Raw genomic sequence first — 57,293 nt, forward strand, 5'->3', positions numbered from 1 at the left:
ATTGAGCGCCAGCAACAAGGAGCAGACGGCGAAGCCGGCACCTATGTAGAATACCGCCGCCGGAGACGTCAGCCATAGCAGTCCAAGCAGCGCAGGGATGATCACCGCGGCGATATGATTGATGGTGAAACTGACCGACATGGTGGCGGCTATGTCCTGGCGGTCGGCGATCTTCTGGAAATAGGTCTTGATGGCGATCGCCATCGCAAACAATAGATGATCTACCACATACAGGGCGGCCGCGAGATGGGCTTGCTCAACCAAGGCGTAGCCGATAAACACCAGGATTAGGCCGGTATATTCCAGCGTCAGTGCCCTGCGCTCGCCGATGCGGCCTATGAACCTGCCTATGGCCGGCGCGAACAGCAAGTTGACCAGATAGTTGATCAGGAATAGGGCGGTGATCTCACTCACGCTGTAACCAAATTTTTCCACCATCATGAAGCCGGCGAACACCATGAAGATCTGTCGCCGTGCGCCGGAGAAGAAGGTCAGCAGATAATAGAGCCAGTAACGCCGGCGCAGTATGATCTTCTTATGCTGGATCTCTCCCACCTCGAAGCTGGGGTAGTAGACTCTCATGGTCACTACCATCAGCAGGCCCAAGGCGCCTATCAGGGCATACATCCACACATAATCCAGCTTGAGCCAACTCATGACCAACCAGATGCTGCCATAGCCCAGCAGGGCGGCGGCCGAGCGCCAGGCCAGCGCTTTGCCCATGAAGCCGGCTGTCTTGTCTTTATCGACCCACTGCAGGGTCAGCGACTGGTTGATGGTCTCGAAATAATGAAAGCCGACCGACATCAGGACCGTGGTGAGGTAGAGGCCCAGCACCTGGGGAAAGAAGCCTGTGATGGCGACGCCGACACAGAGCAATGCCAGCGAGAGCAAGGCGAAGCTCTGTTCGCGGATCAACAGCAAGGCGAAGATGGCGGTAAAGGCCAGGAAGCCGGGAACCTCCCGCAGGCTCTGTAATAGGCCTATCTCGGCGCCGGTGAATTGGGCGCGTTCTATGACGAAGTTATTCAACAGGGCTTGCCAGACGGCGAAGACCAGTGACATGACGAAGGTCATCCATAACAGCAGATGTTGGGGATTTTTTCTCATCTGAGATCCATGTTCAAGCGAATGTTTTGTGTAGTTTGCATGCTAATCGCTTTGGCTAACATAAGCCAGTGCCGTCAATTCCGCCGGCAATGGACCTGGCTGCCGAACCCTAAGGAGCCGCTCAGAGGCCGGCGTCCCTGAGTGCCTGCCAGGCTTCACACACCTCGCGAAACTTGGCCGCGTCGCCTTCGGGTCTGTCCGGATGCCACTTCAAGGCCAGGCGGCGCCATTGGCGACGGATCTCCCTGTCGGTTGCCGTCTCATCCAGTTCGAAGACGTTGAGTGCATGGCTCTGCTGCATCAGCCTGGGGTTGACGCCTATGTAGGATTGGTAGCGATTCCAGAAGGACTCCAGCATGGCGCGCACCGCATTGGCACAGGTGTCGTAGTTGTTCCAGTCGAGGTAATACTCCCGCAGCGAGGCATCCTGGGCGAGGATGAGATTCAGCTCTGCCGGCAGGAGACGGAAAATCTGGATTTCCATTGCCCGGACCTGCAGCCATTGCTTGGGCAGCAGCATCTCCTGTAATTCGAACAGGGCATTCATCAGCAGGAAGTTGCGCTTGAACAGATCTTTGTCCGGTTCGGCGTCCAGCCGGCTCAGCAGTCCCCTGGATTGTAACTCGGTCGCCAAGTGATGCACTTTCCAGCTCTGATGTGAGGCCTGTAATAGGCTGAGTAGGGGCCAGATCAGCGGATTATCGCTTTTGACTGCGGGACTGCATGAGATCTGTTCGGTGGCGAGCGTCGGTTTGGCGAGTAACATGGCGCTGAGTCGTCCTGATGTGGCGATAAAATCTACTATGCCATAGCCCCCCTGGATACAAAAGGGGATTCGAGTCGCATCCGGCTGGGGGGGCGAGTGGGCATCCCCGGTAGCCGGCTGGCGGCAGCCGTTTCGGGCCATGGCGCCTATGGGATCACCCTGCAAGTATAAGACATGGATTCCGTATTTCGTACTGGATTGATTTGCATTGATAAAGTGCTTATCAATATGTCACGCTTATGTAATAGTTGTGTTGCAAAATAAGACTCATTAGACCTCATACCAGATGGCGGCGCGTGAGCAGGTCGCCGGCAATGGGGCAATCAATAATAAAATTAAAGGAATAAGCATGAAGCGTTCGATTTCCAGACGTGATTTTTTGGCCATGTCGGCTAAGGGTGTTGGAGCCGCCGTGATTTCTTACGGCTTGATGGGGTGCAGCAGCGGTGATGATGACAGCCAGCTGCAGGCGCAATTCTTACACGGTATCGCCAGTGGCGATCCGGCCCAGGATGGGATCATCCTCTGGACCCGGGTGACTCCAGAGGCCGAAGGCGAAGTGAAAGTCGCCTGGCAGCTGGCTTTGGATGCCGACTTTACCCAGTTGGTGAATACGGGAGACACCCGCACCAATGCCGAGCGGGATTACACGGTCAAGGTCGATGCCATGGGGCTGGACTCTGGCACCGCCTATTACTACCGCTTCATGGTGGGAGACACCCAATCCGCCGTGGGTCGTTGTCGCACTCTGCCCCAGGGCGCCGTCAGTTCACTGAAGATAGCTGTGATGTCCTGCGCCAACTATCCTGCCGGTTACTTCAATGTTTATGCCTTGGCGGCCGAGCAGGAGGATCTCGATCTTGTGGTGCATCTGGGTGACTACATCTATGAATACGCCAGAGGAGAGTATGCCAGCGAACATGCCGCCGAATTGGGGCGCGAGGTATTGCCGGCCACTGAGCTGTTCAGCTTGAGCGACTATCGTACCCGTTACGGCCAGTATCATGGTGACGCCAGCCTGCAGAAATTGCACGCTAAGGTGCCTTTCATCACGGTCTGGGACGACCATGAGGTCGCCAACGATACCTGGCGCGATGGCGCCGAGAACCATAACGAGGGAGAAGGCGATTTCGATGCCCGCAAGGAAGCCGCCATGCAGGCCTACTTCGAATGGCTGCCTATCCGTCCCTGGCGTGAAGGGAACCATGAAGAGATTTACCGCAGCTTCAGTTATGGCGATCTGGTGGATCTGCACATGCTGGACACCCGGGTGTTGGCGCGGGATAAACAATTGCAATATGCCGACTATATGGACCCGGCCACCGGCGCCTTCGCCGGCGAGCAGTTCATGGCCGATGTGACCGACACCCAGAGAAGCATGTTGGGCCAGACCCAGCTGTTGTGGCTGCAGAGCAAGTTGCTGACCTCGAATGCCAAGTGGCAGGTGTTGGGGCAACAGATCTTGATGGGTAAGATGCTGTTGCCTGCGGCGATCGCGACCCAACAATTGAGCATTCCGCAATTTGCCCAGTTGGCGGCTTTGGCCAAGCTGGCGGCCAGGGCACAGGCGGGGGATCCCAGCCTGACTGCCGAAGAACTCATGTACCTAGAGGCCAACCAAGCCATGTTGACCCCGGAAGCGCTGGCCATGCTACGGCTGCCATCTATTCCCTATAACCTGGATGCCTGGGATGGTTACGCCTATGAGCGCGAAGTGATCCTGGCTACGGCCAAATCCAAGCAGCATAATCTGGTGGTGCTGGCCGGTGATACCCACAATGCCTGGGCGAGCGAGCTGAAGGACGTCGAGGGTGATAAGGTTGGGGTCGAGTTTGCCACCAGTTCAGTGTCGTCCCCCGGGCTGGAATACTACTTATCCCTGCCCGCCGAGCAGATCCCGGCGACCGAGGCGGCGATCGTCGAGCTGGTCGAGGATCTCAAGTATGCCAATCTGATGGACAGGGGCTTCATGACATTGAGCTTCAGCCATGAAGAGGTGCGTTGTGACTGGCATTATGTCGACAGCATCCTGACCCGGGACTTCGCAGAAAACAGTGCCAGAGGCTATAGCGCCAAGGCGGTTGCCGGTACCGTGGGCATAACTGCAGTCTAAGCCGCATGCTCAAGCCATAGCGACACCCGGGGCGACGCCTCCGGGTGTTTTTTATCTCGGCCAAGAAAAAGTGCCAGGACAAAGCCCTGCAATAACAGATGTTTTGCGATAGCTGCAGCATAACCCCTCATTTTGGTATAAAATTCGCTCCCAAACTCGGGCAGGGCGCCTATGGCCAATGGGTGTCACTCTGGCATCGGCTTTCGCCGCTGCATGCCGGGCCAAGAATCACATCAAATAAAATAAATAATCGCTACTGGCTAAGCCGTTGGCGGCATTCGGGCAAGCAGAGTCCGGGTAACAAGGATAAATACGGGGTCCCTATCATGTCAGATAAATATTTCATCACTGCCCAGCAGTTACTCGAAGATTCGTTTCGCCTGGCCGCCCAGGTCTATGAGAGCGGGTTTCGGCCGCAATTCATTGTGGGTATCTGGCGTGGCGGTGCCCCTATAGGTATCGCAGTGCAGGAATATTTTGATTTCAAACAGGTGGAGACGGATCATATTGCCGTGCGCACCTCGTCCTATTACGGCATAGGCACGGATAAACAGAACAAGAAGATCAAGGTGCATGGCCTGCATTACATAGTGGAAAATGCCAACGCGAGCGATGGCTTGTTGATCGTCGATGACGTGTTCGATTCGGGTCGCAGCATCTATGCCCTCAAAGACAAGTTGAGCCAGCTGATGCGCCTGAATATGCCGACGGATATACGTATCGCCTGTCCCTATTACAAGCCAAAGAATACGGCCGTGCCGCTAAAACCTGACTACTTCATTCACTCTTCGGAAGATTGGTTGGTCTTCCCCCATGAAGTGTCGGGCCTGAGCCCAGAGGAAATAGCCGAAGGCAAGGGCGATCTGAAAAATATCCAAGACTTGTTTCTTTAATGTCGCCCCGAGCCCAACTCAGTCTTGGGTCGGCGAACTGAAAAAGCCGTCGGGTCAATCATGCCGACCCGGCTGCTTTTTTGCATTCAGTTTCTCGTCGGCTTACAGCCCCATGCAGTTGGCGTAATAAGTCACAGTCGCTGGCCAGTCCGAGAACACCCCCAGCACCCCTATGTCTTTTGCCAGCACGTCCAGTAACTCCAGGGCATCGCCCTCGTTATCTATCGCCTCCGTGACCCCCTGATAATACCAACCGCCGCCGTCCTTGAGCAGGCCGGAACGCTCCAGTGACCAGGCGATGATGTCCAGCCCGGCGGCCTTGGCCGCGAGCGCATACTCAGAGGGCATGAGCTTGTTGTTGGCATCCAGGGCCACCAAGACCCACAGCGGCGGAGCTATGATCTCGACCCCCTGGGTCTTGAGTTCCGCCATGCCGGGCGTCCAGGTCGTGGCATCCTGAGGGTTGAAACTCGTGTCGAAATCATACCTGTCGTCCAGGAATACCGCCTGCTTGGCAAATTCCGGGGCATTGGCGATCCAGTACTTCACATCCTCCAGGCTGAACGACTGAGGATAAACCTGGCCGGGATCGACGCCGGCGGCGCTGTATTCATCCAGCATCTTCTGGGCATAGTCTTGCTGACTCATGCCGTCGAAGGGCATGGGCACGCTTGGCGCCTTCAGCTCGGGCGTCATCTTCACCCCGGCCGCCTTAAAGAGTGCAATGCTTTCGGCGTGGGTCATGAGTGTGCCATTGCCGGCGTAGAGATCCGTGCGCCAGCCCGGGGTGCCCGCCATATAGGCCTCGACCGTGGTGGCCTCGGGATTGGCACCGTCCATCTTGCCTTTGAGTGTCTTGAATTCGGCCAGGCTGATATCCGAGGTGCAACAGGTGGCCGAGGCGCTGATGCCGTTGGCCGGATCGGCAGGACTGAATCCCTGGCTGCATTTGTTGGCCAGTTCCGGAATAGCGAGGATATTGGTGGTGGTCGCCAGATCGCACTGGGAGTGACGGCATACCAGCTGTTTGTCGGCGGTGAAGGTGACATCACATTCCACTATGCCGGCGCCCGAGTCGATCGCCGCCTGATAGGATTCTTTGGTGTGCTCGGGAAATTGCAGCGCCGCACCGCGATGCCCTATGGCAAAGTCTGTGCGGTAGAAGCTGTTATTCCGGCATTGGCTCAACGTATCTTTTAGCTCACCCGCCGGCAGCTGATCGACCAGAAATAGGGGTCTGGGTCCCGGGTGTGCCATGACCTTGGCAACCTCTTGTGCCGGCGGTATCTCTGCCTGTGGATCATCTGTCCCCTGTGCCTTGTCACTGTTGCAGGCGCTGAGCAGCATGCCACAAGAGAGGAGCAGCCATAATGGGCTCGGTTTGAGCGCTTGGGTTCTGAGTGTCGGGAGATTGAGTGTCGGGGGATTGAGGGGTATCTGTGTCATCTGGGTGTCATCCTTTGGGTTTCTTGGTGAGCATCCTCGAGCCTGAGTGTGGCGTTCATGGATGGCCAGGCGAGGTTAATGCCGCTATGTGACTCTATGACCAAAGATTTATGACACTTGGCGCGTGCCTCTCCATCCCATGTTGCCTATGCAGATATGGTGCGAGACCCACTCCTGTGTTGCTGGCGGGAATCCGGACTCTCACCTATATTTCTAAGGTAAGTCTTGGGCTTAAGTCGCTTACGGAACACGGGCGGGTTAATAATTGTACAGCCGGAAGCTGTGTGCTAGTCTTTGCTTGTTAAATTGTTAATGGGATGTAAATAAATGCCTCATGGATCGAATCTAACAGAAGAAGAGCTCGCGTGTTTCAGCGAGTTATTTTCACCCTCGAGTCTGCTCAAGCGGAATTCGCAGGATCCCGTCACCGTCATCACAGAGATCCCCTCAGGGTTGGCCTCCATCATGGGAAGGTCGAGATTAACCCTGTGGGTCGAGCTGGGGCATTACAAGCTGTGGTTTACCGTCAGCGTGGGCAAGGATGAACTGGGACAATTCAGCGCCTCTCTGGGGATCCCAGAGATCCTGGACGTGCGCGGCTGTGAACGTTGCTGGCGTTTAACCGAAGTCGACAACATAGAGGTGTATGACAGGCAGCGGCGCCAGGAGGTGACTGTGTTGTCCTTATCCAGTTCGGGTATCGCCTTACAGATTGCCTCTGAGGCGGTTGCCCGGCGCTTGATGCATCGCCGCGAGATCCAGCTAAAGCTGCCGGGGGCAGAGCCCATGACCCTGGGGTTTGAACCCTTGAGGGTCGAAAAGGGCATAATGGCCGCGAGGATCAGTACCTTAGGCAAGGATAAGGACACCCTGAGACGATTTCTGTTTCAGCAGCATAGATCCAAGTATGCCTATCTGTATCGCAACCTGGGTTTTCCCGAATTCGAGGGCAGCTGATGCTGCCCTCGGGCCATCTAGTTAGCCCGACTCAGGCTCTCGCTAGCCGCAGGTGCTAGCCGCCAGGTCTCAGAGGCGGTTAATTTCCTCACCCAATTGGTAGTTCTTATCCGTCACTATGGTTTCCAGGGTGGACACCCTGGTTTTTAATTTGCCGATCTCGGCTTGCAGCGCCTGTATGGTTTCATCATCGGTAGCCGACTTTTTGTTGTTGTATTCCTTGAAGATTTTGTAAGCGAATACACAAATGATGGTGATTGCGGCCAGGGTGAAAGGGTTCATGTCACTCTCCTTCGTGATATGTCCGGCGACAGGATGGCTGCTATTTCGCCATCCTGTCGCCAGGGGCATTATTACATCATCTTGTCTTTTATCAACACGCAGCGCTGTTCCCGCTGGCGGGTTTCCAGCAGGGCCCTGCGGGTCAGTGCCGACAGCTCTGTTTGCTGCTCCAATGCCTGGCTCAATGCCGCTATGCCGGCATGGCTGCAGTCTGTTGGCAGCAGCAGGTTGGCGTAGCTGCGCATGAATACCGGCCCCTTCTTATCCAGGGTCATCAGCTTGTCCAGGCGCTGTTCGGCGGTGGCGGCACTGAGCAGTTTCTGCTCCGCCGGATAGAGGTGTGCCATGGCGGTGCGCAGCTTGGAGAAGGGGATGTCTGTGTTCGTCTGGATACGCTCCAGCCATTGACGCTTGATACCGGCTTCGGGTCGTACCACTTCGGCGGCAATGGCGGCCTTCTGCCCTGAATCAGACTGATCTGCCAGGGCTGCTTGTTTCAACATGGCGGCACTGTTGGGATAGTCATAACGATTGAGCTGAGTGATGATGGCCCAACGTGTATCTTGATCTATCTTCAGCCCCTTGATTTGGCTGTCGCCATGGAGCAGCTGGGCCAGATGTTGCAGGCTGTTGCCATCGCTCGCCAGGCTCAGGTAGGCATTGAACCAACGGCGCTGAAAATCACTGTCGTCGCTGGTCTCCATGGCTCTGCGCAGGCTCATCTGTGCCAAGGCCTTGATGACCTTGTCGGCATAATGCTGTCGAGCCGGCGCCATCAGATTGAGGTAGTCCTTGGCATCCAGGAGCGTCGCTATGATCTGGCCGACCAGGGTGTAGTCGGTTTCCTGGGGGGCGTTGACAATTACGGCACTCAGGTATTGATCCAGGCCCAGCTTGCCGTCTCTGACGCTGTCCCACAGGCTCTGCCATAACATAGATCGCAACAGGGGATCGGCAACCTTGCTCAGGTTCTGTCTGGCGGTGTCGAAGGATTGGGCATCCAGTTCGACTTTGACATAACCCCAGTCCTGATAGTTGGGGTACACCAGGGCTGGGCAAGCTTGGCCGACCAGCTCAGAGACTTGGGTGCGCTGTCCCTTGTAGGTCACGGCCACGCTGGTTTGTTTTTGCAGCTCACGGTGTCCCTGACCGAAGAGCGCGACCTGCACCTTCTGTTCCCTGAGGGTCGGCAACTCGGCACTGGCCGGGGTCTGCACCAGGCTGAAGCTGTCAATCCGGCCATTCTTGCAGCTGAATTCGGCTTTGAGCGTGTTGACCCCGGCGCTGTATAGCCAGTCCCGGGTCCATTGGCTCAGATCCCGTCCGGCGGCCTTGGCCAGGCTGTCGATAAAATCGCTCAGCTCGGCATTCTGATAACTGTATTGCTGCAGGTATTGCTGTACGCCACGACGGAACACGTCTTCACCGAGCAGGTGACGCAGTTGTTTCAGGGTCGATGCACCTTTCTGGTAAGTGATGGCGTCTATGTTGTCGAAGGCATTCTGGGTGGTGGCCACGGGCACTTCTATGGGATGGGTCGTCACCAGACTGTCCTGGGTGTAGGCGCTCTGTTTACCGCCGGCATAGAAGCTGCGCCAGGCATAGTCAAACTCGGTCGCCTGGCTGGTGGCCAGGGTGCCCATGAAGGAGGCGAAGCTCTCGTTTAACCACAGGCCATTCCACCATTTCATGGTGACCAGATCGCCAAACCACTGATGGGCCATCTCATGCATTATCACCCCGGCGAGCCGTTGTTTCTGCTGAGAGGTCATGGCCGCCTTATAGAGGAATCTGTCCTCGGTGAAGGTGATGGCGCCGGCGTTTTCCATTGCTCCATAGAGGAAGTCCGGCACCAGCAGTTGATCGTATTTCTTGAAGGGGTAAGGAATGCCGAAGTAATCATCGAAGAAGGCCAGCCCCTGCTTGGTATACCTGAACCAATCGCTCGGCGTGACCTGGCCGGCCACGGATTGGCGGGCGAACAAGCGCATGGGGTATTTGCCCGAGTTGTCCTGCCACACATGATAGGGTCCGGCATGCATGGAAAAGTTATAGGGACTCAGTTTGGGGGTGACGGGGAAAGTCCAGCGGTTGAGTTCGCCTTGGGGTTCGACCCGGGTCTCACGCATGGTGCTGATCACCTGCCAGTCCTTGGGGGCCGTCACGCTGAGTTTATAATTGGCCTTGAGATCCGGTTGATCGAATACCGCAAACATCTGCTGCGCCGCCGCCGGTTCGAAATGGGAATAGAGGTACACCTTGTTGTCTATGGGATCGACAAATCTATGCAGGCCTTCGCCGTTGGTGCTGTGAAGTCGGCTGAAGTCGACCTCCAGGATGTTGGCACCCGTATTGAGCAGATCGGCGTTGATGCTGATGTAGGCACCGTTATAGTTAGGGTAGAGAGGCTTACCGTTGACCAGCAGGTGTTTGATCTTGGCCTGGTTGAGATCCAGGGTCAAGGGACTGCTGTTGTCGCTGAGGTTGAAGCTGATCTTGGTGTTGGCACCGAACTCTATGCCGCCCGTGAGTTGAAAGTCCAGTTCATAGCTGACATCCGACACCCGTGCCGAGCGCTCGGCCGCCTGTTGTTGGCTGATGTAATGGCTGCCGTCTCTGGGGGGAATGTGGGCTGGCTGGGTGCTGCTGCAGGCGAACAGGCCGCCGCAGATGAGGGCGATGAGGCTGGCTTTTAACTGTGTCACTGAATGAGTCCTTTGATAGCAATAAAAGGTTTATTTCCCGCGCCCATCTTGTGGCAGGGCGCTCTGGCCGGGGGATTTTTGCGTCTTACACTACGCTATTTACCGGGCTTAACCAATGTTAAATATGTAAAAAAAACCAGCCCGGCGGGCTGGTTCGGCTGTGTCGATTGGACTTTGGCGCCCTATCGTCGTTTTATAAGCCCAGGAAGGACTTGGATTTCATCTTGCGGATTTCCTTTTCATCGGACCACTCGATCAGCCCGGTTTCCAAATCCATCAAACGCATGGTCATCTTGTAATACACGTCCTTGGTGCTGCCATCTTGCTTCACTATGCTGGACAGGTTGCCGTACAGCATATATTGGGCACCAATCTGGCGGCCAAATTTGATCGCAGTGGAAGGATCTACCATGCCGGCATTGTTCTGGTAATCCAGTTGCTTGCGCACTGTGTCTACCTTGGTCATATCGATGAAACGGAACCGGCCCGAGCGCAACAATTTATTGCTGATCGAGTCTGTGACTGACTCTGTGTCTATATGCTCCGAGGTCTTGTTCTTGACCCTGTCGACGAAGATGATGGGGCGGCTATTGGCTGTCATGGCCGCCACGGGGGGATAGACCAGCATGCTGTCGACCATCTTGGCGGCGATGGCCTGCAGATCGCTCGAGCCGAAGTTTTCGTTGACCGTTTCGACTTCGGTTGCGTCGCCATACTCCACCTTGGATTGACAGGCCCCCAGGCCCATGAGTGCCGCCAGGATAAAAATCAGTTTGAATTGTTTCATAGTCGGTTCCATTAAGTGATTGCTAGATGATTATTGTATAAAAACGTGTGACATTGCCAGTGTCTATCGCCCATACCAATGTGCTTCTGCCCGGTTGGACAGCTATCTGTGCCCTGGCATTGTCGAGGCTGAGGTCATAGTTCCCCGCATCCAGGAAGCGCCTGGCCAGCTGTGCCTGACGCGGCAATGTCAGCCAGCTGCGCCTGTCTGCCTGCTCCGTGACTATGTTGAACAGCTGCATCGCGATCCCTGCGATATCGCCGCCCGTGCCGTTGCCATGTTTATCGACCTGGCGATTCATCTCGGATTTGGCATATACCCGGGCGACCTGGCGCACCAAGGCAGCCGGCAGGCTTTCTTTCAATGCCGTGATGGCCAGGGCATCGATATTGGCTATCGGCGCCAACTTGAGCACGCTTCCCAGGCCCTGGACCCGTGCCGGCGCCACTGGCGTCCGGTTCGGCAGGTAGGTTGCCAGAGATACCGTCTGCCAATTGCCATGAAGGGTGAATGGCACTGTCAGGCTCTGTTTTTCCGGCACGAACCCCCGCTCCAACATCATGATGAGCTGCCCCTGCTGTGGTCCAGGGGGGGAGGCATCGCCCCAGCGCCGCTTAAACTCCTCGTACTGGGGCATCTGCAGCTGTTTGGCCAAACGCACCAAATCCTGTTGTAAATAAGGGTTGTCCGGGGTGATCTGCGCCGCCTTGCGGTAATCTATGAAGGCATCATTGGCTTCACCCAAGAGTTCATGCAACACCCCGGTAGTATAGTAACTGTAGGCGTTGAGGAAGGAGCTGGTCACAGTGCCGGCGGCTTGCCCCAGTCGGCTGACTTCGGCATCTATGGTGCCATTGGCCATGGCCTGCACCGAGGCTTGCGATGCCTGGTACCTGGCCTGTTCGCTGCTCTGCAGCTCGTTGCTGCGGCGCACTTCGACCAAGGCGCCCTGAGGATCACCGCTGAACAGATAGTTGAGCGCCTGGTATTGATGCAGCATGATGCGTTCATAACCCGGGCCACGATAGGGGATGGCATTGTCGTTGAGCAACAGACTGCTGCCGGTGGCACCTATGGCGCTCAGGCTGATTTTCGCCTTGTCGTCGAAGGCCTGATAGGCAGCGACGGCCTGCTGGTAATAGTCTTTGCTGGCGCCGAAATCGCCATTGATCTGCGCCACCCGACCCGCTTCCTGAGCATAGAGCAAGCCATCCTGGCCCGGGATCTTGTCGGCCAGGCGTGCCGCCACGGCCTGAGAGTCAGCGCCGTTGAGGCGCTGTTTCACCGAGGTCAGTTGCGCCGGATAGTTGATAAAAATGCTGTTGGCGGCGCAGCCACAGAGGCATAGCGCAAGGGAGAAAGAGGCGAGCAGCAGAGGAGCGCGTGTCATTCCTGCGTCCCATAGGTTGGGCCTGGCAGTTTCGGGTTCTGCTGCCCAGACAGCTGCTCCGGCATTTTGACCCGTTCGCGCAGGGTGATCCCCTGAAGATGATCATACTCGTGCTGGAAGATGCGGGCGATAAAGCCACTGAATTCGGCCGTCTGCCAGATGCCATCCAGATCTTGATATCTGACGCCGACGCTCCTATGCCTCCAGATGTTCAGTCGGCATCCGGGCAAGGACAAGCAGCCTTCCTCGCCAACGACCAGGTCGGGCGACCGGGTGATAATCTCAGGGTTGACCAGCACCAGTGGCGCCATAGTGGGCGCAGCAGGGTAACGCGGATTGGGGTGCGATGCCATGATAAACATGGCTTTAGAGCTATGAACCTGGGGCGCTGCAATGCCGCCCCCCTGAGCCGCCAGCATTGTGGCGAGCATCTTGCCGGCCAAGGCGGTTAACTCGGCGTCGAAGTTGGTGACCCGTGCGGCGGTTTGAGTCAAGATGGCTTCACCCGCCTGGGCCAGGCTTAAACTCTCATGACTCCTCTGATGACTGGGCATCGCATTCCTTTACTTAAGAGTGGGTCAATAGTGTGGCGGCGGTGTTTCTTCTGCGGCGCTGGCCATATTGCTCGGCTCCATCGCCTGCAGTTTACCTATTAATAGCTGAATTTGCTGCTGTTGAGTAGCCATTAAACGATTAAGTTTGATCACTTCCTGATTCAATTCTTCGACCGTGAGCTCCTGAAAAGCCAGTTTCATTTCCAGCTCATCTATCTGTTGTTGCGTTTGTTGCATCTATTACCTCTGATAGGGACCCTAGGGTCAAGTTTGACGCCATCCTGACTAATATGAGGAAGAGTCCTGGTGCCTGTATCGTGACTCGCCGCCGAGTATACAAGGTCGCGCCGCGTTTAGCGGTTTTTTGTGAGTGTAACCTGCCGACCTGAGGTTTTCTAGCACAGGATAGCCTGCGGTGTGGGGCGGATGCTAAAGGAAAAGGCGGGGAAGTCCCCGCCTTTTCAGTTGAGCCGCTCGGCCCTTGCCTATGACTTGAAGATTCTGCGTCTGATGAGCGCCAGGCCACCGAGCAGCAGGCCAAGCACGCCGGCCGCGCCGCCGTTCGACTCATTGTCAACCACCACGGCCCCGGCCTTGACCGTGATCAGCACCCGGGCGTCGGCGCTGGCGCCCAGTGGATCTTTGACGCGATAGTCGATGACCGCCTGGCCACTGAAGCCGCTGGCCGGGGTATAGGTCAGGCTGGAGTCGGGATTGATCGTGACTGTGCCCTGGTCCACGCCGGCCTGGGTGACGCTCAATGCCTGCCCCTCTGGGTCGCTGTCGTTGGCCAACACGTCGATGACGATGGGGCGACTGAACTGCAGGTTGAGCAGATCGTCGACCGCCACCGGGAACCGGTTTGCCAGCACATTGACAGTGACCAGGCCGCTGCCCGAGCCCCCCTGGTTATCGCTGACGCCATAGGTGATCAGCGCCTGGCCGAAGTGGTCCGCCAGCGGCCGGAAGTACAGCCTGTCGCTCCTCACTTCAACCAGCCCCAGGTCGGCGCTGGCACTGGTCAGCACCAGGGTGTCGCCGTCGGCATCGCTGTCGTTGGCGAGCACGTCGATCAAGGTGTCGGTATTCCAGCTCATGCTCAGGCTGTCGGCGACGACAACCGGGGCATGGTTGCTGCTCATGGGCACGGCCGTTGCACTCGGGTCGACTATGGTGCCATTGGCCAGGCCGTCATCGTCGTTGGGGCCGCCATCGCTGATGGTCAGCTCAATACACCAGTGGCCCGGGGTTAACCCCGGCTGCCAGGCGCCGTCACCCGGCGGCGGGCAGTAGCCCTTGTCACCGGCGGCCGAGCGGATGCCATTGTCGGCATCCATGACGAAGCCGACCCATTGGCCGCCACTGAACTTACGGTACACGGCGTTTTCCGGCACGGGCTGACGCTGTGGCAACACCAGCGACAGGCTCTGCCCCTGTTGCGGCAGGCCGTAGGCGATGAAGTCATAGATGCTGCCGCGGGTGTTGGCCTGGGTATCCGCGGGTATTTCGCCTGTTATCAGCTCGGCGCCGCCTGTGCTGTTGTTGGCGACACTGGAGCCCTTGCGCAGGCAGGCTCCCGGCTCGCCCTCGACCAGGAAGCTGCTCGCTTCAGCGGCAACGGCCGGGACTATGTTGCACTCTGTGATGGCATCGAGATAATCCGCTATGCCATCGCCGTCATCGTCGGCGAAGCCTTCGCTGCTGTCGGGGATAAGGTCGCCGTCCGAGTCGTTGTCGCCCAATTCCGGCAGGCTGTTGCGCACCTCCAGATAGAGTAATGCCTGGCTTTCGAGTGCCGGAGTGCCATTGTCTGTCACTGTCAGTTGCAGCTTGTAGCTGCCTTCGGCCAGGTCCTGCACCTCGAATTGCACCTGGGTATCGCTGAGCCGTTGCAGTGTGATGGCATCGGTCAGTGCCAACCACTGATAGCTGTGGCTGTCCAGGCTGTTGGCATCGCTCACTGTGGCGGTCACTGTCACAGGCTCGGCATTGTTGACCACGAAGACCCCGTTGACCCCGGCCTGGCTGGCTTTCAATGACACCTCGGGAGCGAGGTTCTGCTCCGAAATGGTCAGGGTATGGCTCGACTTGGCTGCCAGGTTGAGCGCCTTGTCCAGGGTAATCACCAGGGTCTCATCGCCTTCATCCTTGCCGTCCTCCAGTATGTTGACGTCTATGCTGGCCTCCGTTCCCTGGGCTATCACCAGCTCACCATCCACCAGTGAGTGGTCGTCCGGGCCGGCGGTGCCGCCAACGCTATAGGGCACTGTGACAGGGTAGTCAGGTGACGGGCCGTTGAGGTAGACACGCACCGAGCGGGTCTGACCTTCGGTGGCCACGCTGTCCTTGGCGATGGCAATCAGCGGCAGGACCTCGATGAGCTGCTCGGCGGTCTTGCTGCGCCCGGCGCTGTCGGTGGCCTGCCAGAAAATCTTGTGGCGTCCCGGGGCGAAATAGCTCGGACCATTGAGGGTCGTGACGGCCACGGGCTGGCCATTGACATCTGTGGCGGTGGCCGTGCCCGGGTCCACCTTGGTGAACAGGCCGGTGGCATTGACTCTGACATCGGCCGGCACTGTCAACAGGGGCAGTTGGTCGTTGTCCGTGCCCGTCAGTGTCAGGGTCACACTGGCTTCATCGGCTGCACCCTTGACATCCGTGATGCGGTACTTGAGGGTGACGGCGCTGTGCAGGCTTGCCGGCGCGCTATAGAGCAGCTGCTGCCCGGCAATGGTCACGCTGCCTATCTCTGCCTTGGCGCTGCTGATGCTCAGGGTGTCCCCAGTGTCGACATCGCTGTCGTTGGCCAGCACTGCCAGGCTATAGCGGTTGTCGTTGGTAACGGGCAGGCTGAAGCCGTCGTCGTTGGCCACGGGCGCATCATTCACCGGGGTGACCGTGATGGCGATGGTCAGGGGCTCAGACAGGAATTCACCATCGTCGCCAACGAGCGTCAGGCTGTCGCTGCCGTTGTAGTTGGCCGCCGGCACATAGGTCAGCAAGCCCCCGTTGAGTTCGGCGCTGCCATGGGCGGGTGGCGTCGTGATGCTCAGGGCTACCTGGGCCGGCGTTTCATCCGTCACTGTGATGACGGCGCTGGCGCTGTCGTCCTCGGCCAGGGAGAGGGCCGCTGCGGTCAGTATCGGCGCCGTGTTGTTGTTCTCAACCAGAGCCGTGCTGCCCGAGATGACGCTCTCCGCCGTGCCATGGCCATCTGTGTAGCTTGCGCTGACGCTGATGGCAGTGCCGATATCGGCAGTGACCAGGACATAGCTGGCTGCGGTGGCCCCGCCGATGTTGCTGCCGTTGCGCTGCCACTGATAGCCGATGGCACCCAGACCGTCGGCGTCGGCCAGGGTATTGGCGGCGGTCAGGGTTTGGGCCCTGATGGGCGACCCTGAGATGGTGACGCTGCCTGTGGGGGCGTCGTTGATGTTACTGACCGCAGAGGTCGCCGCCGAAGTCACACTCTCGGCCGTGCCCTGGCCGTCCGTGTAGCTGGCGACGACACTGATAACAGTGCCGACATCGCTGTCGCCCAATGCATAGCTGCTGCCTGTGGCGCCGCTGACATTGGTGCCGTTACGTTGCCATTGGTAGCTGATGGCGCCCAGGCCGTCATTGTCCGCCAGGGTGTTGGCGGCGGTCAGGGTCTGGTCTTCAATGGCGCTGCCTGAGATAGTGACGCTGCCTGTGGGCGCGTCGTTGACTCTGGTCACGCTCAGGGTTGAGGTGGACACTGGGCCCAGGTTGTCATCCGTATCGGTCGCGGCGAAGCTGATGATTCTGGATGTGCTATCCGGTTCATCTGCGCTGTTGTCGTAGCGGATGGAGGCGATCAACAGCTGCATGGTCGCGGCACTGGTTGAGGTATCATCTATGACAATATCCAGCACGCCGTTGGCACTGTTGTAAGCCCCTATAGTGACGGCCTCACCGTTGACACTCTGCGCGCCTGTGCCATAGCTGGAACTCAGGCTTTCCGAGGCAGCATCCGGTCTATTGCTCAGGGTGACCTGCAGTGCTTTATAGCTCGCGCCGTCGTCGTTGATGCCGTTGTCTGTGTCTGCCGCCGCCACCGCGCCGGCCTGTTCGGTAAAGACGCCGCTGTAGCTGCCATTGCCGGCACCACTGCTGTCGTCGCCGTCGAGGTCTATGATGGGGGCCCGCACCAGGGCCACAGTGACATCCTGGTTGGCCGAGTTGGCGCCGTCGCCATCGTTGATAAGGATGCGCACGCTGCGACTCAGGGTGTTGATTGTGGCAGTGTCGCTGTTGGCGTACTTCAAGGCGGACAAGAGATCCCGTACCCGTGCCAGAGTGGCTTCCGAATTGAGGGTGATAACCAAGTCTGTGCCCGAATTGCCGCCGCTGAAGCTGCCTATGATGGTGCCACCGCTATCCGAATGCATGACATCGCTGCCCGAGGTGCTGATAGCGCCATTGCCTATCTTCAGCAAGTCCTCGGCCGTCTGGGCGTTGGCTATTATGCTGACTGTGATGCTGCCGCCATCTAAACGTTGGGAGCTTAAATCGTCCAGGGTGGCGTCGCTGCCATTGTCGAGCAGCACATCCGCGCCGCCTATGCTGTAGCTGACGGCATCGCCATCGAGTTGGGTCAGAGCCGGCGCCGTGTTGCTGACTGTCACTGTTGCCAACGCGTCCGAGGTATCGCCGGCGGTGATATTGGTATTCCAGTCGTCTGCGGCGGCCAGGTTATAGGGGGTCGCATCGTCGGACTGAGTGCCCGTGTTATTGAGCAGGGCGTTGACTGCGGCCTTGTCGGTAGCGCTCAGTGCCAGGGTAAATTGGCTGAAAGAGTCGCGCTCGACATCGCTTGTGTCTGTGAGTGTATAGCTGCCGCCCGCTTCCCCGGTTAGGGTCAGCATGGAAGCGTCTATGTCGGCACCGCCGCCATTGGCTTGCAGGTTACTGCCTGTGACCACAAGTACGCCTGTGGCCGGGTTATAGCTTGCCGAGGTGATTTGGGGATTGATTGTGACATTCACGCCATTGCCGGCATCGGCGATGGTCGCCGCGGCATCGGCCGCGGTCAGCCAGTCTTCGGCGGCGGCAATGTTATAGGTGGAGCCGCCACTGGAGCTGCTGCCCAGTTGATCCAACAGGGCATCGACATTGGTTTTATCGGCACCGCTCAGGGTAAAGCTGAAGCTGGTGTCTGAGCTTATCTCCACGTCATTGGTGGTGGTTAAGGTATAAGTGGCGTTGGCCACACCACCCGTGAAGGTGAAGGTGGACAGATCTATGTCGTTGTTGGCGCCGGGTTTCTTGAACAGGCAGCTGCCTGTGACTGTCACGACGCCGGTATCTGCATCATAGCTGCTGCCTGTGATGCTCGGGGTACAGACATTGCTTGTGGTGATGCCATTGCCCGTCAGATCGGCAATGTCGACCGCCAGGGGCGAGCCCGCCACCCAGTTATCCATTGCCGCCAGGTTGTAGGTCACTATGTTGGGAGCGGGGCCGCTGGAGGCAGTACCATTCTTGTTCAGCAGACCATGGACATTGAGCTTGTCGGTGGCGCTGAGCGTCACTGTCGCCGAGGTGGCGCTGACAAGCTCGACGTCGCTGGAATCTGTCAGGCTATAGCTGCCGCTTTGGCCTGTGAAGTTCAGCAGCGAGGCGTCTATGTCGTTGCCTGCACCCGCCAGACTCACCAACTCTGTGCCTGTGATGACCAACTGGCCAGTACTCCAATCGTAGGTGGCCGAGGTGATGGTCGGCATTGTGTAATTGCTGACAGTGATGCCGTTGCCTGTGGTATCGGCAATGTTAACAGCCACATCGGCGCCTGTGTTCCAGTCATCAAACGCCGCCAGGTTATAGTTGGTGCCGCTTGCCGCGCTGGTGCCGTTCTGGTTCAGCAGAGCCTCGACATGATAGATGTCTGCGCCGGACAGGGTGACGGTAAAGCCTGTGCCCGAGAGAATGTCCACATCGCTTGAGCTTGCCAGGGTATAAGTCGCGCCGCCTTCTCCCGTGAGGGTCAGCATGGACACATCGATATCGTTGCCTGCACCGCTGCGTTTGAGCAGGCCAGTGCCTGTGACCGTCAATAGGTTGCTGGCGTAATCATAGCTGGCGCCTGTGACTGTGGGCGCGGCGACGTTGCTGGCTGTGATGCCGTTGCCCGTGAGATCGGCCACATTCACGGCGCTGTCTGCGCCTGCCGCCCAATCCTCGGCGGCGGCCAGGTTATAAGCCGTGCCGCCGGTGGCGTTGCCGCCATTCTTGTTGATTATTTGGTTGACCGCCGCCATGTCTATGGCGCTCAGGGTCAGACTGAAAGCGGTTGCCGAGTTGATGTCGACGTTGGCAGTATCTGTGAGGGTATAGGTCTCGCCGCCTTCCCCCGTGAGGGTGAACTTGTTGGCTATGATGTCGTTAGTGGCACCACTTGCTTGGCTGAAGTTGCTGCCGGAGACAGTCAATACGCCGGTGGCGGCGTTGTAGCCGGCACTGGTAATAGTTGGGGTCGCCACGTTGGCGACTGTGACGCCATTACCGGTTAAGTCGGCCACTGTCACTGCAGAGTCGGCACCTGAGGTCCAATCTTCGGCGGCGGCCAGGTTATAGGGAGTGCCACCGGTCGAGTCTGAGCCGTTTTTGTTGACCAGCTGATTGATGGTGGCCTTGTCGGTGGCGCTCAGCATCAGGGTGAATGCCGTGCCTGAGGTAATCTCGACGTTGGCCGTGTCTATCAGTGTGTAGGTCGAGCCGCCTTCCCCTGTGAAGCTGAACTTGTTGGCCACTATGTCGTTGCCCGCCCCAACCAGAACGGAGAAGCCAGTGCCTGTGACCACCAGGGCGCCCGTGTTGGCATCATAGGTCGCCGAGTCGATGGTGGGTACTGCGACGTTGCTGACTGTGATGTCATTGTTCGTGAGGTCGGCTATGTTGCTGCTGGCCGCGGCGCCCGGCTGCCAGTTGTCGGCGGCCGCCAGGTTGTAATTGGTGGCGCCGGTCGAGCTGCTGCCGTCTTTGTTGAGAATGAGGTTAATGGCGGCCTTGTCTGTGGCACTCAGGGTGAGGAAGAATGTCGTGACCGAACCTATTTCGACATCGGTCGTGTCTGTCAGGGTATAAGTGCTGCCGCCTTCGCCCGTCAGGGTCAGTAGGGAAGCGTCGATATCATTGCCGGCACCGGTTGCATGCACCAGGTTGGTGCCAGTGACGGTCAGCACGCCGGTCGATGCGTCATAACCTGCCGAAGTGACGGTTGGCGCGGCGACGTTGCTGACGGTAATGCCATTGGTGGCGTCCGAGGTGTCGCCTGCCGTGACCGCCGTCATATAGTCATCGGCGGCCGCCAGATTGTAGTTGGTACCGCCGTCGGACTGAGTGCCGTCTTTATTGAACAGACCGTTGACATACAATTTGTCTGTGGCGCTCAGGGTGATGGTGAACTGAGTGGCGCTGTCTATCTCGACATCTAAGGTATCCGTGAGGGTATAGGTCGCGCCCGCTTCGCCCGTCAACGTCAGTGTTGATGCGTCGATGTCGGCACCGCCGCCATTGGCGATAAAATGTGTGCCGGTCACTACCAGCACGCCGCTGCCGGCGTCATAGGTGGCATCTGTTATCCCCATGACCTCGGCAGTCAACTGACTGCTGTTGGCCGTGCTGAGTCCGCCGGAACTGGCTTGCAGGTTGAAGCTCTCATCGCTGCTGCCCGATGCGGTATAGCTGAGTGCAAGGCCTGTATAAGCTGCGACACCGGAAGAAGGTGTCAGGGTGACTGTTGCCCCGTTACCGTCGGTATCTCCTGTGCCCGTCATGGTGGCACTGCCGGCGCCGTTCACTTCAGCCAATGCAATCCCTGTGCTGTAACCTGTATCGACCAAGTTAGTGGCATCAACCGCTTCCACCACAGGTACTGTGTTGAAGCTGGTTGGGATGCCGCTGGTGACTGTCAGCGGGGAGGGCTGTGTAGTGAACAACAGCTTGGTGGCCACCACGTCCGAGGTGACCGCATTGGCATCCACTGTCGGCAGATCCGAGCCGACACCATCCTGATCATTGGCGGTCAGGGTGAAGGATTGCTGATCCGCCGTTGCGCTGTATACCAGGTTTGTGAAAGTCGCGCTGCCGGAAACGGCCGCGAGGGCATTGGTGCCGGTAAGAGTCCCTGCACTGGCCTCGGTCAGGGTAATAGTCTCGGTAAAGTCAAGGTCGGTATTGCCGAATGCGTCTTGGGCCGTCACCACCGGCTGGGTGGTCAGGGCACTGCCGGATACAGAGCCTGCCGGCTGGGTGGTAAATGCCAGGGCGGTAGCTGTCACACCAATAGTCGAGCCAGTACTGTTGGTTATCGGCGATGTGGTACTCATCTGAGTGCCGCCTGCACCCAGGGTCAGATCTGTATCGCCATCCACACTTAAGATAAAGGTGTGGTCTTCGGTCAGGTTGATATTGTCATTGTAATAGGCGTTGATCGTATAGGTTTCACTGCCGCCGTCTGCCACCGAGATGCTTAAACCGGAAAAGGTAATGGTATCTGCGCCCGCGTCATAAACGCCGGCCACATTGGATGAGTCATTGCCGTTCAGCCTCCAGGTCACCTGGCCGCGTTCGCTATCGGTTGAAGTGCCGCTGACATTCACGACGACTTGACTGACGGTCATAGGCAATGTGTCCCCGCCGCTCCCGTCGGTCAGGGTAAAGTCGAATAGATTAACGGCTTCGCCCACTGTATCCACAGTGGTATTCAGGGCCACGGGTTCGGAAACGCCGCCGCCTGCCGTCAAGCTGCCGTCTGCATCCACGGCTGCTGTGGTCAGAACCACCTTGTTTGCGGTGCCCAGGTTGGGGACATTATCTTCCGACATTACCCAGATATCGTATGATGTGCCCGGGCTTAACCCGGTTATGGTATCGCTAAAATCGACCCCTGCCGAGGTGACATTATAATTGCCGCTAAAAGGCGCAGGAGCGCCAAAACGATCGGTTCCGTTTCTTATGTGGCTGGCAAAAGGTGCGGTTGCCCCACTTGCCAGTACCACCCAATAGGTGACGCCGGTTTCACTGAGCCTGGTGGTCAATGTGGTTTGGGTCTGGGTCGTGCCGGATATGCTGGGTGTACCGTTTTGATAAGTGGGCCAAACATTATCCACCACGGTAATGGTCAGCGCCTTGGCGTAATTGGCCGTACCGTCGTTGGTATTGATGCGCACCGAATAAGTGCCCGCGGCCAACGCCGAGGCGTCATTGGCCCTAAGTGTGCTGCCGCTGATGTTAAAACTGGCGTTGTCTGTATCGCCAGTGCCGGCGACCAGTGAATAAGTATGACTATCGCCACTGTCTGCGTCTGTGGTGCTTAGGGTGCCTACTGTCGCATTGGCGCCGCCGCTCTGGTTAACGCTGGTGCTGGTGAGTGAGATATTGGTCGGGGCGCTGTTTGCGACGCCGTATAAGCACTCTCTCAAGGCAACGACACACTGGCCGTTGGCAATACCCAGATTCTCACTTTGTACCAGAAAAGCGCCACTATCGTGACAGCTAACAGTGGATATAGGAGGTCCTGCCACAACAACATTGAGCTTAGTCTGCTGTGCACCAACCGCACATTGCAGATTAAAGATAGTATAACTGTAGGCGTAGAATTTCGTTTTGTTGGCGTTCAAGCCGGAGACGCCTGCAGTGAAGGTTTTCCTGCCCTGGGGATCGTCCAGATGCTGGCCGGACAGGGCGGCAGCGTGTTTGGTATCGCCCTGGTGCAGCAAGCCTTGCCGGCGCAGGAACGCCATGGCGTCGGCTGGGCCGCTCGGCAGGGCTTGGCGCTGGCTTTCCATGCCCCCGAATGCCGCAAAGGGGCTGGTTTTGGATGTTGCTGCCTGCTCGGGTGTTGCCATGGTGCCAGTGACCACGGCATGTTGTCGTCCGCTGCGGCTGCGGGAGACACTGGCCGAACGTACCGAGGCCATGGCCGGCTGGGCCAGCAGCAGAGCCGGCAGGAGCATTTGCAGGCCGGTTGCGCCTTTGGACTTCTTGTTGGTCTGACTCATTATCTATCCCTCGATTCCGTCAGTGCCGGAAAGCAAAAATGGTTACGCATGCGTGGGTGTTGGGGTTCTATCAATTCGGGAAAACTGCAATCGGTTAATACGGCTATGTCGTAAATTTGATCTACATTGCCGGTAAAGCTGATGTGGGCGACCTGGCTCGAGTCTTCCAGGTTGATGATCCAGATGCCGGAAAAGGTCTCTGGGTACATTTCCTTCAGGGGGGAGGGCTTGTTGACTGCGCCATCGCGCACCTTGGACAGACCGACAAACAGCAGCGGGCCATAGAAGTCCATGCCGCGGGTGAAACCCGGCAGTTTGGCAATAGTCTCATGCCTGCCTGATGCCGGATCGTAACTGCAGAGCTCGCCATAACCGGAATTACAGAAATAGACCTTGCCCTGATGCCAGCGCGGCGAATGGGGCATGGCCAGGCCCTCGAGCAGGATGCGATTGCCGGCGACCTCCATCAGGGTGCCGTTGAACTCGTCGCTGTGGCGCCACTTGGCGGGTTCATTGTATTGGGAGAAGGTAGTGACATAGGCTGGCTTGCCGTCTTTCAGAGCCATGCCGTTGAGGTGACAGCGATCCTCTGGTCCCAGCTCGCTGATGAAGTGGGGCTTCCAACGCGGGATGAAGCTGGCATCGGGCGACAGGGTGCAGAGGCAGGAAAAACTCGAATTGACCGCCCACAGCCCCTCGTCTCCCCAGTCGATATCATGAATATTGATCATGCCGGTAAAGTGGGCACTGCGACTGATGAAGCAGGCATCGGCTCTCTCATCGAGCGGCGCGAATAATGCCTTCTGGTACGCTTGCCATTGTTTGCGGCGCTCGAGTTGTTCCTGGGTGAGCTCCACATCCGGCTCGGATGCCTCGGCCTTGAGCCCGGCATCGGCGTCATTGCCGGAGACCGGCTGCTCTGGCTCTTTTGGCTTGATGCGCGGCGCGGTAATATCTTCTTCTATGGTTGGCAGTGGCTGTTTTACTTGCGACAGTAACAGGTCTTCGCGCTGGAATTTGATTACCTGGGTGAAGGTGCCTAGGGTGAGCGAATCCTGGGTCACAGTGAGTCCCATGGGCCGCGGGAAGCTCTTATAGTTAATATCCAGGGTTTCGCCATCGCTTCTGACCAACATGAGACGAGCAGCCTGGTAAGAGGTAAAGGCGAGAGAAATATTCAGCTGCTTCAGAATAGCCGGCAGGTTGTCGGAATATTCGGCGCTGTAGTCCATTTCATCATAAATGCCAGCGTTTTCGGTTTGGATAGCTTGCGACATATTTCCCTTATTCCATGGGTTTTTATTGGGCAGGTTCAGCGGTTGATTAATATTCCATCAGCTGAATCTTATACGACTATCTGGGTGCGGGCAATTTAACCTCAGATAATTTATGGATTATTGCTGTCAATTCGATATCGGGTTCTTTGGCTATCATGGCCGCTATCTGACCGCTGGCTATGGCGGCCGCCAGCGAGGTGCCGGAGAACATCTGATACTCATTTTTGGGGACTGTCGTCAGTATTGGGGTGCCCAGGGCGTAGCCATCCAGGCTGGAACCTCTGTTGCTGAAGCCGGCGAGTTTGCCTGCGGGGGTGACTGCGCCTATCACTATGGCGGACAAGATACCCGCCTCTGTGTCGTTGACTGCGACTTCTCTGCCTTGGTTGCCGGCGGCAAATACCACAGCCGTTCCCTTGTGGTGACGTCCCGTTGCCGCCAAGTCGTCAACCACATTTTTTATCGGTTCCAACAACCAGCCCGTGTGCCAGCTGCAGTTGATGACATCCGCCTGGGTCAGCTTAGCCAGCTGAAAGGCCAGCAGGGTCGAGGATGTCCAGGTATCGGGTTGGCGGATGGCGATGAAATTGGCCTCTGGCACCAGCCCTGTGAGTCGCTCGCTCTTGGCAAAGAGAATGCCGGCCACCATAGTCCCATGGGTATCCGATGCCCGGGCAGGTTCCACGCTCGTCGTTTGGGTCACGGTATCATAACTGAACACCAGCCGGGTGCCGGCCAGTGCAGGGTGGGACAGGGAAAAACCGTCATCTATGACGGCAACATTGACGCCTTTTCCCGTGATCCTCTTGCCCTGGTTAAACAACCTGTAAGCGGCCAAGACGTCGCTTGTAGCGCCAACATTGTCCACTCCTGTTTGGGTCGATTTATGCTGTAATTGCAATATATCCGGTTGTATCAATAAGATGCCCGGCAAGGTGTCGAGTTTGGCCTTTATGCTTTCCATGGCAGCCAGGCCGCTGAGGCTTAGCAGCACATAATCGTAATCGTCGGCATTGTAGAGTTGCTGTAACTTGACTATGCGCTCATCCAGATCTTGCAACTGGCTTAGTGTCAGTGACTTGGATTTCTTGACTATGAGACGCGCCGCAATTCTCAATGAGTGGCCCAGATACTCCACCTGACTCTGTTCATCCGAGGTCGATAGCCTGACTCTGTCTCCCAGGTTCAGGAAGCTGAGGGCGGCGGCCCGGGGAGGGAAACTCACTATACTCAGACTCAGACTCAGACAAAGGCAAAGGCAAAGACAAAGACCAAGGCATGGCCAGCCCTTGAGGGGAGGCTTGAGTATTTTGAGGCGGTGAGAGAAGTTAATCATGTTTGGTGTCTGGGTTAATTGTGAGTCATACATAACATCTTGATAGAAAAATTATCCTGATTGACCAAGGCCAACCATAAAGCACAGTGCGACGCCTGAATAGTACCTGCGTCGCCCTGTGCTGCCCTATTAATTTCTCCTTGGGAACATACCGTCCAGACAGAGACAAAAAGGGATGGCCAAAAAGGGTTGGCGATTCTCGTGGGGCAGACTCGCGCCGCTGCTGGCGATGGTGCCTGGGTTGAGGGCACTTAGGCTTTGCCCGCTTTGATAGTTTTGCCTGTAGACAGGTGCCCCGGGTTTTTGTGAGCCAAGATAGGTGGTCGCAGAGGCTACGTTGGTTGAGGCCGAGCCAGGTCCTTTGGCGCCCTTGATGTCATGGTCGTGGGATGCCATTTCACTCTCATCCAGCTCAACCGTCGCCTGCCCGCCACGTTCCCCCAGAACATGGGGGGGTAAGCCGGGTCCATTGCCCGCATGCAAGGGCGCGCGTCCCTGTAAGTTGGGCGTTGCCAGGGTAGTGCGCCCGTCGCCGCCATAGGTGGTGCCCATTATTGCGAACAGCGCCTGGTTTTCGCTGATAGACAAGAGTTGGCCGTCGCAATGGGTCCAGTTTCTTGGGCTATAAGCATAAGGATAAATCCGGATCTCTCCTATGAATGCCTGTGACATGATGATCTCCGTTAATTTCTTGGTGGATATATGCCCTTGAGGGCAATGATGAAGTTAATCGCGCCATAAGGCATCATGTTGCTGTGAGCCTGACTCTGGCCGCTGTTTTCCAGGGCAGCCGAAGGCAAATTCCCCGAATCCGTTACGCCGGCGACACTCACATAGTGATTTTCCATGCCTATGCTGTTGTTCGCCGGCGAGGTGAGGTTGGCATCGCTGTTGCTGACGTTGAAGTCATGGTTATGCGGGGGGAGCTGAGCCTGGGTCAGGGTGACAGAACCCATGCCCTGGCGCTGTCCCTGGGTCCAGTCAAGGGGATTCCCCTGGGCCTGGCCGCGATGAACCGGGATGCGGCCACGCATCTCAGGCAGGGCGAAACTGGTGCGGCCATCACCGCCATAGGCTGTGCCGAGCAGGGAAAACAGGGCTTCATTGTCTACAACCGTCATCAGGGTGCCGTTGCAGAAGGCATAGTTGAGAGGAGCATAAATGCCGGCGAACATCCTGATATCGCCTTGATAGGGTTGTGCCATAATCGAGTCTCCTAATTGCGTGGCGGAAAAATGCCTTTCATGGCGATGGTGAATAGCAGGCCTAGACTCGGCTGCACATTGTAATGGCTTTGTCCTTGGCCGCTGCTAGATACCGTATCCGGGGCCAAAGCTACGCTCGCTGAGTCCGATGTGTAATAGGCTATACTACTGGTCGAAGCGCTTACGGCCAGCATGTTGTTTGTCTGGGTGGGAGAATAGATTAATGAGGTATCTCCCTCCTGCGCCGTGGCGTTGAACACATGCCTGTGCGCCGGCATTTGTGATGCGGTCAGAGTGACATAGTCCTGGCCGCCAAAATTGCCCCGCTCATAATCCAGGGTGGTTTCGTACTGATAAGTGCCTGTATGTATGGGGGTACGCCCCTTCAAATTAGGGAGTCCATAACTGGTTCTGGCATCACCACCATAGCTATTCCCCAAGAGTGCAAATAGCGCCTGATTTTCGGATATGGGCAATAGCTGCCCGTCACAGGTGGCCCAATTCAGCGGAGCGAAATTATAGGCCACCGGGCGAATTTCTCCCAAGAAAGGTTCTGACATAAGAGTTCCTCTTTATATTTATCTGGCAAGGCTGAACAGCAAAACGCGTCTGCTTTTCAGTCATTCTTCCTGCGTGAAATACAAACCTGGTACGAGTCTATGGCATGGGGTGACATAAACAGCATCATCTCACCGAAACCCGGGTGTTTCAGGAGATAGTTGCCCTGGGGGCAATGCTGGTTTTTATCGCCTTTAAATTCGACCGAGAAGGCATCGAATTCATCTCCGTGGGGGGCTCCCCTGCTCACCTGGGTGATAGTGAGATCGGTAAGCTTAGTTTCTGAATCTGGGGCAAATACGGCAACTTGCTGATCCAATAAGGGGGTTAAAACGTCAAAGTTGAATTTTTCCACTGCATCTTCCTTGTACTCTGTCGGTCCAATGTATACCACCCGAGGAGGTGGTTATATCTACAGCAACTCAAGCAGTATAGCCTTAAATTTCAGACCGGTATCCCAAAGGTTAAAATTGTTTGTTTAATGTTGTTATTCTTTTTGGGAAACCGCGACACCCTAAGCCGTGAGGGACGCTGGTTTCGTCTGTAGGGCTGGCCGGGTGCGCATCATCATAGAGATTAGCCGGCCGACATGGCCCTTTGGATCGGGGGATACCAGGCCATAAAATAATAGGGTTCCTGAAATGAATCGACCCTGAAGCCCAGGGATAAATAGAGTCTTTGAGCGGCAAGATTGTCTTTCAATACTGTGAGGGATAAGGGGGCGCAAGCTTGCGTCGCCGCCATCTGGAATGACTGAATAATGGCTTTGCCGAACCCATGTCGACGGGCCTGGGGTAAGAAGGCGATGTCGAGCAAGCGTATTTCATTATGGCCAAAATCCAGGGTTGCCTTGCCTATGGCTTCATGGTGTTTTTCTATGATGAAGTACATGGCATTGGGAAATTGATCGCCATAACCTTGGTTCTGGGCCTTAAATTGCATCTCTATGACGGATTCGATCAGTTCTTTCTCACCCTGTATCAGCTGTAGGTCTTCTCGGGTGGCATGGTGCAGTTGCTCGAGAAACGGTCTGTCACTGGGTCTTGAGGGACGAATATGCAAGCCATCGGGTAGGTTCAACTTACGCATTGCTGGTTCCTTGTTAAACACATAATGGTATTAAGATTATGTAATCTCTGTGATTTATTGTAGCTTTCTTACTATAGACCAAAACTTTGCCACATCAGGATAAACATGACAGCAACTTTCGTACTTTCCCCCGGACGCTGCGGTACCCAATGGTTGGCCAGGCACCTGCAAGCGTCCAATCCCGAAGGCGCAGTGACCCATGAGCCGCTGCATCTGGCTTACGCTCCCATGACGAATAGCCCGTCCAAGCCTCTGGCACACCATAGGGAGCTGTTACTGGCCCATCTGGCGCAGATCGAGGGACAGTTGCAACAGGGGGGGCATTATATGGAGTGTGGCTTCCCCTGCTGGCGTCACCTGGATTGGTTCAGGCAAGAATTGGGTGGCGACGTGAAACTGATTTATATCCATCGAAACCCCATAGACAATGCCCGCTCCCTGTTGAAACTGAATGTCTTCGTTCCCCCCATTCTGCCCCATCTACAGGAGAAGCAATTTTTCCATCCCGAGGCACCCGAGGCGCAGTTGCCTCATTATGCCGGGCGCTGGCCAGACTTAACCCCATTTGAAAAATGCCTTTATTATTGGGCCGAGGTGAACCTGCAGGCGGCAAGATACAGGCAAGACTGGCCGGAACAGCATTGGCTGACAGTGCCCTATGACAGCCTCTTTACCCCTGCCACTGTGGCGCGGATTGCCGATTTTTCCGGATTGGCATTTGGCCTGGAACGGGATACTTTTCAGCCGGTCGATCGCTTCAACGGCGAACCCCAGGGGCAAGTTGTCCCCCATGCCATAGGGCAACATCCTGAGATACTGGCGCTGGCACGGCAATTGGGATACGCCTGTTAGCCGCAGGCTCTGCCAAGTGCGGCCGACTCTCATCGCCTGTTGCTCCTGGCCTGTTGCTCATAGCCTGCTATTCAAAGTCAGTTGCTCCTGGTTTTTTACTTAAGATCCCGGATTTGTCTTTTATCTTTAACGCCGTGACAGCGGCCGCATGTTGAGGTACTGCACTATCCGCGGGCTCTTTGCCCTGTTGGGGCTGCTGCCATGGGGCAGGGCCTGATGCCAGATGATGAGGCTGCCGGCCTTGGCGGCGATGGGCTGCACATTCCACCCTTGCCAATCCTGGTCCTGGGGATCTGCGCCTTGGGGTAAGCTCGCCAGCCAGGCGTCGATTTTCTTGTGAAAGCCGGGGACACAGCTGAATGCCCCCTGATGCGCCTCTGTGTCCGTGAGATAGATGAGGGCCTGGGTGCCAAATTCCACCGGCTGATGAAAGTTCAGATCCCAATGCATTCCCGGCCCGGGGAACTGCCAGTCGGGGCGCTCAGGCGGGTTAAAGCCGACCCTGTCGGTGCTCATCCACAGGGCATTGGTTTGCCACAGGGCCTCAAAAATGGCCCTGATCTTGGGGACGTGGCGGATCTCGTTCAAGACAGGATGATTGAAGAGTTGCACCATGATTTTCTGCAGCTTGTGATTCGGTTTGTACCAGGTCTCTGGGCGGCTTGCGTCCATGCCGAGTTCGTCATAGACAAGTTGACTTGCCCGGCGGCAGAGCGTCTGGTCGAGCACATCCGGGATCACCAGGAAACCTTGCTCCTGCCAGTGTTGCCAGTCAGACGCCGACAGAATGCCTGGGTCGTGGACGGCGGTGGCGACTGATACGGTCGCGGCATAGAAGGCACTGACTTTGGCGTTGAGGGCGCTGACTGACTCAGGGGCAAGGGCGCCGTCATTCTGTGCCAACACCCAGTGTTCAAACTCCGTGAAGGACGGACATTGATACAGGGCCTGCAGCGCGGGCTCGAGCCCCAGCCTCAGTTCGTCGTACAGCATGAGATCCAGCGACCATTCCGCTTCCCTGATACTCTTGTCCAGCCGGCCGGCTTTGCTCAACTGTATCTTGGAAAATATGCGCTTGAGCTGATACAGCCCCAGCTCTCCCTCGTCCTCGTAGCCGGCCGGCATGGGAGCGTCGGTCGATAGCTTGGCGGCGTGGCTCGATGGCGCGGTTTTCCTGGTCACTGTCACATCGGTCATGGTAAGCCCTCTCCTTGGTTTCGGGTTAGCAGCTTGTTTTTATTTTCAAAATTCAGGATAGGCGCTTTTGTGTTCCCGGCAAGTTCTGCTAAATATTTAGCTTCATGCATTCTATTTGAGGCGACAGGGATGACGATATTTGAGTTTGCAACAGGCCGGAAGAGTGAATTTGAAGACAAGGGGTATTTGCTCCTTGAGGGGGCTGTGACGCCGGCGTTACTCGCACAATGGCAAGCCATCGCCGCCACATTGGAGCAAGATGCGCTGAGGCGCTTTCACGCCGGGGAGCCACTCGCTCATGCCTGTGTCGTCGAAGATCCGGTCGGCCCCAGGCTGATGCGTTACGACGATGTCTTTACCCAGGCCTGGGAGGCCTCGCTGGACTTGCTCGCCTGCCCCGCCATGTTGGCTATCGCCCATAGGCTATGCGGTGAGCAAGCCGTGCCCATGCAGATGGATATTCTCTACAAGTATCAGCATCCCCATCCTGTGATTAACTGGCATCAGGGCGCGCAGCATACACGCCGTTACCCTTACCTCAATATAGGCGTCTATCTCGATGATGCCCCGGCCGGCGATGGTTGTCTGCGTTATGTGCCAGGCACCCAGCACAGGCTGCACGATATCCAGGAATTGTCGGCCGAGCATGGCTGGGCTATCCCTGGGGTGGTAGAGCAACCCGCCAGGGCGGGAGACATACTGGTGCAGGACATGATGATACTCCATGGCTCCCAGCCGAAACGCAGCCCAGGTTGCCGCCGTACCCTCTATATCGAGATGCGTCCCCTGGAGGGCATTCTCGACAGCGGTGGCCAGAGCCGGGAGTGGGCCGAGCTTAGAAAACAATGGATGGCGCTGGTGCTGGAGCGGGCCGACTCGGCCCGTGTCCCCGAGTCCTGGCTCGAACGCTATCCCGTCGGTCAGGTGGACAGTGCCGAACTCAAGGCCCGTCTCGAAGCACTCTGGCAACCGCCGCTGCCGGCCGTGTGGGCGACCTTCCCGGTCGAGCATCCTGACTATCCTGTGCCTGCGGATCTGCGGGCATAGCTATGCTGTGAGCATAGTTATTCTGTGAGCATAGTTATTGTGCGGACAGAGAGATGAGCCAAGACACAGCCATGAGCCAAAATACAGCCATGAGCCAAAATACAGCCATGAGTCAAAGTACAGCCATGGGCCCAAATACAGCCATGAGCCCAAATACAGTCATGAACCCAAAAATAGTGCAGGCTATTCTGGCTTTCTTCGATGACATTGGCTTGCCCTATAAACTGGGTGACATCCACGAGGCGAGCTTTTTGCCCGGGATCAGGATAGTGGAGGGTGGCCTGCTCATAGACATGGCAAAGCTGCTGTATCCGGGGGATCTCTTGCATGAGGCGGGTCATATTGCCGTTTCGCCGGAGACGGCCCGCGGCGGCCTCAGTGGCGATATGAAAGACGCGGGCCACAAGGGCGGAGAAGAGATGGCGGCCATCGCCTGGTCATGGGCGGCGGCGATGCACCTGGGTCTGGCCCCAGAGGTGTTGTTCCATCCCCATGGCTATCGCGGTGCCTCGGCCAATCTGATCGCGACATTTGCCGACAATCGCGGTTTCGGTTATCCGCTGCTCTACTCCTGGTTCATGTGCGAGCTGCCAGGGCATCCCCAGGGCTTTCCCAAGATGCAGCGTTGGTTTCGCGATGAAGCCTATCGCCGGGCGCAACTGGGCAAACTATGATGGGAAATCTCTGATGGGAAAGCGCATCGAAGAGGCGGGTTGCGCCGGCGACTTCACCGCCGTCCTGACGGAGCTGAAGGCAAACCTGGCGCAAGCCAAGATCCTGGATTGCGATCTGAGCCATGAGAGGGTGCTTTGGGATGCGCAGGGGTGTCCGCGAAGGCGCACTCTGGGTGAGGAAAGCCATTTTCTACGTCCGGGCATTTGTTCCGCCTCGAAACGGGCGCACCTTGGCTGCGCCCATACGACGGCACGGGACGGCGTCATAGCGCGGGTGCAGCAATTCGGCGCCGCTTTTCCCGCCGTCGCCGCCGAGATAGCCGACTTCATAGCGTGCTTGCGCGAGCTTGAAATGCAGGTGATACGGATAGATAGGGCCAAGAGCCGGGCCGAGCTCGAACTGGCCGGCTTGTTGCTGAACCCGGCGCCGCTGACAACCGGCCAGGACTCGCTGAATCGCCAGGCGCAAGCAGTTCAGGGGGGGCAGCAAGAGTTGCTGCAACAGAGGCACAAGATCGGTAAGATTAACGCCGAACACAGGCAAACGAACGGGCAAATCCGCCGGCTCGTTGCAACCTTGCTTGCCCGCTTAAGCCGGCATGAGGACAAGCCCTAAACGCCGGCCTGGGTGCTGATAGCCATTTGGCCTCGGCCATCCTGGATATGCTCCCTCAACCAGTCATTGACCCGGCAATCTATCACCAGGTTGACCCTGTCCTGTGGGCTCTTGTTGTTCACGCTATGCTCGGCATCGGCGTTGATGTACCAGAGCTCGCCCGCCAGCATGGGCACGCGCCGCCCGCCGACAACGAACTCTACCTTGGGATCTGTGGTGATTGGCAGATGTAACCTGGCTTCACCATATTCCAGGCTCAGGCCCCTGTCTCTGTGGGGCTTGATATGGGCAGCGGCCTGCAAACGCATCAGACGCACGGCACCGACGGGACATTGAAGTCGCTCTAGGATGCCGAGCATGGCCGGCGCCTGGGTCAATGCCGGCAGGTTACACCAGGCGTCGCCGGTTTCTATGGCAAAGCCTTGCAGTATGGGATGAGCCTGGGCGTGTTCGGCGAGGCAGCGCAGGGGCAACACCTCCCAACTGCCGCCATAGTTGGCCCGGTTGACGTGGGGGAGCCAGTTGTCGGTCTGGAGTCGCTCCAGCTCCAGCTGCAGTGCGCCTGGCTCGAAGCGCCAGGCTAACTTGGCAAACAAGAGATTGTCCTTTGTGTCTGAATGATTGCTTTCCATAGAGGCTCCATGTTTTCAGCTATGCTCTTGTGGATGTTGGTCGGGGATCCCGGTTGCTCCATCGACTGTTTGTCATCAAGAGTATGTTAGCGTCGCTTGAATCAACGCACGATTTTTATTTTACAATGCATTGGCTTACTCTCTTGGCGCAACTTGCGCATTGACTCTGCCGGCGCCCTAATCCGTTACATCTGTTTCTAATCGCGTCCTGGTGAAAATCGACAGTGACAGGATAGAGGCGAGCAAATAATAGGCAAACATTTTTTACCCATGAACTTGCGGCGAAAATGCCTGTCTGTAATAAGTTGTGAGTGATGGGGTTAGCCGACATAGGCATGAAGAATGTCATTGGTATTACGGATTTAACTAGTATAAAGTGATTGCACTTATAACAACTTAGGTTATTGTGACCGCTTGAAGATGCTGAGGAAGCTTTAATGAAATCGATTTATAAATTATCTCTAGTAGCATTGGCTATAGTTGGCCTATCTGCTTGTAATCAAGAACAAAAAACTACTGCAAGCCCTGCCAGTGTCGAATTGACTACCGATGCACAGAAAGAAGCCTATAGCGTTGGCGCATCGATAGGAACTTACATGTCGGGTCACATCAAGGAGCAGGAAGAACTGGGCATGCCAGTCGATCGCGACTTGATCATCACAGGCTTTACTCATGGCCTGAACGGTGAGATGAAACTGACCGAAGAAGAAATGCAAACTGTATTGCAGAGTCTGGACAAGAAGCTGAACGAGAAGCGCCAGGCGCAAGCCGCAGCGCTGGCCGCCAAGAATCTGGAGGAAAGCAAGACATTCCTCGAAGAGAACAAGGCTAAAGAGGGCGTAGTGACGACCGAGTCCGGCCTGCAATATGAAGTGCTGACTGCCGGCACCGGCGAGAAGCCAGCGGCAGAAGACACGGTCGAAGTGCATTATCGTGGCACCTTGCTCGATGGCACAGAATTCGACAGCTCATATAAGCGTGGCGAAACCGCTAAGTTCCCGCTGAACCGGGTTATCCCGGGTTGGACCGAGGGTGTGCAGCTGATGCCTGTCGGTGCCAAGTACAAGTTCGTGATCCCGGCCGAGCTGGCCTATGGTGATCGCGACACAGGTACCATCCCGGCCAACTCTACCCTGATCTTCGAGGTGGAGCTGGTATCGGTCGAGAAGGCAAAAGCGCCTGAGGCTGTTGAGACTAAGTAAGCCCAAGTTTAAGTCGAACCGAAAAAGGACGCTCTCGCGTCCTTTTTTATTGGCTCCTCATTTTTTACAACCACTTATGCCGGTAGAAGAGCCACATCAGCAGGCCCACCAGGACCAACAGCATGCTGCAGAATATCGCGAAGGCCCAGGGCTGTTCGGCCCCCGGAATGCCTCCTATGTTGACCCCGAGCAGGCCGGTTAAAAAACCCAGCGGCAGGAAGATCGCCGAGATCAGCGCAAGCACGTACAGGCGTTTATTGACTTGTTCCGACTGCTGACTGAGCAATTCCTCCTGAGTGACATTAGCCCTGTCGCGAATGGCATCGAGATCTTCTATGGTGCGGATCAGTTTGTCGTTGACCTCCCTGAACTTGAGTCTGTCGTTGTCATTGAACAGGACTGTGACTTCGCTGAGCATGCGCGAATAGGCCTCGCGCTGGGGGGCCAGATAACGGCGCACCGCGACGGTTTGACGGCGCAACTCGGCGATGTCGGTTCTCAGTCCCTGGACATCGTTGGTGACCACCTTTTCCTCCAGCTCGGCGAGCCGATCTTCGAGCTTGTCGATAAATTCCACCTTGCGATCGGTAAGGCGTTCGCAGACGGCAAGGATAAACTCACCGCTGCTCCTGGGGCCTTGTCCCGACATTATCAGCTCGGCAACGTCTTTAACCGACTGCAATTCCCTGCCGCAGGTGCTGATTATTCTGCTGCTGTCGGCATAGATACGCACCGCCACCATGTCCTGCGGATCTGCGCCCGGATTGAGATTGACGCCGCGCAGGGACAATAATAATCCCTGCTTGCTGCCGACGACTCTGGGGCGTGTGTCTTGGGCCAGCAGGGCGTCGCCATCGACCTTGGATAGCCCGGCATGGGTTATCCACGCCTTAGCCTTCTGATGCCGGTATTGTAAATGCAGCCACAACAGGCCATCGGCGGGATCCCAGAGTCTGGCTTCATCACTGTTAAGCCGAGCCCCGGCCCGTTCACCGGACAAGACTAAGGCATATACAAATTCTTCCTGCATGGAGTGATCCTTGGTCGAGCGCACGAATAAAATTCAAACTAACTGATTTTTGTGGGAAAAAGAAGCATTTCAAACCTGGGTTCTTCAAGTTTGACCATTTAGCCGCAGCATCCCGGGCAAGTTAGTCGGCAATGGGTTAAAATTGGCTTATCGGATGTGATCATGAGTATGAGTGAAAGATGGAATACGAGTTTCGACGTAATAGTTTGGATGGCACCGCCATCGCCAGGTTCAGCATGGATCATGAGGCCTTGGGTCAATGGTTCTCCGAAGAATTGGCCAATGACGGCCAACGTTATGAGCAAATTTGTGAAGCCATGGCGCAACTGCGCAGCGGCAAGCTGAATAACTGGCGCCTGGTGGGGGCCGACTTGACCCTGGAATTGGACAGGGAGCAGGCCAGGGTTTACGCCAATGTGCTGGGGTTCGATGAAGAGCATGATCTCGACGAATCCATGTCCATGTACGACGCCGAATCCGAATCCTACTGCGGCCTGGAAGACTTCGAACAGGCGCTGTTGAGCTGGCATAAGTTTCTCAATCGTCATGGCGAATGAGCCAAGACTTAGATGCCAGGCTGTATTTAATGATTTCCAGCCTGAGCTTGGCTCAGCTGGTATCTCGGTGCCGGCGATAAACGGCGAGCATGGCACTTGGAAAGCCAATTCCAGTATCGATTTCCCCCACCCTCGAGACTTAAGTTGCATAACTCAAATCCAAACCAAAACCAATATCAAAGTTTAATGGAATGTTGCCATGTATTTACCATCTTGTTTTATGTTGGCTAGGGGCGTGGTTTATTTCATTTTTATTTCCATTTAATGACATTTTGTATTATTGTACGCGCCGCTAGGAGAGCAATGGCATTGTTGTATTTTAAACCAAGATGCTTAGTTTTTTAATGGATTAAATTACCTCACTATTATCACGCCATTCAACTTTGCTCCCGGTATAACAATTAAGGGAATAAATTGATGAAACAAACTACCGCCGCACTGGCTATTTTACTGAGTCTTGCAAGCACAGCTGCCATGGCCGTCCAAGATAACAGCTATCAGCATGAAGCCGGTCTGAACTATAATGGCAACTCAGAAGAATTCGGTGACGGTACCTGGAATGCCAACTACCGCTATTATTTCAAATCCGTAGATCAAGCCAAGGGCCCATATGCCCTGAATGGTTTCCTGGCACAGGAAAGTAATCTGGGAGCCAGTTACAGCAACTATGACGCGTTGGATACAGATACCTTTGGCATAGATGGAACCTATGTTTTTGACTCTAATTGGTTTGTTTCTGCCAACTATTCAAGAGTTGACGTTGGCAGCCATGACGCTAATACCTACGGCGCCGAAGTAGGCTATTACTTCAACAATGCCTCGTCCGTGTCGGCATTCTTCAACGATGGCGATAACAACATCGAAGAATCTTACGGTTTAAAACTGCGTAGCTTTATCGCGCTGAAATCTACCTCAGGTGTAGACTTATCTGCGAGTTGGACGCATGCCGATTCTGATGATGCCTTCAACGTGAAAGCCGATTGGTATATTAATAAGGCCTGGTCCGTTGGTCTTGGTTATAGCGATAATGGCGACGATGATAACTTCAGCGTTTCTACCGCTTACTGGTGGCGTTTATCCGACAGTTTCTCTGCCAATTTTGGCTTGGCTAAAGTGCTTGACTCAGATGTCGACGGTGTCGATATAGGTCTGGGATTAATCGGCCGTTTTTAAATGATAAGCGCTGAGTTAGCCGCTGGCTTAGGCCGCCGATAACATTTGCCGAATAAAGAATGGCGAAGCATCATGCTTCGTCATTTTTTATCTATATCCATATCCATATTCCGCAGCGGCTGTCGGAGCTGGTCCGATATTTCAGTCTCAAGCATGCCCTCATTTGATCAACTTAAGCAATTCCTTGAATCTGTCGCCTTGAGCCTCGGTCTGCAGTTCGAATAACAGGGATTCGACATTGGTCAGCAGCGCGCCTCTCTGGGTCATCATCTGGATCCCCAATTGCTTATATTCCAACTCCCTGGATGAAACTGCATCGGCGAGCAGATGCACGCCATAGCCATGATCGAGCAGATCGCGGCAGGTCTGATAGACGCAGACATGGGTCTCTATGCCCGCCAGTAACACTTGTTTACGTCCAAGCCCTGTCAGCGCCGCTCTCGCCTCATGGCATTGCCAACCACTGAAATGTTGCTTGTGCAAGGGAGTGCTACTCTGGCTGAGCAAGGTCTGCAACTCCGGGCTGGTTGGGCCGAGTTTAGCCGGCAGTTGTTCCAACCAAATCACTGGAATGTCAAACAGTTGGGCCCCAAGGATCAGGCAGCTCAGTTGCTGATGCAGTCGCTCCGTTTGGTCCATGCATTGGGCCAGTTTGCCCTGCACATCGACTATCATGAGTACAACTTCTTCGGGTTTTAACATACTTCCTCCTGAGGCATCGACAGACACCCGCCGCTTCGCCGCTTAAAAAGGCGCACTGGCATCATGACATGTGCAGCAGCCATTAGACCAGTCAGTGTCGGTCGTCTTGCCGCCATTTGTATTAAAGCCAAACCCACGAGATAGGCCAATTCATGTGAATGACTCGGCGCACCGTCAGGGGGCACGCAGTGCATAAATGCACCTTTTTAGTGCGTTGTTATGCGCCAGCAATGAGTGCTTCACGGCTAAAACCCATAAAAAACAGTCCGGTATATTTCTGGCTCGATGCTTGAATTGATTTGGCTACAAATAGATAACAAACAGATTTTGGAGGTCGGGATGAAACTCGTCAGCGCTATCATCAAGCCATTTAAATTGGATGATGTCCGTGAAGCTATCGCCGCAATAGGCATTGAGGGGATGACAGTGACCGAAGTGAAGGGGTTCGGTCGGCAGAAGGGGCACACAGAGTTGTATCGTGGTGCCGAGTATCAAGTCGACTTCCTGCCCAAGGTGAAGTTGGAGATAGCGACCAAGGCCGAAAATTTGGATCTGCTCATTGAGGCCATCACAGCCGCTGCCCATACGGGCAAGATAGGCGACGGTAAAATTTTTGTAACCGACCTGGAGCAAGCCATACGTATTCGTACCGGTGAACTCGACACAGAAGCATTATAAGGGGGATGCATGGAAGAATTAACTAAACTCGGGCTCACAGTCGCAGAATTGAGATTTGCACTGGATACCTTTTATTTCCTGATTTCGGGGGCGCTGGTGATGTGGATGGCGGCAGGGTTCGCCATGCTGGAAGCCGGCCTGGTGCGTTCGAAAAACACCACTGAAATATTGACCAAAAACGTCTGCCTGTACGCCATTGCCTGTATCACCTACCTGATCGTCGGTTATAACATCATGTATGTTGACAATGCCGAGGGAGGCTGGTTGCCTTCCCTGGGGGCCTTGATAGGTTCTCAGGCGGCCGATGCGAGTCATGCCCTGGAATCTGACTTCTTTTTCCAGGTGGTGTTTGTGGCGACGGCCATGTCCATCGTTTCTGGAGCTGTCGCCGAGCGGATGAAGCTGTGGGCATTTCTGGCCTTCTCGGTGGTAATGACGGCCTTCATCTATCCGGTTGAAGGCTATTGGACTTGGGGTGGGGGCTTCGTGTCGAAAGCCGGGTTTGTCGATTTCGCCGGCAGTGGCATAGTGCATATGGCCGGCGCCGCCGCCGCGATTGCCGGTGTCTTGTTGCTCGGTGCCCGTAAGGGAAAATATGGTCCGGATGGTCAGGTAAATCCCATCCCGGGTTCCAACCTGCCGATGGCGACCTTGGGCATGTTCATTCTGTGGATGGGCTGGTTTGGCTTCAACGGTGGTTCCCAGCTGATGGTGTCCGATGCCGCCAATGCCAGTTCGGTGGCGAAAATTTTCCTCAATACCAATTCGGCCGCCGCCTTCGGTGCCATTTCTGCCCTGGTCGTGTGTAAGATGATTTGGGGCAAGGCGGATCTGACCATGATACTCAATGGCGCCTTGGCAGGCCTGGTGGCGATAACCGCAGATCCCTTGTCACCTTCCCTGATGCTGGCCGGCATCATAGGTTTGGTGGCCGGGGGGCTGGTGATCTTCGCCATCATAGCCTTGGATCGCATCAAGATAGACGATCCCGTCGGTGCCATTTCGGTGCACGGCGTTGCCGGGTTCCTGGGACTGATGTTAGTGCCTCTATCCAACCCGGATGCCAGTGTGACAGGGCAGCTGTTCGGCGCCTTAGTCATCTTTGTCTGGGTATTTGCCGCCTCACTGGCGGTGTGGTTTGCGCTTAAGCTGACCATGGGGATCCGGGTCTCGGAAGAGGAAGAGTACAATGGCATGGATGCATCGGATTGCGGCATAGATGCTTATCCTGAATTTGTGACCGTCAAGAATGCCGGCTGATTGCTGATTGCTGGCTGTTGAGTGTTAGTGTCGTCATATTAGCCGGTCATGTTCGTCGAGTTAAAGTGGAGCCCCTGGGCTCCACTTTTTGTTGGCGGGGCAGAGGACTGAGGTTGTTGGCGGCGCAGAAGGCTGAGGGGAAAGGCGCCGGCGTCTTGGTTGCAAGTCGAGCGCTGACGCGCCAAGATAAGAAGAAACCCATGGATGAGCCATTCTGATAAGGATCATGATATAGGGTCTTTTTCGCTCGCCCCCCGGGAGCATTACAGATAGCGCGCGTCAAGCTCCTGGGGGGGCTGATGTAACCCCCAGAGGGCCATGTGTTCTATGCCAACTGTGTCGGCGGGTAACAGGTGTTGGATGACTTGCCCAAGAGCGACCCATGTTGTTCGGCAAGACCTGGTTTGGATTGGAATATTGAGGAGCAAGGCTATGTTCTGTGACAGGATTATGCCGGCAAGGCGGCCATATCTATTGGGAAGCTTGTTGATGATGGCACTGCCTGCCGTCGCCGGACAGGTGTTGGTGCATGATGGAACTCAAGCCTTGGATGTGTTCGCGGTGCGTGATGCCGTCATCCGGGAACAGGAGTGGCAAGAGGCCCTTAGATTTCAGCAACAGCTGCAAATATTACAGGCGTTACCGCTCGGCTGCGTGAGCTTCTCCCGCCCCTACACATATTATGATTGTGCCGGGCGTTTCTACCGCCCTTACCAGCAGCGTGGGCAAGAAAATCCGCAGCAGTTCTATATCCAGATAACCCCACCCGGGCCCGGCAGTTAAGCCGCAGGACCCAGGCGTTAATTTTTTGTAACTTTTTTAGCGGGCAGGCATTCTTTCATTCGCTTAAGCTCTGGCTATAGCCGTAATTTGCCGGAGAAAATGATGACACGTCTTGTGACTCGGCTGTTGTTGAGCTGGTGCCTGCTCGGCACCTTGGGCTGTGCGGGTAAGGCTCCCTCTCATTTGCAGCTGGATACCCATATTCTGTTTAACGATGCGGCCTTTAAGCAAGAGGTTCGAGTCCCTTCGGTGGAAGATATTTTTGCTCTGCCGGCCGAGGCCAGGGCGGAAGTCAAACGCGGATTCGATAGCCAAAAATTGATGCATGGCAATGGCTTGATGGCCAATGAATGGTTGGCTCAATACCTCAACGCCAGTAATGGCGGCTTCAATTATCGGGATAACTTCACCCGAGTTGCCTCTGAAACCTTCAACAGCCGCGAAGGCAACTGCATGTCGCTTGTGGTGTTGACGACGGCCCTGGCCGACATCCTCAAGCTGAATGTCGAATGGCAGGACATAGATGTGCAGCCCGTATGGGATAAGCAGGGCGACTTCTATCTTATCAATGGCCATGTGAATCTGAGGCTGCTCCCGCCAAGCAATCTGGACACGGTACATGTGATGACGCGTGCCATCTTGGTGGACTTCCTGCCCGCGCGGGCCGAGCGGGGCTATAACAAGAAAACCATCAGCAAAAAGACATTAATCGCAATGTTTTACAATAACTTGGCTGCAGAGTCCATGGTGCAGGGGGATTATGATACCGCCTATGCCTTGGTGAAGGCGGGCATATTGCAGCAACCCGACTTCATCCCTGCCTACAATACGCTGGCGGTGATCTATAGACGCAACCATGATGAGCGCAGGGCCGAGCAGGTGTACCGTTATGTGCTGGCGCTGGAACCTCACAACATGACCACCCTCTACAATCTGGCGATGATCCTGGGCTCCCAAGGCCGTTTGGAGGAGTGGGCCGAGGTGCATAAGGTGCTCGAGCTGGCACGGATAAATAATCCCTATTATTACTATGATATTGCCGAGCAAGCCTATGAGGCCCAAGAGTATCAGGAGGCGTTGGTCTGGTTTCGCCGTGCCGTCGAGAAGGCAGGTTATCGGCATGAGTTTTATTTTGGGTTGTCCAAGGCTTATTGGGCTACCGGAGACCAAGTGCGGGCCCGCAAGAACATGGAGAAGGCCCTGGCGCTGAGTTCAGATCCAGGCAATAAACACAGGTACCAGCTTAAGCTGGAGGCGATGAAATACCATTGAGAATAAGGCTCCCCCGGGAGCCTTATTGGTTCAAGCCGTTTTTCTGGCCGGGGGGCTTATTCGAGGATTAAGCCGTGATCCTGGTAACTGAGCCTGGCCATCTGTCCCTGATCCGTCAGGGTCAACTCTCTGAGTTCGAACGGTGCCCTCAGGCCGGATGCCGCGATAAGCGCAGGATCCAATTCGAGCCTCAGCCTGGGCGCGTCGGGCGTGACCCAGGCCGCGGCCTGGGACCTAAGAATCGCGACGCTCTTTCCCTGGCTGTTGGTGCCAGTCAAGACAGCGCTCAGGCCGAATCGCCCCTCGGTAACCAGCTCCAGGCCGAAGTCGACCCCGGTCGGCAACTCTCCCTGCCAGCGACTGTCGGCCTGGGGCAGGAGTTTGGCCGAATTGACATAGGCCTTGAACGCCGTCTTGACACTCCTGAGCAGGGGGCGGCCATCGACCTCGGTTTGGATATCGACCTGGATCTCACTCAAGTCGGCATTGTTCTTCGCCGCGGGCAGCGGTTCGGTCAACACCACCTGCCAGGCCTCTCCTTGCTGTTGTACCGCCAGTTCCAGGCTTTCGCCACCCGCCTGTATCAGCCTGGCCCTGGGGGCGAGTCCTTGCTGTCCCTGACTCAGGCTGATGTCCAGCCCTATCCGTCCGGCCTCGGCCTCTATGCTCATGGGCGCGCCGAGCTTGAGCTGGTAGGGTGAGTGCTTCTCTTTGACATTCACCAGATAGCGCGCCTGCGCCGCCAGTGGTTGGTTTACCCTGAGTCTATATTTACCCGGTTTGGCGTCGGCCCTGAGGGTGAGCGCACTCGAATCATCGCTCAGTCCGGCGCTTGCCAGGGCCTGCGCATCGGCCATGGATTTCACCCAGGAACGGGCTTCATGCTTGCCTGTGTTCGCTGACGCTAAACTCAGGGAAATCGTCTCGGGTGCTATGGCGTCTGCCTTGATGAGCCCCCCCGAGCTTGTGTCTCCCCGTGGGGCTATGCGGATCACGCTCGAAGCCTGGCTGATGGGCAGGTCTATCCCACCGCTCAATTCGGCGCCACTGACATTCAACCAATACTCATCGCTGAGACGGGTTTGCCGGGTCTGTGGTGGGCTTGCGGTGAACTCACCGCTCAACGGCGTGATGAAGCTGATGTAGTCTGGACTGGTATTGAGTGGCGGCAGTGTCGGCGCCTCTACCTCGGCATGATAGATATCCGTTGTTTGTGGCGCGGCCAGGGGCACGGCTTTTACGTTTTGGGGGCTGGCGGGAGCTGCGGATGTCTGTACCTTTTGTGCCGATTCATCCTGACAGGCAGTGAGTAAGGTGGCCAGGCAGAGTATGCCAACCACTGAAGTAAGTTGTTGCATCGGATGCTCCTAGATGTGGTTGCGGATCAGGCTGTCGAGATTGAAACAGGCCCGGCGACTCTGTTGATGGCTGAGGGGCTCCTGGCCCTGGGTCAGTTGCTTGTCGGTAAACCAGACAGTGCCGGCGGCACCCTGGGAGCTGCATTCGAGGAAGCCATCTGAGCAGTCATCCAGCCAGTTTTGGGTGGTTTCCAGCGCGACCTGATATTGGTAACCGGCGCAGTAGCTGTCACTGTCCCATACTGCCGAGTCCACATCCGAACCTACTACGACTTCGAACGGTTTGGACAAGGCCGGCCGGTTCGCTGTGCCATTGAGCCAGGTGCCGTTGTAATAGCTCATGGAGCTGACTTGTTGCTGCTTGACCGCGTTGCTGTTGTACCCCAGCAACCAACCCAGGCTGGTTTCGAAGCTATTGCCCTGATTGACGGCATCCGCCAGCGGGGTGCCGGCACTCGAAGGCGCCAGGGCTATCACCCTGGAGGTCGCGGCTATGACCTTGGGATAGCGGCTGTCCCAGGTTGGGTTAGACAGTACCCAGCGGACTATGTTGCCGCCATTGGAGTGGGTCAGCATGATCAGCGAGTCTATGCCCTTGGCATCGATGAAAGTGGTTAGCTGGTTCACCAGGCAGCCTGCGGCGGCTTCTTCCCACATATATTGGTCGAAGTCACAGTTGATGACACTGTAGTTGGCAGGGGAACTTATGCCCTGGCGGACAGAGTCGACAAATTCACTTGTCCAATAGTCGTCGAGGGCATTGGTTTGTTTGCCGGTGCCATGGATAAAGGCGATACCCGTGGCGCCCTGGCTCAGGGGGCTGACAGCGAACAGACCCAGCAGCAATAGCTTGTTGTAGATCGTCATTGTGTTATCTCATGTAATAGTTATCGTTATATTTGATGGCCCGCAGGCATCAGGTCTTGTTGTTATGCAGGTCAGACATCTGACCTGTGTTGTTAACCTAACGCTAACATTTTCGTCTCGCAACATGAAAAGTACTGACTAATTAATGGTTTAGGTCGTCATTGTTTAAAACGGCGTTGGAGTGTGTTTAATTTGCTGATTAACAGGGAGTTATTGACGGGCTGTGGCTGGTTGCCTGTTTGAAATCCGAGCGGGATTTTTTAAATTCCTTGCCTGAGCCAGATGGGTTTAATCTGTATTCTATTCTGTATATTATTGGTTTTTAAGGATTTCATCATAAGCGCCGCTCGCCTTCAACAGGCTTATGCCTTCATCCAGGACGGTGGCGATAGCCTGGCTGCGGCAGGCTATCGGTCTGGGGGCCGGGGCGAATAATGAGGTTTCTGTTACCGGCTGAGCCGTATCCAGCTTGCCGGCCAGGAGATGGCGATAATGGGCGAAGATCCGCCGTTCCAGCACTATGGCTTTGGCATGATGCTTAAACAGCATGCTGAGCTGGTGTTGTTGGTTGTTGACTTCCAGATATTCCGGGTTTTTGGCGGCCATACGGGCGAAGTCTTCCCCCAAGTATTGGCTGGCATTCTGAAAGCCAACCAGGGGAATGAACTGCAAGTCTTCTACCTTGTGTATGGCTAAGTGATCTGCGCTCAGACTGAACAGGCTATTCTGGTATTCGATGAGGCTTTGGGTGTAGTGGAGCCGCTCCAAGCCGTCGGGAGCATTGATCAGGCAATCGGCCTTCTGGGTTTCAACCAGTCTCAGGGCGCGGCGATTCGGTGCCAAGACCAGGCTTTCTATATGACGTTGTTTGAGTTTAAGTGCCGCGGCCAAGAGGTCGTACTGGATGCCGCCGGGTTTGTCGGCAAAGAAATAGGGCTCTATGGTATTGCTGGTCGCAAAGCGGAGCCCCTGGTCCGGGGGAACGGCCCAAGCCAGCTGAGTCACTAAGATTAAGGTCACCAAGATTAAGGTCATCAAGCGCATGAAGCCGAGTCTTGGGTGGCTATGCCGCTTGCATCCAAACATGAGTCGGGTAATTTTCTCTATCCTGTGTTGAGTTTTGCTTTCCTGACGAGCCATCCACTGAAAACCTGTGAGCTATGTCCCAATGGCGCCTAATGTGCCAACCCGAGTGATTATGAGTTTAATTCATCTAGCTGTCGAATATTTGTTTTTTGGTGAGTTTTGTGAACGGCAACTCCGAAGTTGTTCCGATGGATAATCTGTTATTTTATTTTTAATAGTTGTTTAAAAACAAATGCATGAGTTTGAAATCTTAAATAATCTACAACTTGATTGCATTGTCACCCGATACTGGCTAAATTGAGGGAAGTATTGCTGAAGAGAGATGGTCCTTAAGCGCTAACCTGAGTGGTGGAATGTATGTATTACCAAAATGATGACGTTCGGATTAATGAAGTAAAAGAGTTATTGCCTCCCATTGCGATCCTGGAGCGATTTCCGGCATCAGAACACGCCTCCGCCACAGTGTTTAACGCCCGTAACAGCATACATAATATCCTGACCAAGAGTGACGATCGTCTGTTGGTCGTGATTGGCCCCTGTTCCATCCACGATCCCGTCGCGGCATTGGAATATGGCCGGCGCTTGGTGCTCCTGAGGGAGTGTTACCGCGATCAGCTGGAAATCGTCATGCGGGTCTACTTTGAGAAACCCCGCACCACTGTGGGGTGGAAGGGATTGATCAACGATCCCTACATGGACAACAGTTTCAAGCTTAACGATGGTTTGAGAACCGCCCGCAAATTGCTGCTCGAACTGAACGAGATAGGCATGCCGACGGCGGGGGAGTTTCTCGACATGATTACGCCGCAATACATGGCGGATCTCATGTGTTGGGGCGCCATAGGGGCCCGCACTACAGAGTCGCAGGTACATAGGGAATTGGCATCGGGTCTGTCCTGTCCTGTCGGCTTCAAGAATGGCACAGATGGCACCATCAAGGTGGCCATAGATGCCATAGGCGCCGCCAATGCGCCGCACCATTTCCTATCCGTCACCAAGATGGGCCACTCGGCGATAGTGTCGACCAAGGGTAATCCGGATTGCCATATCATATTGCGTGGTGGGCGCGAGCCTAACTATAGTGCGACGCACGTCGAGGCGATCAGCCAGCAGTTGCTGAAGGCCGGACTGAGCGATAATGTGATGATCGACTTCAGCCATGCCAACAGCAGTAAGGAATATCAGCGACAAATGCTGGTGGCTGCCGATGTGGGCGGCCAGATAGCCGGAGGAAATAAGGCCATCTTCGGTGTCATGGTGGAAAGCCATCTGCAGCCTGGTCGTCAGGACTTGGTCGAGGGCCAAGCGCTTAACTATGGCCAGAGTGTGACCGACGCCTGTATCGGCTGGAGCGACAGCGAGCAATTACTGGCCGGACTGAATCAGAGTGTCCTGGACAGGCGCCGTGCATAGAAACCCGGGCTGTGTTGCCAGGGATCTCAGCCGAGTCGACTCCAACTGCAAACTTATGGCGCCCAAGGGCGCCGTAATTTTAGCTGTTTTCGGCGAGATACTTGTTGGCTTCGGCCAAGCTGCCAAAGGCCGATATGAGGTTGTTACGGCCCTTGTCCTGAAGTTCCGGATTGCCCGATTCAATCATCATCCATACCCAAGTGCGAATTAGCGGTAATGGCGGGTACTGAACTTTTACAGAATCCAACATAAGGTTTCCTTTGAACTGAATGTCATAATGGTATTTTTAAGTATTCGCTTAGCGACCGAATCGACCTTGGCCTCTCTCGATAACGCTTAAGAAGGCTATATTGCACCCGGTAAGGGAACATCGCGCCCAAGAGAATACCAAATTCTGTTGCTCTGTCGAATAGCAATTGTGTCAAAATAGTTGAATTTTCGTAAATTGTCATTTTTTTGACGTTTATTGAAGCAGTTGCGAAATACTAGTGCAAAGCAGGTAACAGATCCATGCTTCACTTAGTCGTTATTTTGCCTCAGCTCAGGTTGCCGCTAGGGCTTGTCTCGCAACTTTATCCAGGCTAACAGCGGCCTTAATTACACTTTTCGAATTGGAAGCTTATGCGCTCATCTCAATATTTTGAAGGTCAGAAGGAGTCCCTCAATTGGCAGGTGCTGGGTTTGTTATGGCCTTATTTGCTGGAATACAAGGGGCGCATAGTACTGGCGCTCTTGTGTCTGGTGCTGGCAAAACTGGCCAGCGTCGGTCTGCCTTTCATCCTGAAACACTTGGTCGATACCCTGGACGGCGACGTCACGGCCCAGGCCCTGAGCGTGCCCATCGGCCTGGTGTTGGCCTATGGGGCAGTGAGATTGACGACGGCGATCACCGGGGAGATACGTGACACCCTGTTCGGCCGGGTGACCGAGAGGGCGATTCGGCGGCTCGGGTTGGCGGTATTCGAACACTTGCACCGACTGGATCTGGACTTTCATCTGGAACGGCAGACGGGTGGCCTGTCCAGGGACATAGAAAGGGGCACCAGCGGCGTCAGTTTCCTGATGCGTTTCATGGTGTTCAACATAGTCCCCACCTTGCTGGAAATCGCCTTGGTCATAGGGATATTTTTTGTCAATTATGGCATCGCCTTCGCGGCCATTACCCTGGTTTCGGTGCTTATCTATGTCGGCTATTCGGTGATCGCCACCGAGTGGCGCACCAGCTATGTCAGGGATGCGGCCAAGGCCGACTCCCTGTCAAATTCCCGCGCCATAGACAGTCTGCTGAACTATGAAACCGTAAAGTATTTCAACAACGAGGCCTATGAAGCCGCGCGCTACGATAAGGCGCTGGCGCAGTGGGAAGTCGCCAAGCGCAAGAACCGCCTGTCGCTGTTCGCCCTCAACGGCGGTCAGGCGCTGGTGATCGCTGCCGCCATGACGGCCATGATGGCATTGGCGGCCTACAGGGTCGCCGATGGGGTGATGACCCTGGGGGATTTCGTGTTGATCAACGCCTTCATGATGCAGCTCTTTATCCCGCTCAATTTTCTTGGCTTCGTCTATCGGGAGATCCGCGGCGCCTTGGCCAATATCGAACGTATGTTCGCCCTGTTGGCCAGGCACCCAGGCATAGTCGACAGTCCGACGGCCAAAGATCTGCAGTTGACCCGGGGGGCATTGGCATTCGAGGACGTGAGTTTCAGCTATGATGAGCGGCCGATACTGCAGCAGGTGAGTTTTCGCCTCGAACCCGGGCAAAAAGTGGCCGTGGTCGGTGACAGCGGTGCCGGCAAGTCGACGCTGATCAAGTTGCTGTTCAGGTTCTATGAGGTGCAACAGGGAGCGATCAAGATAGATGGCGAGGACATACGCGAACTGACCCAGGATGCATTGCGCCGCGCCATCGCCATAGTCCCCCAGGATACAGTGCTCTTCAACGACAGCCTGTATGAGAACATCCTCTATGGCCGACCGGATGCCGGCGAGGAGGAGGTGCGTCAGGCCATCGACTTGGCACATTTACAGGATTTTATCCAAGCCTTGCCCCAGGGCTGGGATACCCAGGTCGGCGAGCGGGGGCTCAAACTCTCGGGTGGCGAGAAGCAGCGAGTCGCGATCGCCAGGGCAATCCTCAAGGGGTCGCCGCTCTTGGTGTTCGACGAGGCCACCTCATCCCTCGACAGCCGCTCGGAACAGGCCATACTGACGGCCTTGAAAGCGGCCGCCCACGGACATACCAGCCTGATGATAGCCCATAGGCTGTCGACCATAGTCGATGCCGACAAGATCTTGGTCCTGAGCAAGGGGCGGATAGTCGAGCAGGGCACACACCAGAGCTTGCTGGCGGCCGATGGCCTGTATGCCAAGCTTTGGCATATCCAGAACCAGGGGGAAAGGGTCAATAGCTGAAGCCAATAGTTGAAGCCACTGGTTGAAGCAAGTATGGGCTATTGGCTTGGATAGCAGGGGCGATGCAACAATCCGGAACCAAGGGAAGAGACCAGCAGCTGAAGCCAAATTCAGTATTGGTTCAGCAGCCACAACGCATACTTGCTCATCCAGACTAACCTCAGCCCGTTGGACTCCCTTGCGAAATCTGTGAGCCAACCCGGGATCCAGGTTGCAACCCAGACCAAGAAGGAGAAGGCATGATGCATAATATTGCACTGTTGGTGAACATCGAGGGCAGGATCAATAGAGTCGAGACCGACTGGTTGGCCATTTCGGCTGTGTTAAGCAAAAGAGATCTGACCCGGGACGAGTTGCAGGCGCTCCACGAAGAACTCTGTGCCGGTTTGCGGGTAACGACCCGCGGACTGACCCTGGCGAAACAGGACTTCGGCATGGCCAATGCCAGAAGCATGCCGGGGCTGCATCGCGCCGGTGCCGGCCTGGGGCGTTAGCTGCCTGGGCCATGGGTGAACCTCATGGCCTGCTTATGCCCGGCTGGCACTGCTTAATGACCCAGTATGGCCGACATAAGATTTCAGACATGGCATTCCAGACATGGCACACCGCTACCTATCCATGTGGGCATAAAATTTATCCAGGGATACCGATAGGCCGCTGTCGGTGACTATCCGCACATGAGAGCGCTGCAGTTGTCTGGGATCGTTGACGCCGCAGGCGTGGGCAATCAGGCCGAGATCATGATGAAGGTAATGGTTATAACTGGCGACCCGCACCGACTTATCCCTGGGATCCAGCCCCTGCTGTAGCTTCACATTGTGGGTGGTGACGCCTGTCGGGCAGGTGTCCTTGTTGCATTGCATCGCCTGAATGCACCCCAGGGCAAACATGTTGCCGCGGGCGGAGGCGACAAAATCTGCCCCCACGGCCAATGCCCAGGCGACCTTGGACGGTACTATGAGTTTGCCCGAGGCGATAATCTTGACTCTCTGCCGCAGGCCCCGCTGGCTCAAGGTGTCGACCAGCAGTGGCAGGCTTTCCTTCAGGGGCAGACCGACATAATCCATCAAAGGTTGTGGCGCCGCGCCAGTGCCGCCATCGGCACTGTCGAGGGTGAAAAAATCCGGTGCCGCGGCTTCACCGCGTTTGGCTATTTCATCACACAAATCATTGAGCCAGCAGGTATCCCCGAGCACGGCCTTGATCCCCGTGGGCTTGCCCGTCACCTCGCGCACTTTGGCCACCATGTCGAGGATATCGGCAACTGTCTTGAATTCTATGTGGCCATTGGGGCTGATTGAGTCCTGCCCTATGGGAATGCCGCGAATACCGGCGATTTCCGCCGTGACCTTGACGCCGGGCAAGATCCCGCCCTTACCCGGCTTGGCACCCTGGCTCAGCTTAATTTCAAACATCTTGACCTGCTCATGGGCGGCGATGGCCCTGAGTTTGTCATCGTCCAGATGCCCCTGCTCATTTCTGACCCCATACTTGGCGGTGCCTATTTGAAAGACCAGATCGCAATTGCCCTTGAGATGGTGCTCGCTGAGCCCGCCTTCCCCGGTATTGAGCCAACATCCTGCCTTGGCCGCCCCATGGGACAGGGCGGTGATCGCCGGCCTGGAGAGGGCGCCGAAACTCATGGCCGAGATATGGCAAATGGCCGTGCTGGTGTAAGGCGTACGGCAGTCGGGTCCAAGGGTGACAGGGCTGGGGGGCACAGAGTCTGTATCCAGGGTGGGGAAGGCAGTGTTCATGAACATCAGAGTCCCGGGCGTTTCCAATGTTCGGGTCGAACCGAAGGCTATGGTGCGATCGACGTTCTTGGCGGCACGATAGACCCAGTTGCGTTCGGCGCGGTTGAATGGCAGCTCTTCCCTGTCCTGGGCGAAGAAGTATTGTCTGAAGAATTCGCCCTGTTTTTCGAAGAAATACCTGAAGCGGCCTATCACGGGATAATTGTGTCTCACCGCTTGCTTGGTCTGCAGCCTGTCGGCCAGATACATATAGGCCAGGACGAGCACGCCTAAGCCTATGGCGATGAGGAACAGGCCGGAAAAGAGATCCAGCCCCCACATGAACCAGTTTTTCGTTGGCATCTTCAGTCTCCGTTAGTTTGTGTCATTCGCCTGGGCACCATAATGGCCCGACATCAACGTCACCCTCTCATCCTCACCCAGGGTGAGGATAAACAGCTGGCCATAGTCTGTTTCGGCTATGGGGGCTATCTTGGGGCCGCCCAAGGCCTGGACTAGCAGTGGCAGGGTATTGGAATGACCGGCGATAAGGACATTGCCCTCTGCGGCCTTGGCCGCTTGCACCAGCTGGGCTATATGCTCGGCTATTGGGGCGTTGGCGGCGATGATCTCCACCCCCAATTGACGCTCGGCGGCAATGGGCGCCAGGGTTTCCCGGGTCCTGAGATACTGGGTGGCGATGAGCCGGCTCAAGGGGAATTGAGCCAGGGCCCCGGGCAATGCCTGAGCCCTGGCGTACCCTGCGGTCGAGAGTGGCGGATCCCGCCGCAGCGCCTCGATTTGCGCCTCGCTAAGCCGAGTGTCGGCTGAGTCAGGCTCACGCTTTTCGGCATGGCGCACCAGTATGATGAGTTTGTCTGCGGCATGGCAGGCCAAGCTCGGCAACAGGCCGCCGGCAAGCATGGCTATGAAGATGATTTTCCTGAAGATGCTCATGATAAAGGCGCGGTCCATTCAATCCATTTGGAGGATAAGATAATCCCTGATTGGCGGTTAATGATATCTTTATCTGATTTTCAACTAAAGATGCCGGTTTTTTGTCCGATAATTAAGGTTCATAAAAACCGCCAATCCAGCCGCAAAGGTGACAAAGATGGACATTAAACCGCTCAATCCGGGTAAGCCAAAGACTATGCCGAACACGGCTGTGGTCAGCGATGATAAAAAGCAGCCAGTGAAGGCGGATAACCATGGTCAAACTGTCTCGGCCGCCGCCAGGGATAAGACCCAGGACGTAGGCACTCATGGCCAGACAGTGTCGGCGATTGCCAACAAGAAGAGCGCCTATCAAGCGAGCCAGCAGCTGATGAATCAGACCATTCTTGCTGCCCAGGAAGAGGTCAGCCTGAGCTCGGGCGATAATTCCATGGCGCTTCTGTATCGCAGCGCCATCGAAGCCATCAACCAGGAACTTGCCGCCGGCCAGACAGGCACAGGCATGTCCACGAGCTACGAAGCGCCGGAGGACGACTCTCCCGAGGCGACGGCGGAGCGCATCGTCAGTTTTGCGACTCAGTTCTTCCCCTTGCACCAGCAGCAACACGGCGACATGAGCCAGGATGAGCAATTGGAGAGCTTCATGTCTGTCATAGGGGGCGCCATAGAGCAGGGCTTCGGTGATGCCAGGGATATTCTCGGTGGCCTGAAAGTGTTGCAGGGGGACATTGCCGACGGTGTGGACCAGACCTATGATCTGGTGCAGCAAGGCTTGCAGGCATTCAGGGAACGCCTCAGCCCGGGCGATGACGCCGCAGCCGCTACTCCTGAGGCTTAGCGGTCGCGACCCGCATCGAGGAGCTATATTCAAACCCCTGCTTATTAGGGGTTTTTGTTGTCGTCATAAAGCCTTATGCTAAGGAAATCGAATGAGTATTAGCCGGGGAATCTATGTGGACAACAGGTAAGATCATAGAGAGAGTCGACTGGAACGATAAATTGTTCTCGCTGCGGATCGCCGCCGAAGTGGCCCCCTTCATCGCCGGACAATTCATTAAACTCAGCGAAAGACAGGACGATAAGCGGATTGCCCGCGCCTATTCCCTGGTGAATCCACCGGGCACAGCCTATGTCGAAGTCCTGGCCGTGGCGGTCGAGGAAGGGGCCTTGTCTCCCAAGTTGCATACCCTGGTAGTGGGGGATGAGATCCAGGTCTCCACCCAGGCCGCGGGTTTCATGACCCTGGCCGAGATCCCAAGGGGCGAGGAACAAGGCAAGCATCTCTGGTTTTTGGCGACGGGCACAGCCGTCGGCCCCTTCATCTCCATGATGGACACGGACGAGCCCTGGCAGAGATTCGAGAAGGTGGTGCTGGTCTATGGGGTACGCCACAGCGACGATCTGGCCTATCTTGACAAGATCCGACAATTGCAACAACGTTATCCCGAGCAGTTCATTTATATTCCCTGCGTTACCCGTCAGCGGCTGGCCGGCGCCCTGGATTGCCGTATCACGGCCGGCCTGGAGGATGGCCGGATTGAAGCCGTCGCAGGTCTGACACTCTCGGCCACGGATTCACAGGTGATGATCTGTGGTAATCCTGAGATGGTCTCGGATGCGCAGCGTATCCTTAAGGATAGGGGCCTACAGAAAAACTTGCGCCGGGCACCCGGACAAATCACAGTCGAGAAATATTGGTAGCCTGCTCTGTGTCGAGCACCAACGGCGAGAGCCGGTTTCAGCCGAGGAACATCTGATGCAATTATTCTATTCCCTTGCTTCACCCTATGCCCGTTTCGTCAGGACGCTGATCCACGCCCTGGGGATTGAAAACATAGTGCCGGTACTTGTGAACCCCTTCGACAACAGTCCGGCGCTGCTGGCGGCCAATCCCCTGGCACAGATCCCCTGCCTGCTCCTGGATGACGGCACCAGCCTGTTCGACAGCGAAGTGATCGCCCGTTATCTGGACGCCGAATATGGACAACAGCGACTCTTTGGCCCGGCGACGGGCGACTGGGCGCAGCAATGCCAGTTTTCCCTGATCAAGGGAATACTCGACAGCGCCGTCGGCCTGCGACAGGAGCAGATGCGCGAGGAGGAAGGGGTCAGGTCCCCCTTCTGGACCGGCCGTTATGAACAGGCCATCATGCGCGGGGTGATGCAGTTGGAGCTGCTGGGCATAGAAGCCGAAACCAGGCTCAGTGCCCGTCAGTTGTTGCTGGTCTGCCTGTTCGAATACCTGGACTTTCGCCACCCTCAGTTGCCATGGCGCACTCAGGCGCCGTCGTTGGCGGCTTGGTTGGCGCGGGTGCAGACCCAGGCCATGTTCACTCAGACCCGTCCGGATGCGAGTTGAAGGTCGCTGCTGCGCCGGCCCCGCCGGTGGCGGCGTTCCTGCTCACCGAAGACGCCGAAGAGTTGCTGGCTGACGTTGGATGCCGTGCGGCGGTTTTTATCCCTGTTGCGCCTGTCATCATGATGGACATAATGACAGTGACAATCGCGGCGATCGCAGCCGTCGAGCGGTAAGTGGGGTGCCTCCCTGGCCAGGAATCTTTTGCCTTTGAGATCTTGGGTTGCCTGGCAACAGAGATCTTCGGACATCAGGCTGACACTGTGAAAGGGGCTTATTTTCAGCCTGGCCTCCGAGTCGCCTCTGGGGTGACGGGCGGCGCGATACCAGGGCAGCCTATGCCTGAACAGGAAGAGTACAACGAACAGCGTGGCTAAGATGAGCAATATTCCAGTCATGTCTGCCTCTGGCATGATGCGAGTGACGTTAAATACTGGTCTTATTTTAGTTGAGTCTGGATGAATTGCCCGCTCGGGGGGACGCTGGCCCGGGGATGACGCTTACCGTCTTCCTGCACAAAAAAACATCTTCTGGCTGCAGATACACAAGTAAATGTTATTTTGAGTTAAAGTTGCAGCCATTGAGGTCGAAAATGATGGATAGGAAGGTCAGTTAACTATGGGTACTCAGGATATGCCGCGTGAACAGTTGGGTGTGTGTGCCGAAGGGAATTTGCATAGCGTCTATTTGATGTTTAATGCCAACGAGGCTGTTGAAGCTCAATTGCGTCCCTGTGTTGCCAATGTGGCCCAATATATCTATGAACTGACAGATCAATATACTGACAGTGCCTTCAATGGCTTCCTGGCAATAGGCGCCAACTACTGGGATAGCCTCTATCCGGATGCCAGACCGGCGCTGCTCAAACCCTTTCCCGCCATGCAGGAAGGCAATCGCGATGCCCCGGCGATAGAGTATGATCTCTTCGTCCATCTGCGCTGCGACAGGTTCGACATACTGCATCTGGTGGCGAACGAGGTCAGTCAGATGTTCGAAGATCTGGTCGAGCTTATCGAAGAGGAGCGCGGCTTTCGCTTCATGGATAGCCGGGATCTGACCGGCTTCGTCGATGGCACTGAGAATCCCAGAGGACGTCACCGCCAGCAGGTGGCGCTGGTGGGCCAGGAGGACAGCGAGTTTCAGGGCGGCAGTTATGTGCATGTGCAGAAATTTGCCCACAATCTGGCCAAGTGGCATAGACTGCCGCTGAAACAGCAGGAAGATGTGTTTGGCCGCACCAAGCTGGACGATATCGAATATGCCTCGGCGGATAAGCCGCTCACCAGCCATACCAAGAGGGTGAATCTCAAGCATGCGGATGGCAGCGCCATGGAAATCCTGCGCCAGAGCATGCCCTATGGCACGGTAAAGGAGCAGGGGCTGATGTTTATCTCCGTCTGCCGCACCCCAGAGCATTTCGAGAAGATGCTCCACAGCATGGTATTCGGGGATGACGCGGGTCATCATGATCACCTGCTGCACTTCACCCGGGCCCTGACCGGCTCGTCCTTCTTCGTCCCTTCATTGGATTTCATGCTGCAGTCCGATGCTTAGCCGCTAACCTGCCGGCGGCTTTGCGCCTCAGGGCGCTCGCCATTTCCTTATGTCCTGTTGCCACTTCCCGGCGATAAAGTCGATGAAGGCCCGCACCAGGCTCTGTTGGTAACTGCGTGACAGATACACGGCCCACAGGCTCTTGCCCGGGGCGGTATATTCGGGCAGCACTTCCACCAGTCGGCCGTCGGCCAGATAGGGATTGGCGAGATCGGCCGGCAGACAGACGATGCCGCGTCCGCGCAGCGCGGCGCCGACCAGTACTCCCATGTCGTTGGCCTGCAGGTTGCCGCTGAGCCTGAGCTGTTTATGCTGCTGGCCCTTCAGCAGCAGCCAGCCAGGTTGGCTGCTGTGCAGCAGGCAATTGTGTGCCAGCAGATCCTCCGGGGTGGCTATGTCAGGCACCCTGGCTAGGTAGGCCGGCGCGGCGCAGAGCACATTGTCTATCGCCATCAGGCGCCTGGCAATCAGGCTGTCATCGGGTTGTTCGGTGAACCTCAGTGCCACGTCCACCCGCTCCCCCACCAGTTGTACGAAACTGTCCGACATCAGCAATTGTATCTTGACCTTGGAGTGCAATTGGATGAAAGCATCGACCACCTCATACAGGCTGTGCTGGCCCAGGCCTATGGGCGTCGCAATACGTATGGTACCCACAAGTTCGGTATTATGGCTGTGGGCACGACTCTCCATCGCCGCGACTTCGGCCAGGATACGTTGACAGTATTGCAGCGCTTCTTCTCCCTGCAATGTCAGGCTGACGCTGCGGGTGGTGCGGTGCAGCAAGCGCTGGCTGAGCCAATGCTCTATCTCTTTGACATGACGGGAGACCTGCAAGCGACTGAGTGCCAGGTTATCGGCCGCGCGGGTGAAGCTGCCGCAGTTGGCCACTTCGACGAAACTGCGGATCGCCGTTATCTTTTCCATTTTGCCCGGATGTGCCCTTATTGGTATCTCAAATTGAGACAATATTGCTCATATACCGATGTTTATCACGTGAATTGCCGCAAGTAAACTGGCTGCAATGTTAATCATCTGAGTGAGGCAAACAATGAAACTGGCAATTTTAGGGGCAACGGGCTGGATTGGCGGCAATATATTGCAGGAGGCCAAGCGCCGTGGCCATGAGGTGGTGGCGCTGGTACGGGATCCGGCCAAGCTGCAGCAGGACGGGGTCGAGGTGAGAAGCCTGGATCTGAATCGGCTGCCGCTGGCGCCGCAGGTGTTCGCCGGTGTCGATGCCGTCATAGCGGCTGTCGGTGGCCGGGCGCAGCAGGATCATGCCATAGTCGCCCAAACGGCGGCGCGGCTGCTTGAGGCGCTGCCCAATGCCGGAGTCCGGCGTCTGCTGTGGGTTGGCGGTGCCGGCAGCCTGGAAGTGGCACC

Annotated in this window: 51 protein-coding genes (2 of these 51 only partly in view); 22 read left to right on the forward strand and 29 right to left on the reverse strand. The window is 56.1% G+C overall.

All coding sequences use genetic code 11. The features are described from left to right. Together HC757_RS09480 and HC757_RS09485 are read right to left on the reverse strand one after the other, a co-directional pair. On the reverse strand, window positions 1-1,110 hold the 5' portion of the coding sequence (locus tag HC757_RS09480; protein WP_169564104.1) for an MFS transporter. The gene continues 105 nt to the left of window position 1, outside the view; the window shows 1,110 of its 1,215 coding nt (coding positions 1-1,110); it begins with the start codon at window positions 1,108-1,110; its stop codon lies off the left edge, out of view. 121 nt (window positions 1,111-1,231) lie between these two features. Then, on the reverse strand, window positions 1,232-1,876 hold the full coding sequence (locus HC757_RS09485; RefSeq protein WP_169564166.1) for a DNA-J related domain-containing protein: 645 nt from the start codon (window positions 1,874-1,876) through the stop codon (window positions 1,232-1,234). Window positions 1,877-2,225: 349 nt separating this feature from the next. Here HC757_RS09485 and HC757_RS09490 point away from each other — a divergent pair, with 349 nt between their 5' ends. Further along, window positions 2,226-3,989, forward strand: coding sequence for an alkaline phosphatase D family protein (locus HC757_RS09490; protein ID WP_169564105.1), 1,764 nt, complete (start codon window positions 2,226-2,228; stop codon window positions 3,987-3,989). 326 nt (window positions 3,990-4,315) lie between these two features. Beyond that, window positions 4,316-4,882 (forward strand): phosphoribosyltransferase, encoded by a 567-nt coding sequence (locus HC757_RS09495; protein WP_169564106.1) that lies wholly within the window; start codon window positions 4,316-4,318, stop codon window positions 4,880-4,882. Window positions 4,883-4,984: 102 nt separating this feature from the next. Here the strand turns inward: HC757_RS09495 and HC757_RS09500 are convergent, their stop codons facing one another. Continuing rightward, entirely contained in the window at window positions 4,985-6,229 is a 1,245-nt protein-coding gene (locus HC757_RS09500; RefSeq protein WP_244623409.1) for a glycerophosphodiester phosphodiesterase family protein, read from the reverse strand. A gap of 426 nt (window positions 6,230-6,655) precedes the next feature. Between HC757_RS09500 and HC757_RS09505 the strand changes: the two genes are divergently transcribed. Then, the gene (locus tag HC757_RS09505) at window positions 6,656-7,285 is read left to right on the forward strand and encodes a hypothetical protein (RefSeq protein ID WP_169564108.1); all 630 of its coding nucleotides are present in this window, start codon (window positions 6,656-6,658) and stop codon (window positions 7,283-7,285) included. 69 nt (window positions 7,286-7,354) lie between these two features. On the opposite strand, the gene HC757_RS09510 is transcribed toward HC757_RS09505, so the two are convergent. The 14 genes from HC757_RS09510 to HC757_RS09575 form a co-directional block, all read right to left on the reverse strand. Then, the gene (locus HC757_RS09510; RefSeq protein ID WP_169564109.1) at window positions 7,355-7,567 is read right to left on the reverse strand and encodes a hypothetical protein; all 213 of its coding nucleotides are present in this window, start codon (window positions 7,565-7,567) and stop codon (window positions 7,355-7,357) included. Window positions 7,568-7,638: 71 nt separating this feature from the next. Then, on the reverse strand, window positions 7,639-10,272 hold the full coding sequence (gene pepN, locus HC757_RS09515; RefSeq protein WP_169564110.1) for an aminopeptidase N: 2,634 nt from the start codon (window positions 10,270-10,272) through the stop codon (window positions 7,639-7,641). Between the two features lie 193 nt (window positions 10,273-10,465). Then, the gene (lpoB, locus tag HC757_RS09520; protein WP_169564111.1) at window positions 10,466-11,059 is read right to left on the reverse strand and encodes a penicillin-binding protein activator LpoB; all 594 of its coding nucleotides are present in this window, start codon (window positions 11,057-11,059) and stop codon (window positions 10,466-10,468) included. A 22-nt stretch (window positions 11,060-11,081) separates the two neighbouring features. Further along, a complete protein-coding gene (locus HC757_RS09525) occupies window positions 11,082-12,449 on the reverse strand; it encodes a COG3014 family protein (RefSeq protein ID WP_169564112.1) in 1,368 nt (455 codons plus the stop codon). Then, complete coding sequence (def, locus tag HC757_RS09530; protein ID WP_169564113.1) at window positions 12,446-13,003, reverse strand: peptide deformylase; 558 nt, start codon at window positions 13,001-13,003, stop codon at window positions 12,446-12,448. The genes HC757_RS09525 and def overlap by 4 nt, the downstream gene beginning before the upstream one ends. 24 nt (window positions 13,004-13,027) lie before the next feature. Continuing rightward, complete coding sequence (locus HC757_RS09535) at window positions 13,028-13,240, reverse strand: SlyX family protein (protein ID WP_169564114.1); 213 nt, start codon at window positions 13,238-13,240, stop codon at window positions 13,028-13,030. Window positions 13,241-13,488: 248 nt separating this feature from the next. After that, window positions 13,489-23,028 carry an Ig-like domain-containing protein gene (locus HC757_RS09540; RefSeq protein WP_169564115.1) on the reverse strand — a complete coding sequence of 3,180 codons (9,540 nt, stop codon included), beginning with the start codon at window positions 23,026-23,028 and terminating at the stop codon, window positions 13,489-13,491. Beyond that, a complete protein-coding gene (locus HC757_RS09545; RefSeq protein ID WP_169564116.1) occupies window positions 23,028-24,305 on the reverse strand; it encodes a TIGR03032 family protein in 1,278 nt (425 codons plus the stop codon). Before HC757_RS09545 ends, HC757_RS09540 begins: the two co-directional genes overlap by 1 nt. Before the next feature lie 76 nt (window positions 24,306-24,381). Then, complete coding sequence (locus tag HC757_RS09550; protein WP_169564117.1) at window positions 24,382-25,530, reverse strand: S8 family serine peptidase; 1,149 nt, start codon at window positions 25,528-25,530, stop codon at window positions 24,382-24,384. Window positions 25,531-25,770: 240 nt separating this feature from the next. Further along, complete coding sequence (locus tag HC757_RS09555) at window positions 25,771-26,313, reverse strand: phage tail protein (protein ID WP_169564118.1); 543 nt, start codon at window positions 26,311-26,313, stop codon at window positions 25,771-25,773. 11 nt (window positions 26,314-26,324) lie between these two features. Next, entirely contained in the window at window positions 26,325-26,846 is a 522-nt protein-coding gene (locus tag HC757_RS09560; RefSeq protein WP_169564119.1) for a phage tail protein, read from the reverse strand. Window positions 26,847-26,857: 11 nt separating this feature from the next. After that, window positions 26,858-27,406: a phage tail protein gene (locus tag HC757_RS09565; RefSeq protein ID WP_169564120.1), complete on the reverse strand. Its 549-nt coding sequence runs from the start codon at window positions 27,404-27,406 to the stop codon at window positions 26,858-26,860. 56 nt (window positions 27,407-27,462) lie between these two features. Beyond that, window positions 27,463-27,759, reverse strand: coding sequence for a DUF6916 family protein (locus HC757_RS09570; RefSeq protein ID WP_169564121.1), 297 nt, complete (start codon window positions 27,757-27,759; stop codon window positions 27,463-27,465). A gap of 221 nt (window positions 27,760-27,980) precedes the next feature. Then, window positions 27,981-28,493 carry a GNAT family N-acetyltransferase gene (locus HC757_RS09575; RefSeq protein ID WP_169564122.1) on the reverse strand — a complete coding sequence of 171 codons (513 nt, stop codon included), beginning with the start codon at window positions 28,491-28,493 and terminating at the stop codon, window positions 27,981-27,983. Window positions 28,494-28,598: 105 nt separating this feature from the next. On the opposite strand from HC757_RS09575, the gene HC757_RS09580 reads away from it, so the two are divergent. Next, window positions 28,599-29,345: a hypothetical protein gene (locus HC757_RS09580; protein ID WP_169564123.1), complete on the forward strand. Its 747-nt coding sequence runs from the start codon at window positions 28,599-28,601 to the stop codon at window positions 29,343-29,345. A 126-nt stretch (window positions 29,346-29,471) separates the two neighbouring features. Here the strand turns inward: HC757_RS09580 and HC757_RS09585 are convergent, their stop codons facing one another. After that, a complete protein-coding gene (locus HC757_RS09585) occupies window positions 29,472-30,542 on the reverse strand; it encodes a phytanoyl-CoA dioxygenase family protein (protein WP_169564124.1) in 1,071 nt (356 codons plus the stop codon). Between the two features lie 129 nt (window positions 30,543-30,671). Here HC757_RS09585 and HC757_RS09590 point away from each other — a divergent pair, with 129 nt between their 5' ends. The 3 genes from HC757_RS09590 (at window position 30,672) to HC757_RS09600 (ending at window position 32,879) form a co-directional block, all read left to right on the forward strand. After that, on the forward strand, window positions 30,672-31,589 hold the full coding sequence (locus HC757_RS09590) for a phytanoyl-CoA dioxygenase family protein (protein WP_169564125.1): 918 nt from the start codon (window positions 30,672-30,674) through the stop codon (window positions 31,587-31,589). 161 nt (window positions 31,590-31,750) lie between these two features. Continuing rightward, window positions 31,751-32,263, forward strand: a complete 513-nt coding sequence (locus tag HC757_RS09595; protein ID WP_169564126.1) for a hypothetical protein — start codon at window positions 31,751-31,753, stop codon at window positions 32,261-32,263. 13 nt (window positions 32,264-32,276) lie between these two features. Beyond that, a complete protein-coding gene (locus HC757_RS09600; protein ID WP_169564127.1) occupies window positions 32,277-32,879 on the forward strand; it encodes a hypothetical protein in 603 nt (200 codons plus the stop codon). Here the strand turns inward: HC757_RS09600 and HC757_RS09605 are convergent. Next, complete coding sequence (locus HC757_RS09605; protein ID WP_169564128.1) at window positions 32,876-33,511, reverse strand: aspartyl/asparaginyl beta-hydroxylase domain-containing protein; 636 nt, start codon at window positions 33,509-33,511, stop codon at window positions 32,876-32,878. The two genes, HC757_RS09600 and HC757_RS09605, sit on opposite strands and share 4 nt — an antisense overlap. A gap of 437 nt (window positions 33,512-33,948) precedes the next feature. Between HC757_RS09605 and fkpA the strand changes: the two genes are divergently transcribed. After that, window positions 33,949-34,713 (forward strand): FKBP-type peptidyl-prolyl cis-trans isomerase, encoded by a 765-nt coding sequence (gene fkpA / locus HC757_RS09610; RefSeq protein ID WP_169564129.1) that lies wholly within the window; start codon window positions 33,949-33,951, stop codon window positions 34,711-34,713. Window positions 34,714-34,777: 64 nt separating this feature from the next. Here fkpA and HC757_RS09615 read toward each other — a convergent pair whose 3' ends face one another. After that, window positions 34,778-35,743, reverse strand: a complete 966-nt coding sequence (locus HC757_RS09615; RefSeq protein ID WP_169564130.1) for a zinc transporter ZntB — start codon at window positions 35,741-35,743, stop codon at window positions 34,778-34,780. Between the two features lie 179 nt (window positions 35,744-35,922). Here HC757_RS09615 and HC757_RS09620 point away from each other — a divergent pair, with 179 nt between their 5' ends. Further along, entirely contained in the window at window positions 35,923-36,300 is a 378-nt protein-coding gene (locus HC757_RS09620; protein WP_169564131.1) for a YacL family protein, read from the forward strand. Window positions 36,301-36,717: 417 nt separating this feature from the next. Continuing rightward, entirely contained in the window at window positions 36,718-37,473 is a 756-nt protein-coding gene (locus HC757_RS09625) for a putative porin (protein WP_169564132.1), read from the forward strand. A gap of 159 nt (window positions 37,474-37,632) precedes the next feature. Here the strand turns inward: HC757_RS09625 and HC757_RS09630 are convergent, their stop codons facing one another. Continuing rightward, window positions 37,633-38,175, reverse strand: coding sequence for a hydrolase (locus tag HC757_RS09630; RefSeq protein WP_169564133.1), 543 nt, complete (start codon window positions 38,173-38,175; stop codon window positions 37,633-37,635). A 339-nt stretch (window positions 38,176-38,514) separates the two neighbouring features. On the opposite strand from HC757_RS09630, the gene HC757_RS09635 reads away from it, so the two are divergent. The 4 genes from HC757_RS09635 to HC757_RS09650 all read left to right on the forward strand — a co-directional run bounded on the left by HC757_RS09635 (window position 38,515) and on the right by HC757_RS09650 (window position 42,168). Then, entirely contained in the window at window positions 38,515-38,853 is a 339-nt protein-coding gene (locus tag HC757_RS09635) for a P-II family nitrogen regulator (RefSeq protein WP_169564134.1), read from the forward strand. Between the two features lie 9 nt (window positions 38,854-38,862). Next, window positions 38,863-40,113, forward strand: coding sequence for an ammonium transporter (locus tag HC757_RS09640; protein ID WP_169564135.1), 1,251 nt, complete (start codon window positions 38,863-38,865; stop codon window positions 40,111-40,113). A gap of 489 nt (window positions 40,114-40,602) precedes the next feature. Next, the gene (locus HC757_RS09645; RefSeq protein WP_244623391.1) at window positions 40,603-40,896 is read left to right on the forward strand and encodes a hypothetical protein; all 294 of its coding nucleotides are present in this window, start codon (window positions 40,603-40,605) and stop codon (window positions 40,894-40,896) included. 102 nt (window positions 40,897-40,998) lie between these two features. Next, on the forward strand, window positions 40,999-42,168 hold the full coding sequence (locus HC757_RS09650) for a tetratricopeptide repeat protein (protein WP_169564167.1): 1,170 nt from the start codon (window positions 40,999-41,001) through the stop codon (window positions 42,166-42,168). Window positions 42,169-42,224: 56 nt separating this feature from the next. On the opposite strand, the gene HC757_RS09655 is transcribed toward HC757_RS09650, so the two are convergent. The 3 genes from HC757_RS09655 to HC757_RS09665 form a co-directional block, all read right to left on the reverse strand. Then, a complete protein-coding gene (locus HC757_RS09655; RefSeq protein ID WP_169564137.1) occupies window positions 42,225-43,526 on the reverse strand; it encodes a DUF4785 domain-containing protein in 1,302 nt (433 codons plus the stop codon). A gap of 9 nt (window positions 43,527-43,535) precedes the next feature. After that, a complete protein-coding gene (locus HC757_RS09660) occupies window positions 43,536-44,393 on the reverse strand; it encodes a lipase family protein (RefSeq protein WP_169564138.1) in 858 nt (285 codons plus the stop codon). A gap of 312 nt (window positions 44,394-44,705) precedes the next feature. Next, the gene (locus HC757_RS09665; RefSeq protein ID WP_244623393.1) at window positions 44,706-45,533 is read right to left on the reverse strand and encodes a substrate-binding periplasmic protein; all 828 of its coding nucleotides are present in this window, start codon (window positions 45,531-45,533) and stop codon (window positions 44,706-44,708) included. 303 nt (window positions 45,534-45,836) lie between these two features. Between HC757_RS09665 and aroG the strand changes: the two genes are divergently transcribed. Beyond that, window positions 45,837-46,892 (forward strand): 3-deoxy-7-phosphoheptulonate synthase AroG, encoded by a 1,056-nt coding sequence (gene aroG, locus HC757_RS09670; RefSeq protein WP_169564139.1) that lies wholly within the window; start codon window positions 45,837-45,839, stop codon window positions 46,890-46,892. Between the two features lie 79 nt (window positions 46,893-46,971). Here aroG and HC757_RS09675 read toward each other — a convergent pair whose 3' ends face one another. Further along, the gene (locus HC757_RS09675) at window positions 46,972-47,142 is read right to left on the reverse strand and encodes a hypothetical protein (protein WP_169564140.1); all 171 of its coding nucleotides are present in this window, start codon (window positions 47,140-47,142) and stop codon (window positions 46,972-46,974) included. A gap of 371 nt (window positions 47,143-47,513) precedes the next feature. On the opposite strand from HC757_RS09675, the gene HC757_RS09680 reads away from it, so the two are divergent. Both HC757_RS09680 and HC757_RS09685 read left to right on the forward strand, forming a co-directional pair. After that, a complete protein-coding gene (locus tag HC757_RS09680) occupies window positions 47,514-49,304 on the forward strand; it encodes an ABCB family ABC transporter ATP-binding protein/permease (RefSeq protein ID WP_169564141.1) in 1,791 nt (596 codons plus the stop codon). Window positions 49,305-49,543: 239 nt separating this feature from the next. Further along, on the forward strand, window positions 49,544-49,798 hold the full coding sequence (locus HC757_RS09685) for a hypothetical protein (protein ID WP_425313958.1): 255 nt from the start codon (window positions 49,544-49,546) through the stop codon (window positions 49,796-49,798). 114 nt (window positions 49,799-49,912) lie between these two features. On the opposite strand, the gene HC757_RS09690 is transcribed toward HC757_RS09685, so the two are convergent. Together HC757_RS09690 and HC757_RS09695 are read right to left on the reverse strand one after the other, a co-directional pair. Beyond that, complete coding sequence (locus tag HC757_RS09690) at window positions 49,913-51,403, reverse strand: FMN-binding glutamate synthase family protein (RefSeq protein WP_169564142.1); 1,491 nt, start codon at window positions 51,401-51,403, stop codon at window positions 49,913-49,915. A gap of 12 nt (window positions 51,404-51,415) precedes the next feature. Continuing rightward, window positions 51,416-52,015, reverse strand: a complete 600-nt coding sequence (locus HC757_RS09695; protein ID WP_169564143.1) for a histidine phosphatase family protein — start codon at window positions 52,013-52,015, stop codon at window positions 51,416-51,418. A gap of 139 nt (window positions 52,016-52,154) precedes the next feature. Between HC757_RS09695 and HC757_RS09700 the strand changes: the two genes are divergently transcribed. From HC757_RS09700 to HC757_RS09710, 3 genes are all read left to right on the forward strand, one after another. After that, the gene (locus HC757_RS09700) at window positions 52,155-52,835 is read left to right on the forward strand and encodes a DUF5610 domain-containing protein (RefSeq protein ID WP_244623394.1); all 681 of its coding nucleotides are present in this window, start codon (window positions 52,155-52,157) and stop codon (window positions 52,833-52,835) included. Between the two features lie 113 nt (window positions 52,836-52,948). After that, on the forward strand, window positions 52,949-53,698 hold the full coding sequence (locus HC757_RS09705; protein WP_169564144.1) for a ferredoxin--NADP reductase: 750 nt from the start codon (window positions 52,949-52,951) through the stop codon (window positions 53,696-53,698). A gap of 55 nt (window positions 53,699-53,753) precedes the next feature. Beyond that, a complete protein-coding gene (locus tag HC757_RS09710; protein WP_169564145.1) occupies window positions 53,754-54,356 on the forward strand; it encodes a glutathione S-transferase in 603 nt (200 codons plus the stop codon). Here the strand turns inward: HC757_RS09710 and HC757_RS09715 are convergent. Then, on the reverse strand, window positions 54,332-54,751 hold the full coding sequence (locus HC757_RS09715) for a hypothetical protein (protein WP_169564146.1): 420 nt from the start codon (window positions 54,749-54,751) through the stop codon (window positions 54,332-54,334). The two genes, HC757_RS09710 and HC757_RS09715, sit on opposite strands and share 25 nt — an antisense overlap. Before the next feature lie 220 nt (window positions 54,752-54,971). Between HC757_RS09715 and HC757_RS09720 the strand changes: the two genes are divergently transcribed. Beyond that, window positions 54,972-55,907 (forward strand): Dyp-type peroxidase, encoded by a 936-nt coding sequence (locus tag HC757_RS09720; RefSeq protein WP_169564147.1) that lies wholly within the window; start codon window positions 54,972-54,974, stop codon window positions 55,905-55,907. Between the two features lie 27 nt (window positions 55,908-55,934). On the opposite strand, the gene HC757_RS09725 is transcribed toward HC757_RS09720, so the two are convergent. After that, the gene (locus tag HC757_RS09725) at window positions 55,935-56,834 is read right to left on the reverse strand and encodes a LysR family transcriptional regulator (RefSeq protein ID WP_169564148.1); all 900 of its coding nucleotides are present in this window, start codon (window positions 56,832-56,834) and stop codon (window positions 55,935-55,937) included. A gap of 124 nt (window positions 56,835-56,958) precedes the next feature. On the opposite strand from HC757_RS09725, the gene HC757_RS09730 reads away from it, so the two are divergent. Beyond that, on the forward strand, window positions 56,959-57,293 hold the 5' portion of the coding sequence (locus tag HC757_RS09730) for an NAD(P)-dependent oxidoreductase (RefSeq protein WP_169564149.1). 301 nt of this gene lie beyond the right edge of the window; only the first 335 of its 636 coding nucleotides appear in the window; it begins with the start codon at window positions 56,959-56,961; its stop codon lies beyond the right edge, outside the window.

This window comes from Shewanella salipaludis, from assembly GCF_012911865.1.
GTDB lineage: Bacteria > Pseudomonadota > Gammaproteobacteria > Enterobacterales > Shewanellaceae > Shewanella > Shewanella salipaludis.

Coding starts and splice junctions, on each gene's coding strand:
- HC757_RS09715 (WP_169564146.1), bottom strand. CDS start 54,751: ATGACTGGAATATTGCTCATCTTAGCCACGCTGTTCGTTGTACTCTTC.
- HC757_RS09580 (WP_169564123.1), top strand. CDS start 28,599: ATGACAGCAACTTTCGTACTTTCCCCCGGACGCTGCGGTACCCAATGG.
- HC757_RS09680 (WP_169564141.1), top strand. CDS start 47,514: ATGCGCTCATCTCAATATTTTGAAGGTCAGAAGGAGTCCCTCAATTGG.
- HC757_RS09585 (WP_169564124.1), bottom strand. CDS start 30,542: ATGACCGATGTGACAGTGACCAGGAAAACCGCGCCATCGAGCCACGCC.
- HC757_RS09535 (WP_169564114.1), bottom strand. CDS start 13,240: ATGCAACAAACGCAACAACAGATAGATGAGCTGGAAATGAAACTGGCT.
- HC757_RS09705 (WP_169564144.1), top strand. CDS start 52,949: ATGTGGACAACAGGTAAGATCATAGAGAGAGTCGACTGGAACGATAAA.
- HC757_RS09485 (WP_169564166.1), bottom strand. CDS start 1,876: ATGTTACTCGCCAAACCGACGCTCGCCACCGAACAGATCTCATGCAGT.
- HC757_RS09540 (WP_169564115.1), bottom strand. CDS start 23,028: ATGAGTCAGACCAACAAGAAGTCCAAAGGCGCAACCGGCCTGCAAATG.
- fkpA (WP_169564129.1), top strand. CDS start 33,949: ATGAAATCGATTTATAAATTATCTCTAGTAGCATTGGCTATAGTTGGC.
- HC757_RS09495 (WP_169564106.1), top strand. CDS start 4,316: ATGTCAGATAAATATTTCATCACTGCCCAGCAGTTACTCGAAGATTCG.
- HC757_RS09575 (WP_169564122.1), bottom strand. CDS start 28,493: ATGCGTAAGTTGAACCTACCCGATGGCTTGCATATTCGTCCCTCAAGA.
- HC757_RS09595 (WP_169564126.1), top strand. CDS start 31,751: ATGAACCCAAAAATAGTGCAGGCTATTCTGGCTTTCTTCGATGACATT.
- HC757_RS09720 (WP_169564147.1), top strand. CDS start 54,972: ATGGGTACTCAGGATATGCCGCGTGAACAGTTGGGTGTGTGTGCCGAA.
- HC757_RS09620 (WP_169564131.1), top strand. CDS start 35,923: ATGGAATACGAGTTTCGACGTAATAGTTTGGATGGCACCGCCATCGCC.
- HC757_RS09660 (WP_169564138.1), bottom strand. CDS start 44,393: ATGACGATCTACAACAAGCTATTGCTGCTGGGTCTGTTCGCTGTCAGC.
- HC757_RS09490 (WP_169564105.1), top strand. CDS start 2,226: ATGAAGCGTTCGATTTCCAGACGTGATTTTTTGGCCATGTCGGCTAAG.
- HC757_RS09605 (WP_169564128.1), bottom strand. CDS start 33,511: ATGGAAAGCAATCATTCAGACACAAAGGACAATCTCTTGTTTGCCAAG.
- HC757_RS09725 (WP_169564148.1), bottom strand. CDS start 56,834: ATGGAAAAGATAACGGCGATCCGCAGTTTCGTCGAAGTGGCCAACTGC.
- HC757_RS09560 (WP_169564119.1), bottom strand. CDS start 26,846: ATGGCACAACCCTATCAAGGCGATATCAGGATGTTCGCCGGCATTTAT.
- HC757_RS09635 (WP_169564134.1), top strand. CDS start 38,515: ATGAAACTCGTCAGCGCTATCATCAAGCCATTTAAATTGGATGATGTC.
- HC757_RS09650 (WP_169564167.1), top strand. CDS start 40,999: ATGACACGTCTTGTGACTCGGCTGTTGTTGAGCTGGTGCCTGCTCGGC.
- aroG (WP_169564139.1), top strand. CDS start 45,837: ATGTATTACCAAAATGATGACGTTCGGATTAATGAAGTAAAAGAGTTA.
- HC757_RS09700 (WP_244623394.1), top strand. CDS start 52,155: ATGGACATTAAACCGCTCAATCCGGGTAAGCCAAAGACTATGCCGAAC.
- HC757_RS09510 (WP_169564109.1), bottom strand. CDS start 7,567: ATGAACCCTTTCACCCTGGCCGCAATCACCATCATTTGTGTATTCGCT.
- HC757_RS09710 (WP_169564145.1), top strand. CDS start 53,754: ATGCAATTATTCTATTCCCTTGCTTCACCCTATGCCCGTTTCGTCAGG.
- HC757_RS09600 (WP_169564127.1), top strand. CDS start 32,277: ATGGGAAAGCGCATCGAAGAGGCGGGTTGCGCCGGCGACTTCACCGCC.
- HC757_RS09615 (WP_169564130.1), bottom strand. CDS start 35,743: ATGCAGGAAGAATTTGTATATGCCTTAGTCTTGTCCGGTGAACGGGCC.
- HC757_RS09625 (WP_169564132.1), top strand. CDS start 36,718: ATGAAACAAACTACCGCCGCACTGGCTATTTTACTGAGTCTTGCAAGC.
- HC757_RS09675 (WP_169564140.1), bottom strand. CDS start 47,142: ATGTTGGATTCTGTAAAAGTTCAGTACCCGCCATTACCGCTAATTCGC.
- HC757_RS09545 (WP_169564116.1), bottom strand. CDS start 24,305: ATGTCGCAAGCTATCCAAACCGAAAACGCTGGCATTTATGATGAAATG.
- HC757_RS09695 (WP_169564143.1), bottom strand. CDS start 52,015: ATGGACCGCGCCTTTATCATGAGCATCTTCAGGAAAATCATCTTCATA.
- HC757_RS09690 (WP_169564142.1), bottom strand. CDS start 51,403: ATGCCAACGAAAAACTGGTTCATGTGGGGGCTGGATCTCTTTTCCGGC.
- HC757_RS09565 (WP_169564120.1), bottom strand. CDS start 27,406: ATGTCAGAACCTTTCTTGGGAGAAATTCGCCCGGTGGCCTATAATTTC.
- HC757_RS09665 (WP_244623393.1), bottom strand. CDS start 45,533: ATGGCTCGTCAGGAAAGCAAAACTCAACACAGGATAGAGAAAATTACC.
- HC757_RS09505 (WP_169564108.1), top strand. CDS start 6,656: ATGCCTCATGGATCGAATCTAACAGAAGAAGAGCTCGCGTGTTTCAGC.
- HC757_RS09555 (WP_169564118.1), bottom strand. CDS start 26,313: ATGTCACAGGCATTCATAGGAGAGATCCGGATTTATCCTTATGCTTAT.
- HC757_RS09655 (WP_169564137.1), bottom strand. CDS start 43,526: ATGCAACAACTTACTTCAGTGGTTGGCATACTCTGCCTGGCCACCTTA.
- HC757_RS09525 (WP_169564112.1), bottom strand. CDS start 12,449: ATGACACGCGCTCCTCTGCTGCTCGCCTCTTTCTCCCTTGCGCTATGC.
- HC757_RS09630 (WP_169564133.1), bottom strand. CDS start 38,175: ATGTTAAAACCCGAAGAAGTTGTACTCATGATAGTCGATGTGCAGGGC.
- HC757_RS09500 (WP_244623409.1), bottom strand. CDS start 6,229: ATGCTGCTCAGCGCCTGCAACAGTGACAAGGCACAGGGGACAGATGAT.
- HC757_RS09640 (WP_169564135.1), top strand. CDS start 38,863: ATGGAAGAATTAACTAAACTCGGGCTCACAGTCGCAGAATTGAGATTT.
- HC757_RS09645 (WP_244623391.1), top strand. CDS start 40,603: ATGATGGCACTGCCTGCCGTCGCCGGACAGGTGTTGGTGCATGATGGA.
- HC757_RS09685 (WP_425313958.1), top strand. CDS start 49,544: ATGATGCATAATATTGCACTGTTGGTGAACATCGAGGGCAGGATCAAT.
- HC757_RS09590 (WP_169564125.1), top strand. CDS start 30,672: ATGACGATATTTGAGTTTGCAACAGGCCGGAAGAGTGAATTTGAAGAC.
- lpoB (WP_169564111.1), bottom strand. CDS start 11,059: ATGAAACAATTCAAACTGATTTTTATCCTGGCGGCACTCATGGGCCTG.
- def (WP_169564113.1), bottom strand. CDS start 13,003: ATGCCCAGTCATCAGAGGAGTCATGAGAGTTTAAGCCTGGCCCAGGCG.